This window comes from Pectobacterium versatile (genome assembly GCF_020166435.1).
GTDB lineage: Bacteria > Pseudomonadota > Gammaproteobacteria > Enterobacterales > Enterobacteriaceae > Pectobacterium > Pectobacterium versatile.
Genome location: NZ_JAINZP010000023.1, coordinates 1 through 54,235, shown reverse-complemented (window position 1 = coordinate 54,235; position 54,235 = coordinate 1). Strand labels below are relative to the sequence as shown.

Sequence of the window (54,235 nt, the reverse complement as noted above, 5' to 3'; positions counted from 1 at the left end):
CAGGTAATGTAAGGTGAGGTGGCCGAGAGGCTGAAGGCGCTCCCCTGCTAAGGGAGTATGCGGTCAAAAGCTGCATCGAGGGTTCGAATCCCTCCCTCACCGCCATTTAATATGCATCCGTAGCTCAGCTGGATAGAGTACTCGGCTACGAACCGAGCGGTCGGAGGTTCGAATCCTCCCGGATGCACCATTAAATACTGTCTTTGCAAGGCAAGTAGTATTAGTGAAAGCAAGTTTTGTCGCAGATGAAGAATTATCAATGCATCCGTAGCTCAGCTGGATAGAGTACTCGGCTACGAACCGAGCGGTCGGAGGTTCGAATCCTCCCGGATGCACCATTCTTAAGTATCTCGTTTAATTGCTCACCCCATTATTTCTGCACCACACTCTGCATCCGTAGCTCAGCTGGATAGAGTACTCGGCTACGAACCGAGCGGTCGGAGGTTCGAATCCTCCCGGATGCACCACATTTTGATGTAAATAAAACTCTTACCTTAGTTAATCGATAAGCGTAGAGTAATCTTGTTTTAGCAACGTCCTGAAGTACTAAGCAAGCCAGATAATTTTCTCCGATGCCCCATTTCTGTTTTAGCAACCGCTCTCTACCCTATTTTCGCGCTCTGGTGGCACAGCCTTCTGTTCTGCTGATATCAGAATGATATTTTTCTCATTACTCCGTGTATTAATTCTTGCCTCTCTCTTGCTTATATTGATATTGAGCCGACGAATAAATGAAGGCTGCCTACTCCTATGGAGGTAATAACCTGTTTTTTATAAGGTTATTGAATAAGCGACAACGTTTTCACTTTACGATAAAGTAAGCTCTCTTTTCAGTGATCATGGAGTCATGATGTACGATCGCTATCACGGGCTGATCTTTGATATGGATGGCACCCTGCTTGATACCGAACCGACGCACCATAAAGCGTGGGATCAGGTTCTTGCCCGATATGGTATGAGATATGATGCCAGTGCCATGACCGCATTGAACGGCTCGCCCACCTGGCGTATTGCACAGCGTATTATCGACAGTCATCAAGCTGATATTGATGCTCACCAACTCGCGGCGGAAAAAACCGCTGTGGTTGAGGAGATGCTGCTGGATACCGTAAAACCACTGCCGCTGATTGATGTTGTTAAGCACTATCGCGGACGGCGTCCGATGGCAGTTGGCACAGGTAGCACGCATGGCATGGCTGATAGATTGCTAACGCATTTAGGGCTGCATGATTATTTTGATGCAATCGTTGGGGCTGATGATGTTATGCAGCATAAGCCTTTCCCCGATACCTTTCTGCGTTGCGCTACATTGATTTCTGTCGCACCAGAACACTGTATCGTGTTTGAAGATGCTGACTACGGCATTGAAGCCGCTAAACGCGCTAACATGGCCGTGGTTGACGTCCGTACATTGTGAGTGAATTCTGGGCTGTTTTTTCTCTTTTCTGGAGTAGCCTGCTCAGTGCAACACTGTTGCCTGGCAGTTCGGAAGTGCTGCTGGTAACGTTATTACTTGCTGACAGCGCAAAACCCTATCTGTTGATTGCTGTGGCAACGGTAGGAAATACGCTGGGCGGGTTAACAAATATTTTTATAGGGCGCTTACTCCCTCAGCCAAAACAACAAGCTGGGTATTCGGTGGCCATGCGCTGGTTACAGCGCTATGGCTGCGCTGCGTTGTTATTTAGCTGGGTGCCGGTAGTAGGCGATTTATTGTGCGTGTTAGCGGGTTGGCTACGCATGCCCTGGATGCAATCGGCGGTTTTCATCGGTATTGGAAAAGCGCTGCGGTATATCGTATTGGCAGGTATAACGTTGCAGGGGATGGCGTGGTGGTCTTAACCAGATTGCAATGCGAACTGGTGAGTGCTGCTGAGTTTCAATTATGCTTACAACCATTACATTTTAACAACGGGAGGTCGATTTGATCCCGGACATTTCAGAAGCACTTTCTTGGCTGGAAAAACACCCACTGGCAGTGAAGGGTATTCAGCGTGGAATTGAACGCGAAACATTGCGCGTAACGGCAAATGGACATCTTGCTACAACAGGGCACCCAGAAATATTGGGCTCGGCGTTGGCACACCCGTGGATCACGACAGACTTTGCTGAAGCGCTGTTGGAGTTCATTACGCCAGTCGACAAAGATGTCGATCACCTGCTGACGTTTCTGCGCGATATTCATCGTCACGTTTCCCGTAATCTGGGTGATGAGCGGATGTGGCCATTGAGCATGCCGTGCTTTATCGACAGCGAGCAAAATATCGAGCTGGCGCAGTATGGCTCATCAAATGTTGGGCGCTTCAAAACGCTTTATCGTGAAGGGCTGAAAAACCGCTATGGCGCGTTGATGCAGACTATTTCCGGCGTGCATTATAACTTCTCTCTTCCGCTGTCATTCTGGCAGGCGCGAGAGGGGGTCGCTGATGCAGAAAGCGGAAAAAAAGCCATTTCTGCGGGATACTTCAGGCTGATCCGCAACTATTACCGCTTTGGCTGGGTGATCCCTTATCTGTTCGGTGCTTCTCCGGCGATCTGTTCTTCTTTCCTAAAAGGGCGGGAAACCGCACTGCCGTTTGAGCGTACGGAAAAAGGCATGCTTTATCTGCCTTATGCAACCTCTCTACGGCTTAGTGACCTAGGCTACACCAATAAATCACAGAGTAATCTGGGAATTACGTTTAACGATCTTGATACTTATGTCGCCGCATTAAAGCGCGCGATAAAAACGCCGTCTGAGGAATATGCCCAGGTTGGTATGAAGAAGGATGGTCGTTATCTACAATTGAATACGAACGTCTTGCAGATTGAGAATGAGCTCTATGCGCCGATTCGTCCGAAACGTGTGACGCGTGCGGGTGAAACGCCATCTGATGCGTTGCTGCGTGGCGGAATTGAATATATCGAAGTGCGCTCACTGGATATCAACCCGTTCTCTCCGACAGGAGTGAGTGAAAGTCAGGTGCGTTTCCTGGATTTATTCCTGATCTGGTGTGCGCTGGCAGATGCACCGGAAATGAGCGCGGATGAGCTACTGTGTACGCGTAAAAACTGGAACCGAGTGATTCTGGAAGGGCGTAAACCTGGGCAAACGGTGGGGATGCGGTGTGAAACCATCCAGCAGCCGATTGCTGAGGTGGGGAAATCTCTGTTTGCGGATTTACGTCGCGTTGCAGAAGTGCTGGACGCTGAAAACAATCAACCGCACTATCAGCAGGTATGTGATGAACTGCTTGTTGGTTTTGACGATCCAGAAACGACGTTCTCTGGTCGACTATTAACGTTGATGAAGCAAGAAGGCAATGGTAGCGTGGGGCTGAATTTAGCGGAAGAATACCGCAAAATGCTCAGCAGTGAGCCGCTGCAGGTGTTGACGGAAGAACAATTGGCTGCTGCGAGTGAGAACTCCTGGCAGCGTCAACGTCAGATTGAGTCTGAAGATACGATGAGTTTTGACGACTATCTGGCGACGCATTAAAAAGAAAAGGCCACAGAAACTGTGGCCAAATAAACATCTCTAATAGGGATGATGATAATAAATGCGCGTCTTTCAGTAAGTCAGACTCGCATAAAAAGGAAAAGTTCTCGGAAACGAGAAAAAATGAATTTTTTCTATGAGGAGGTGGCATTATGCCGTTACTAGACAGCTTTACCGTTGACCATACCCGTATGGCCGCACCCGCAGTTCGGGTCGCTAAAACCATGAAAACCCCTCATGGCGACAATATCACTGTATTTGATCTGCGCTTCTGCCGTCCGAACATCGAAGTCATGCCAGAGCGCGGTATCCATACGCTAGAGCACCTGTTTGCTGGCTTTATGCGCGATCATTTAAACGGTGATGGCGTTGAAATTATCGACATTTCTCCGATGGGATGCCGTACCGGTTTCTACATGAGCCTGATTGGTACGCCGGACGAGCAACGCGTTGCTGATTCCTGGAAAGCGGCGATGGCGGACGTTCTGAAAGTGACTGACCAGCGTAAAATTCCTGAGCTGAACGAATTCCAGTGTGGCACCTACGAGATGCATTCGCTGAAGGAAGCGCAGGAAATTGCTCAACACATCGTGGATCACGATATTGGTATCAACCAAAATGACGATCTGGCGCTGCCGAAAGATAAACTGGCCGAGCTACATATCTAGCTTGTTGGATAGGCACAGATAAAAAAGAGAGCCGAACGTTGGCTCTCTTTTTTTGTGCTTGTGAATGTGTCAGACCGCGAGGAAGTGCTGTATAACCCGGCTGCCGAAGTAGGACAGCGTCAGCATCAGTGCGCCGATCAGGCTGAACCAGACGACGCGCCGTCCCCGCCATCCTTCATGGTAATGTCCCCAGAGCAGCAGAATATAGATGAACCAGGCAAACAGGGAGAATACGGCCTTGTGCAGATTCTCTTTGTTATCGATCAGGTCATCCATATAAAACAAACCAGTACAGAGTGTCAGCGTGAGCAGGATGACGCCAATCTGCGTGATGTGGAACATCTTACGTTCAATGCCCATCAGCGGCGGCATGTCAGCGGCAAATCCCAGCTTTTTATTCTTGAGCAGATAATCAAGCCAGGCGAGTTGAAGCGCATAAAGGGCTGCAATTAACAGCGTTGCATAGGAGAAAAGGGCCAGGCCGATATGGATCATCAAGCCCGGTGACGCTTCCAGATGCGTAATAAATTCACTCGGCATGAAGCTGGCGAACGCCAGATTGATCAGCGCAAAGGTGTAGACGATAGGAAGAATAAACCAGCCGCGATCGCGCGTGGCGACAAACGTCATCACCGTACAGATGATGAGGCTGACCAGTGAACCGATATTCAGCAAGCTAAGGTTTTGGCCGACCTGAACATCGAAAATGCGTTGATAGAGCGCCACCGCATGACAAATTAGCGCAGCGCTGGCCGAGAGTATTGCCAGCCGACGATATGCACTGTTCTTGCGCAGCAGACTGGGGATAATCAGTCCGAGGCTGAGTGTGTAGGCGACAAGCGCCACAATAGCGAAAACAGACATACAAATAGGTTATTAAATATCAACTAGGTAAAATAGAGAATCAGTATAGCGTTAGTCGTCGTGGGCACCAACAGTTCTCCATCAGCAGCGCTGAGATCGTTGCCGCTTTTGTGTATAATCTCTTCCATTCGTGTCGCGCTGGCGGCCTGTCTTACGTTGAGCATGAGATATGTTTGAAAATTTAACCGATCGACTCTCGCGCACATTGCGCAATATCAGCGGCCGCGGGCGGTTGACTGAAGAAAACATCAAAGAAACGCTGCGTGAAGTGCGTATGGCATTGTTGGAAGCCGACGTCGCGTTACCCGTGGTGCGTGATTTTATCAATCGTGTAAAAGAGCGTGCTGTTGGGCATGAGGTCAACAAAAGCCTGACGCCGGGCCAAGAGTTCGTCAAGATTGTTAAGAATGAACTCGTCAGCGCAATGGGTGAAATTAACGCCGAGCTGAATCTTGCCGCACAGCCGCCTGCGGTTGTTCTGATGGCCGGTCTGCAAGGTGCGGGTAAAACGACCAGCGTGGGCAAGCTGGGTAAATTCCTGCGCGAAAAGCATAAGAAAAAAGTGCTGGTGGTTTCAGCTGACGTTTATCGCCCTGCGGCGATTAAACAGTTGGAAACATTGGCAGAGCAGGTGGGGGTCGATTTCTTCCCGTCAGACGTGCAGGAAAAGCCGCTTGCTATCGTACAACGTGCGTTACAGCACGCTAAGCTGAAGTTCTACGATGTCTTGTTAGTCGATACCGCGGGTCGTCTCCACGTTGACGATGCGATGATGGACGAAATCAAGCAGGTTCACGCGGCGATTAAGCCAGTTGAAACGCTGTTTGTGGTTGATGCCATGACGGGGCAGGATGCGGCGAATACGGCGAAAGCCTTTAATGAAGCGCTGCCGCTGACCGGTGTGATCCTCACCAAAATTGATGGTGACGCTCGCGGCGGTGCGGCGTTGTCTATCCGCCATATTACTGGCAAGCCAATTAAATTCCTCGGTGTCGGCGAAAAAACCGAAGCGTTGGAGCCGTTCTACCCTGAGCGTGTTGCCTCGCGAATTCTCGGTATGGGCGATGTGCTTTCACTGATTGAAGATATTGAAAGCAAGGTCGATCGTACACAGGCAGAAAAGCTTGCCAATAAGTTGAAGAAGGGCGATGGGTTTGATTTGACCGATTTCCTGGATCAGCTCAAGCAGATGCGCAATATGGGCGGCATGGCAAGCATGATGAGCAAGATGCCGGGCATGGGCCAACTGCCTGATAATGTTAAGTCACAAATGGATGACAAGGTGCTGGTGCGTATGGAGGCGATCATTAATTCGATGACGCGTCAGGAGCGTGCCAAACCTGAGATTATTAAAGGATCGCGTAAACGTCGTATCGCGCAGGGTTCTGGTATGCAGGTACAGGACGTGAACCGTCTTCTGAAACAGTTCGATGATATGCAACGAATGATGAAGAAGATGAAAAACGGCGGTCTGGCGAAAATGATGCGCGGTATGAAAGGGATGATGCCACCTGGATTCCCGGGGCGTTAATCACCGAAATCGATGGTGTAGAGAAACTCTTGGCGTGATTATACGCTTTAGATTGCTTTTTGCGCCAAAATGAGTAAAATTTTCGGGCTTTTTATATGACATACTGGGCTCCGTTCCTCGATGGGGCCCGGTTGTTTTATTCACTAAAGAGGATGTTATGGTAACAATTCGTTTGGCACGTGGCGGCGCTAAAAAACGCCCCTTCTATCAAGTAGTCGTGACCGATAGCCGCAATGCGCGTGATGGTCGTTTCATCGAGCGCGTAGGTTTCTTCAACCCAATCGCATCTGGTCAAGCAGAAGCCCTGCGTCTGGATCTGGACCGTATCGAGCATTGGCTTGGTCTGGGTGCAACTGTGTCTGATCGCGTATCTTCGCTGATCAAAGACGCTAAAAAAGCAGCATAACCTGTTGCGGTGGTGATAATGAGCAATCAACTCAGCCCAAAAGCTCCCGTTAACCCGATTGTGATGGGGAAGATAGGATCGGCATATGGCATTCGAGGTTGGCTCAGAGTGTTTTCATCCACCGAAGATGCCGAGAGCATTTTTGATTATCAACCTTGGTTCATCCAGAGTAAAAGCGGTTGGCAGCTTGTCGAGATTGAAGGCTGGAAGTATCACAATCAGGATCTGATCATCAAAGTGAAAGGTGCTGATGACCGTGATGCGGCTAATTTACTGACCAATTGTGAAATTGTCGTAGATTCGTCACAACTGCCCGATCTGGGCGAAGGTGATTATTACTGGAAGGATCTTATTGGCTGTCAGGTCGTGACCGTAGCTGGTTACGAGTTAGGTAAAATCATCGATATGATGGAAACCGGCTCGAACGATGTGATGGTAATAAAGGCCAACCTGAAAGATGCCTTCGGAGTCAAGGAACGGCTGGTTCCGTTCCTCACCGAACAGGTTGTTAAGCGCGTCGACCTTTCTGCTCAAACTGTTGAAGTAGATTGGGATCCTGGTTTTTGAACTCTGAATCGATCAGTAGTACCCAGCGGAACGAGACTATGTGGATTGGGGTGATTAGCCTATTTCCAGAGATGTTCCGTGCGATTACTGATTACGGAGTCACTGGCCGGGCAGTTAAAAATGGCCTGCTGAACGTACAGTATTGGAGTCCTCGCGATTTCACTTACGATCGGCATCGCACCGTGGACGATCGGCCTTATGGCGGCGGCCCCGGAATGCTGATGATGGTACAACCTTTACGGGATGCGATCCACGCAGCAAAAGCAGCGGCAGGCGAAGGCGTGAAAGTGATTTATTTATCACCTCAGGGCCGTAAATTAGATCAGCAAGGCGTACATCAACTCGCTACGAACCAGAAGATGATTCTGGTCTGTGGACGGTACGAAGGGATTGATGAGCGTGTAATTAAAACCGAAATCGATGAAGAATGGTCGATCGGCGATTACGTACTCAGCGGTGGGGAACTGCCAGCGATGACCCTGATTGACTCAGTTGCCCGCTTTATACCGGGCGTTCTGGGACATCAGGCTTCAGCAGAAGAAGATTCTTTTGCCGATGGATTGCTGGACTGTCCTCATTTCACTCGCCCTGAAATACTGGAAGGCATGGACGTTCCGGCAGTGTTACTGTCTGGCAACCATGCGGAAATACGTCGCTGGCGATTGAAGCAGTCGCTGGGCCGAACCTGGCTTAGAAGACCTGAACTTCTGAAAAGCCTAGCTCTGACTGACGAGCAAACAAGGTTGCTGGCTGAATTCCAACGTGAATATCAGTCTGAGCAACAAGAGTATTAGGTGGTTACGCCGGTTTGACCTGGCGAACCCAACTATCAGTTTACCTAGGGTAAGAGACATATTATGAGCAACATTATTAAGCAAATCGAAGACGAACAAATGAAGCAGGACGTACCTGCATTTCGTCCGGGTGATTCCGTAGAAGTGAAGGTATGGGTTGTTGAAGGTAGCAAAAAACGTCTGCAGGCATTCGAGGGCGTGGTTATCGCTATTCGTAACCGCGGTCTGCATTCTGCATTCACTGTTCGCAAAATTTCTAACGGCGAAGGCGTGGAGCGTGTATTCCAGACTCACTCTCCTGTTATTGACAGCATTACTGTTAAACGTCGTGGTGCCGTGCGTAAAGCCAAACTGTACTACCTGCGTGAGCGTACTGGTAAGTCTGCTCGTATCAAAGAGCGTCTTAACTAAGATAGCGCTTTCGCAACATCCGAAAGTTGTTATTTTTCAAATGCCTAGCAGGTTTGCTAGGCTTTTTTTTGTCTTGATGTCCACATTATGTCCACGGAAAAATAAAATTCAGGTGTCATTGTTATCTAATGGACGTAAAAAAACCCGCTTTCGCGGGCTTCGTGGTTGGCTCATCAAACCCAAAGCGACCCTTGATTTGACCGATCAGGATGTGGCGGTACGGGTTTAACATCGCCCGGTGTCATAATAATATCCGCTATAGTTTCCATTGATTTGAATGTACAACCACAGTTGATATTCTGGCACTGGTGATAACGTTCTTTTGTTTTATTTGTAATGTAGCGACTGGATCTCGCGTGCGCTGCATTTTGGCAGAGCGGACAATGCATCATAGAAATCACCTGTCTTGTCTAATAATGTTCGCATTATAGACAAAAACATGAAACTTAAAAATTTAAACTTAATGTTATTTTTTTAAGATTTCTCGTCACTATCATAATCAATATCAGACAGCAGCACCTCTAATTCCAGCGCAGTAACATACCCTGAATTACTCAAACTGTGCGTCACTTTTGAGATTGTCCATTCCTGTTCGTCGATCACCTGCTTAAAGCCGCTCACCTGAACAGGGGTTTCCGGGAACAGGTCAGCGCGCCCCATTGCCAGCGTAATAGAAAACTCCGCGACACCCCGTTGCAGTTTGTCCCACTTTGCCTGTGCGGCACGCATGGCTTGTGCTTTGGTCGCAAATACCGTGGTCAGTGCCAGCACATTTTCATCGGTGCCGACCAGATAATCACCCTCGCGGGCTTCCGGCTCCTTCTTTGTCTTTTTCGCTTTAGGGTGTGGCGTCTGGGGTTGTGGCCCTTGATGCAATAGCACTTTTTTCTGACGTTTTACCTTTACCGTTTTCGGCTTTTCAGGCTGCGGCTCTTTGGTATGCAGCCAGCTTGCCGTGACGCCTGTGTACGCGCCCCGGTCAGCCAGGCTAAAACTGTGCTGATCGCCGTCGCTGCGCTCAATTATCTGCTGCGGGATAGGTTTGCCGCTGGCCGTCTTCCCCGTTCCGGGACGGATAAACAGCAAACCCCCAGCCTTGATCGCCACTATTGCCCCGTTGCGATCAGCCAGCCGGGTAATAAATACCGCGTCGGTTTCCTGCGTCTGGTCGATGTGCGGAATTTTTATCCCCGCGAATCCGTCGGCCAGCATCGGAGCAAGGTTGTTACGCTTCGCCACCTGTTCAACAATCGCCCCCAGCGTCGTATCGTGATACGACTGCTCACGCCGGGCGTTCAGCGACCCGCGAAAATCGGCACTCCGCGCCCGGATGGTGAGCGTATCCGGCGTGCCACGGTGTTCTATTTCATCCACCGTAAAATCGCCTTTGCCGATCAGCGCGTCTCCTTCCCAGCCCAAAAACACCGACAGCACCGCGCCCCGGCGGGGTAACTGCAACAGCCCGTCGCTGTCGTCCAGCTCGATGTCGAGCTGATCGGCTTCAAATCCCCGGTTATCGGTCAGGCTCAGTGACAACAGGCGCGGACTGATAACGGTCGTGATGTCCTGCTCATTGAGTCGCAGCAGGTACGCGGGAGCGATTTTACTGCCAGCGCGAACATTCAGCGGGTTAATCATGCGAATAATCCTCCGATGGCAGATTGCGCCCGGTTAGCCATTTCCCCGGCGTTGCCGATCAAGCCCTCCGCCTGCTGGCGTAAATCGCCCAGCATGGCAGACAGCGACGAGTCCACACGGGTCAGCGTGATGGTAAACTCAATCCGCCGGGAACGGCCATCAGGGAAAAAATCGGTTTTTTTCTGGCTGATACTGTTCACCACAAATACGCCGTAAATGGTGCCGCTGCCCTCAATCAGCGGCCATGCACGCCCCTGATCGGCCATCGTCTCCAGCATCAGCAACGACAGTGTGCCGCCTGTGATTTCCGGCAACAGTTCGCCTGACAGCGTGATTTTCTCGTCTTCAACGCCTAAGAACTGCAACGCCGGACGCTGACCGACGCGGCTGTTTGACGGCCAGCGGTAGTCAACGTTGCGCTGCATATTTTGATACGGCAATGTCTGGAGCTGGAAAACAAACAGCCCTAACGTGAGCATCATCGGATTAACCCCCCTGATAACTGTACTGACTGAAGGCACGTGACCGCGCCGCCCGTTCCCGCTGTTCAAGCTGGCGCGTGACTTCCTGCGCGATGTCCTGCGCACTTTGGCCGGGCTGGGCAACAATGCTAATTGGCGCGTGAATGCTGACCGGGGACGATGCCGCGCTGGCCTGAACCGTTGGCGCTATCGGGCGATAGGCTGACATGTTCATGGCTGCGGACGCCATCGCCGCCGTTTTTTTACGGCTGGTGACATTGGCCGGACCCTCAACGATTTCCGGCCCATGTTCACCGACGACGGCAAACTCTCCCAGCGGGACGCGTCCGCCGTTGTCGCGGTCGCCGCTGTATCGGGCAGCAATTGACGTTGCGTCGACTCCCTGCGGTGTCGGGGCGCGGCTCACGCCGACCTTGAGTGCGGCGGCTTCTTCCGGCGGCAGGATACTGTCAGCGGTTGGCAGCTTCTTCGATTTCTCGTCAACCAGCCCCAGCTTTTCCAGCAGCCACGACACGCCTTTTTTCAGCGACTCTAGCGGGTGCATGATGATGTTCAGCCCGTTAGCCAGCGCCTCACCGAACCGTTTCCCCATGCTGGCCGCACCGTCCAGCTCGGCGGCAGTCGATTTGACGGGCGTCAGCAGATCGCCGAACCAGCCAAACAGCGCCCTGATTTTGTCGCCTATCCACGTAAATACAGGTTGAAGCGGCGCGAACGCGGCGATAATGGGCGCACTGGCTGCAACGAATCCCTCGACCACACCACCGATGAATGCCTTGATAGGCTCCCAGTATTTCCAGATAAGTAGCGCACCGCCGACAATCGCCGCGACAACCAGCCCGACAGGCGACAGCAGCACGCCTAACGCACTGCCAATAAACATAATCCCGGTACGCAGCAGCGCCAGCGGTGAGGTAAACAACCACATCAGCACCCGGCCAAAACCCGACATCGCGCCCCGGACAACGGCCAGAGGGTTAGTGAGCGCCCCGAATCCGACGCCCAAAAATCCCGCACCCGCGATCAATGCATTAATCCCGGCCATGACAGGCCAGATGACCAGCCCGATCCCACCGACGACCGCTATCAACGCCGCTGCTGCCCCGGCCACCATGACAATCTGGCGCGCCAGTTCTGGGTTTGCTGTCACCCACTCATTGACCCGGTTCAGCCATGCCGTGGCGGCTTGCGTCAGTTTTCGCAGTATGCCGTCGTCGTCATTGAACAATTTAAATCGCAGGCCAGCCATCGCCCCTTGCAGCTTGCTGATATCCCCTTGCAGATTATCGCGCAGGGTATCCCCCATCCGGTCAGCCGCCCCGGACACGTCGCCCAGCTTGTTTTCGGTTCCGGCCAGCGCGGACAGAAATTTCGGTATCTGGTCAATCGACAGGTCTTCAATCGGCGTACCAAACAAGGCAATGGCAGCATTTGCCCGCTCAGCCGGGTCTTTAATTTTCAGCAACCCGTTGGCGGTTTTCTGCATTGCCGCCCGCGCCTTATCGCCCCCACTGGCGATGGCGTTAGACATTTTGGCCGCATTGAGTCCGATGGCGTCATAGGCTTCAATGCTGGCCTTTGACATGTCCGACCCGCGAATACTGAATTCCTTAATCGCGTCGCCTGTTTTGTCCAGCGCGAACTTGCCTTGCTGCGCCATATCGACCAGCAGCGTCATCGCCTCCGATCCGCTGAATCCCATGTTGCGGAAGTGGGTTGAATATTCATGCAGGATTTCCGGCAGTTCGCCGCGCATCTGCGCAGACACGCGCTGCATCCCGGAGACCATCAAATCAAACGCCTCGTCGCTGTTTTTCGCGAGGCCGTTTTTCATCATGATGGCGGCTATCTGGATACTCTCTGTCGCATCGCCGCCGAGCGTCGCCTGAATGTCCAGTGCTTTACGCGATATCCGCGCCAGCTCGGTTTCCCCTACGTTTCCCATCGCCCCCAGCGTGCTGCGCACGGCGGCCACCGCGTCGGCTATCTGGTTGAGGTCACCACTGACCCCAGAGGCGTTAATCTCTTTGATAACGCGGGTGTACTGTTCGCCGTCGGCCGCATTTCCGCCCGTCTGCGCCGCAATGCGCGCCCCGTGTCCGTCGGCCTGAACCGAGGGGGCAATTAGCCGACTGCCTGCATACAGTGCCGCTGACCCGCCCGCAAAGGCTGCCGCGCTGGTATTGCGTACGGCGGCGGTAATTTCTTTGCCTTTCTCGTAGCGCTTTTTGACCGCGTTCAGTTTTTCCTGTTGCTGACTCACGCGTGCCAGCGCTGCCCGTTGTCGGTTCAGGGTGTCGGTAGCGGCAGCAATATTCGTTCTGAGTTGTCGCTCTGCACTTGCCAGATTGCGTGTATCGATGCCCGCCGCCCGCAATGCGCCGCGCTGGTTCTGAACAGACTGTCGCAGGCGGTTTTGTTGCGCCTGTAACTCCGTGGCTTTTTTGCGCGCCTCTTCCAGCGCCTTAGTCTGGGCGCGGGTTGGGTTGGCGGTGTTTCGGAACGCAACCGCCAACGCGGCGGCGTCAGCTTTTGCCTTTTCCAGCGCCCGTCCCGTATTTGCCAGTTCTGTGCTGGTTCGCCGGAACCCCTCAACGCGACCGGCCTGTGCGTTCAGGCTGCGCAACTGGTCTTGCGACCCCTGAATTTCACCCGACAGTGTGCGCGCCGCATCCTGCACCGCCCGAAAGGGGCGGGTTGCCTGATCAACGGCGCGCAACAATACACTGAGTTGTAGACTGTTACTCATTGTTATGGTGTCCGCTGCGTTTCAGCGCTTTGTCGCGCCACAAAATCAACTCGGTGAGGGTCATCGGGTACAGCTCGGATGGCGGCCAGTGAAAAATCACTGCGATATCCGCCATCAGCTCATCAACACTCAGGCTTCGGGGTAGTCCGCCTGTTGCGATTTCGGCGTCAAAAAACCGATCACCTTGCCTGCGATGGTAATCATATCCGGCAATTCCATACGGGCGATTTCGGTTTCGGTCAGTGCTGGCAGCGTCATGCGTGGCAGCACTTTAATCATCGCGTCTACGTCCGACCCGGCCAGCGCCGCCAGGCTGACACCGCGCAGCGTTCCGGTGTTTGGCTTAATCAGGGTGATAGTGTCGATGACGGTTTCGCCGCGCTTGATAGGGGTTTCCAGTGTTACCACGTTGTCGTTTTTGTTCATGATGTTGCCTCTGTGTTCAGATAGAAAATAGAAAGAAGACGGCCAGCGCCGGGCTGGCCGGACAGGGTTATGCCAGACCAATAGCGCGGCGGTGTTGCTCCAGACGGTCAGCGCCGACTACACGTTCAATCATGTTGATGGTGTCAATCTCGATCATCTCCTCGCCGTCGATGGTCAGTTTGTAGTACGTGCACTGGGTCGAAACCTTGGTTTCTGTCGCCTCACCTTGTTTGCTCTCGCCGCCATCAATTTCTTTATGACGACCACGCATAACGACCTCAACTGCCGAAATTTCCCCAGTGTCATCACGCTGATATGACCCGGCAAATCGCAGCAGCACTTTATCGGCACCCGGCGCGGCGTACTGACTCCACAGCGTTTTGTCAGCAAAACCGCCGAGCGTCCATTCCATCGCCAGCGCATCATCATCCAGCCCAAAATCGACAGGGGCGGTGCCGTTCATGCCGCCGCCGCGATAGTTCTCCAGTTTGCGCGTGAGTTTTGGCAGCGTGACGGCGGTGGCGATCCCCATGTAGCTCATGCCGTCATTAAACAAATTCATAAATTTCAGGTGACGAGGCAGTGCCATAGCGTTAGCTCCTTAGCTGTTGACCGATGCAGCCAGATTCACCAGATATTTATCGGTGATGCGCTGGCGCAGGGTGAGATTTTCCAGAGGGGGAACGGGGGTATAGTCGTAATCGATATACAGCTTCCCCGCTTTCAGCGTTTCCTTATCGTTGGCGGTTTCGTCCAGCCAGCAATCGGCGTCAATGATGTAGCCGCCCGTTTTCAGCTCACGAAACTTGGCCTTGATACCTTCGATAATGTCTTTGATAAGCGTTGCGGTAACGGGCTTATCCACCGCCCACATGTGCGCTTCGGCCATCGTATCGGCCAGTACCTGTGCGGTGCGGGTGTAGTTCTCAAACAGGAACAGCGGATCGTCAGAACAGGTGCGGTTACCCCAGAAGCGGAAGCCGTCCTTACGAACCAGCGTGGTGACACCTGCTTCATTCAGTAAATCCGCGTCGGTGCCGGGTGCCTGCAAATCCCAATACACCGAGGCGCTGATACCCGTCACGCCGTTCACGCCGACGTTAGACAGGGTTTTATGCCAGCCTGTCTCTTGGTCGATTTTGGCACGCAGACCGAGGGCGCGGGCGGTGGCATACGCGGTGGCGCTGGCGTTGGCCGTGGTGTCCCACGCGATAAAATCCGGCCAGATCACCATCAGTTCACGCTGGCTGAAATTTTCCCGGTAATTAATGGCGTCCGACAGGGTTTTGCAGCCCCACGCGCTGACGTAACCAAAAGCACGCAGCGACTGACAAATGGACGCTAACGCCGTGGCAACGGGCAGCGAGTCCAGCCCCGGCGCACCGAGAATGCGCGGCTTCACGCCTGTTACCGACAGGGCATCTAACAGGGCTTTCATCCCGGTGTATTTGCCGTTTTCGTCGCTGCCGCCGATCACATTGCTGATGGTTTCGGCTTCATCTTTACCCTCGGCCACGCGCACCACAACGGTGACGGGTTTGGACTGGTCGGCGATGGCAGACAGGGCAGCGGCCAGCGTGCCTTTTTTCCCGGCCTTGCCGACGGCGGACAGCACGTTGGTAATCAGTACCGGGGTATTGAGGGGAAAGGTGGCCGCGTCGGCATCGGCGGCGGTACACACCATGCCGATAATCGCGGTGGAAACGGTGGAAATAACGCGCGTGCCGTCGTTAATCTCGACGACCTGCACGCCGTGGTGAAAATCACTCATACATTCAGGCTCCAGCTAATAGCACTATTGCTGCATTAGGAGAGGTTATTGTCCGGTGTGGTGCGAGCATGGGCGAGTCATGCGGGTACGGTGGGGGCTGGTACAACAAAGAGACGGAAAACAGGCACAAAAAAAGCCCACCGTCTCGCTAACGGTGGGCTTTGCTTTCCCTGATATGTCATTATTTTTAAAACCAACAACATAATGACATTTCGGGTGATTATTTTATAAACGTTTATACAGATCGATTAGGTGTTATTGATCGGCAGTAACGATCAATTTACGTTTGCGATTGACTGTAAATCGAGCATCTAACCTTGGTATCCTGATAAAAATCTAAAGAAATTAGAAATTCCCCCGATAACTGTGGGTCATTGGAAATCGCACAGGGATAAGAAGTATGGGGAGTTTCTCAAACCAAAATGGCTCAAGTAATAATCAATTACACGGATTGACCATTTTCAGATTTATCGCGGCCTTTTATGTTTTCGTTTTCCATTGTCAAATCAGATACCCTCTTGATGTACCCCATTTTATTACGAGAGTAATCAATAATGGTGCCGTTGGTATGTCATTTTTTTTCGTCTTGTCGGGTTTTGTTATGGTTTGGTCTGCCAGAAATGGCATCCGAAGTGATTATGTCAAGGCAAGAATATCAAGAATATATCCAGCATATATTTTCATGGGGATAATTTCACTTCCTTTTTTATTTGATGTTGAAAGTGGAAAATTAATACCATCTCTTGTGTTGTATTTTACAGGGATGCAATCTTGGATACCTGATTCTTTTTTTTCTTGGCACTTTGGAGGGTCTTGGTCGGTCTCCACAGAACTTTTTTTCTATATGGTATTTCCTCTAATACTTCCATTGGTTAACAAGAATCCTAAAGCATCTTTATTAATAGCATATATTGTAACTTCGCTAATTATTCCTTTTGTCATGGTTTTTGGTAACTCAGATAAGATGCCATACTTTTATATAAGCCCAATACATCGGCTTCCCGAGTTTGTCATTGGAATGGCTCTTGGTGCTATGTATATAAATGGTTTTCAATTAACATTGAAAAAGCACAAGTTATTGTTAGTCGGTTTTTCTTTATTGATTCTACTTTTTGTTTCGCCAGTAGGTAATTACGGATTCATGAAGAGAAATTTCGCCACCGTACTGGCAACCGCATCTTTGGTTTTTGTTTTTGCTTGCTCAAAGATTGAAATAAATTCACTTACACGCCCGTTTGTTTGGCTAGGTAAGATAAGTTACTCTTTTTATCTTATGCAAATACCAATAATACTGTTTTTTGTAAAATATCCGAGTGTTTTTTTTGGAATGGAAAACCACCAAGTTTGGATAGTTGTAGGTGTGTTCAACCTTATGATGGCGACAATCTCCTACTATCTCATTGAAGAGAAATTCATATCAAAAATAAAGAGAATGTCTTTTGCTTAAAATATGTGGTTGCATTTCGCTATGAGATGCAACCACTTTACATTTATGAACTTACCGTATGTGATACAACATCAGGTAAATATACGGTACGCTGATGAATATTTATCTCTTCATCTGTAGCGGGTCTGGCACCCTCCATTTCATTTCCAATATAGATCCATCCATCTTTGTGTTTCCAATATTGAATATCCATCTATTATACTCCTAATAAAAAATACGAAGAATACAACGCCAATTAGCCATATTCAGTTGCTGATTGCCTATCGTGCTGGTTTTAAATGACGCAGCTAGATAGTGCATGATGTTCAACTGCACAGTGCCTGCATTCAATGCTGGCAACAACGAATAGGGATGGGCGACACCTTGTTGCATGAAAAGTGTCATGGGATTAATCGCGAACTCACCGACGCGGTATTCGCCTTCTGCGACGACACATTTAATCAACACATCGCAACGACAGTGCAGAGGATTAATACCGACCAATCCGTGAGACACTACGATTGGCGTGCTGGTTGCAGGCGTGTACTCACCCGAAATCCATACTCGTGACCCATTTAGATCAATGTCCGATGTACCATCAAATGCTACGCCATTAATTTTTCTGGGGGTTGCCAATTTAGTCGCCGCCGCCGCAGTTCCATCCGCTGGCAACGCTGCATTCGCTTTTGTCTGCGCGTTAATTGCAATCGAGTGAGCCGTAAAAAGTTGCTGCGCTGTCGCAGCAATAGTTCTGCTATTAGTGTTAATTGACGAGCTCAACAACACCACACCCGCGACGTCATATGATGCCGCGGGAACGTTTTTAATCTGTGACCAGTCAGAATCAACGCTAATATCTGCCGAACCGTCAAATGCCACGCCGTTGATTTTGCGGGCTGTAGCCAGCTTAGTAGCCGCAGCCGCAGTGCCACCCGCAGTCAGCGCACCAACGTCACCAGCAGTGAGCACGATATCTGCCGACAGCGCTTTACCGTTGACAGTACGGCCAGACGGCACCCGGCCATTAGCGTTCGTGTTAGCATTGGTCGCTGCCGTAGCGGCATTATTCGCGGCGGTGGTTGCTGCCGCGACACGGGTGTCAGTTTCGGCTTTGGTGTATGCCCCCACATCCCCGGCACCCAGCGCGATATCCGCCGACAGCGCTTTGCCGTTAACGGTACGGCCAGACGGCACCCGGCCATTAGCGTTCGTGTTAGCATTGGTCGCTGCCGTAGCGGCATTATTCGCGGCGGTGGTTGCTGCCGCGACTCGGGTGTCAGTTTCTACTTTGGTGTATGCCCCCACATCCCCGGCACCCAGCGCGATATCTGCCGACAGCGCTTTACCGTTGACGGTACGCCCGGACGGCACGCGGCCATTAGCGTTCGTGTTGGCGTTAGCCGCTGCCGTAGCGGCCGTGTTCGCGGCAGCTACGGCGACAGAAACAGCCGTATCAGTTTCCAGCTTGGTGTATGCCCCCACATCCCCGGCACCCAGCGTAATGTCTGCTGTCAGCGCCTTACCGTTCACCCTGCGGCCAGACGGTACGCGCCCATTGGCGTTATCATTCGCTGCTTTCACCGCTTTAGGGGTTGCGGCCAGTACGTCACTGTCGCTGTTCGTCGCGCTGCTCAGTTGCACGAATCCTTTTGCCGTCAGTGTCCCGTCAGGGTGTTTGCGGCTCTTTTCATGCTCCGCCAGTGCATCATCCACATAACCCCGCGTTGCCAGCACGACAGCCGGATCAATTTTCAGCGTCACGGCGTCGGTACTGCTGACAATCAAAATCATGCGGACCGTCTGAATGCGGCCGCTTCCCTGCTGCAATAGCGGCTTGTAGGTTTCAGGGCAATTGGCGACAGCAATCAGATTGCCGTCGTCATCAAACAGGCCGACTTCCCGCACCCACCAACCTCCTTCATTTTCGGGAATGACCTGTTCGGCGATAATCTGGCTGGGGTTTTTCGGGTCGATGATCAGGTTGTTGAGTGCCGCCCGGCGCTTTTCGTTAATCAGTTTGGTTTGTGCCGGGTTTGGGGTTGGCAATACGCCGCCGCCGTCACCCACGGCCATCCGGGTGATGCTCAGACGACTACCCAGCGCGGTCGCGTTAGCCAGTTTGGCCGCGCCGATGTTAGTTAACAGGGCAAAATAGGTTGCACTCATGCGGTTACGCTCACGTTGTCGATTAAATGAAGTGCTGCCCCGGTCACATCCAGACCGGATACAGTAATGGTTTCAGGAAAATAGGGGTAAATGGTCAGGTCATCACCGCTGTATGTTGTAGCGGCAACATAGGCCGCACCCTGTGTGTCGAGGTTGATATTCAGCCCCAGCAGGTGACGTGACGCGGGTTTGGCGTCGGCAATCAGGCGTTCCAGCTCGTAAAAGGTTTCCTCTGTGATGCCGTTATCCTGCACGCCGATATCCAGTCGGAACGTGCCAGGCTCTCCGCCGTTCTGAAACCATTCACTGATACGGATCAGATAACCAAACGGCTCCACCACGCGACGCAACGCACCGATGGTGCCTTTGTGACGATGGATAAAGAACGCATCGCGGATCACCTGCCGTTTCACGCTCTCCGGCCAGCGTTCATCCCAGCGGTCAACGGAAAACGCCCACGCTAGATACGGCAGCAGGTGTGCCGGGCAGGTGTCCGGGTTCCACAGCAGGCGCAGGGGAACGGGTACGCGGGTAATCTCGGCACAGGCAGTGGCGGCGGCGACTTCCAGCGCGGACGATCCGACAGGCAGCAGGCGGGTATCACTCATCGGCACCACCCACACCCAGTCGATAGCCGGAACAGTAGGACGCCTGCGCGGCGGTCAGCACGATATCAGCGGCGGGTGTCGTCAGCTCGACCCGTTGCACGCCCTCGACGTGCAGCGCAGCGTAAATCGCCGAGCGACGAATATCCCGCCCCAATCGGTGCTGCGCGCTGATATAGGTTTTCAGCTTCTGTTCAGCTGCGGCTCGCACTGGCTCCGCTTCGGGACTCCGATACAGGTACAGCGTGGCGGCAATCTCATACGGCACAATGGCGGCAGATTGTACCGTTACCCGATCAGCCACCGGGCGCACATCTTCGCCGTTCAGTGCAGCGGCAACAATAGCGACCAACTCTGGGCTTGCGCTGCCGTCGCCCTCGCGTGACAGCACTGACACGGTGACACTGGCCGGGCTGGGGCTGATAACCGACACATCCGCTACACGCCCGTCGGCGCTACGTCCGTGGTACTGGTAAGCCCCAACCGACCCGGCAACGCTCAGTCCTTCAAACGCCTGTTGAATGCGCAGGCGCAAATCGCTGTCGGATTCCATCAGGGCAGGCGTGGGCGGTAACGTTGAATCGTCAGCCGGGGTGATCACCAGACGGGACACGCTGAAATTGGCGCCGAGTTGGTCGAGGTCATTCCCCTGCGCAAAGGCCACCATCACGGCGCGTGCGGCTTCATTGACGCGCTGGCGCCATAGCAATTCCCGATAGGCGTTTTCCTGCAACAGCTTGACGAGTGGATCCGATTCCAGCGTCAGTGTGCGAGCGACGGCGGCGCGCTGGTCTTCCGGGTAGAGCGACAGCAGCACCGCCTTGCGCTCGGTGTAAATTGCCTCGTAGTCCAGTTCTTCCACCACGGCAGGCGCGGGAAGCTGGCTTAAATCAATCATCGCCATCGTGTCAACTCACAGGAACAGAAAGGGAAACGGCGTTGCTGTCAGCCAGCACGCCCGTGATATCAACGTACAACTGACCGTCGAATGCGCTGGTCAGGTTGATGGCCGTCAGCGTGATGCGTGGCTCCCAGCGCAGCAGCGCCATGTAACACGCGGCCATCACCTGCAATTTCACGGCGGGATTTTGCGGCTGGTCGATTAACGCCGACAGCAGCGACCCGTAATCACGTCGCATCACCCGCGACCCGACGGGCGTGATGAGAATGTCGCGCACGCTCTGGCGAATGTGTTCGATATCGCCGAGCGTCTGGCCGCTGTCACGGCTCATGCCGAGGTAGCGCGCTGTCATCGCGTCCCCTCCGTCCAGCCACCGCCGTTCTGTACGTTGCCGTGATTGTGTTCATCCACTTGCACGCCGTTTGAGGTAAACGCGCCGCCACTGTGCTGGATAGTGCCGCGCATTTCCCCGCCTTGTTTTACTTCCAGCGTTCCAGTAATCAGCTTGTTAGTGCAGACGACTTCCGGCGTGTCGAGTGTGATGCGGGTTGACGCTTTCACCGTGACCAGTGGCACGGTGGCGGTGAGGGATTCAGATGCGGTGACATCGGCGGTTTTAATCCCGCTGACGGTCAGCGCTCCGGTAGCGGGTTCGTACTCAATCACCGCACCATCGGGAAAGCTGACGTGATACGCATCGGCAGACGCCGACGGCGCGGGGTTGGCATCGGAATAGATGCCGGGCAGCACAAAGGCGGTGTCCAGTTCGCCGCCGATGGACAGGATCAACACCTGTTCACCGATGGACGGTGCCCACCAGTCGCGGGAACGTCCGGCACGGCGGGTTAACCAGTTCAACCAGCCTGTGGTCATTTCTCCGGTTTGCACCCGGCAAAGGGCGTCCGTGGTGTTGACGTGGGTCACGACGCCGACACGGATCAGATTGCGCAAGAGGCGCAGAATTTCGTTGATAGAGGATTGTGTATTCATGAGGAAAAGAATGCCGCCGGGGGAGAATGGCGGCAATGTGATGCGGTTCGCTGGTCAGTCAGACAACGACAAATGCTTAATTATCTCCTGTTCTACGATATTCATGTCGTGGTCACTAACTCCCAGCAGTGGCCGGGGGTCGTATGGCACTGCGCGGCTGGTACGACTGGGTCGATCTCGCAGGCCATAATGATGCACCTGCGCCATGCGCTGCACCCGACCAATAAACCCCACGCTGGCCGCGTCGGCGGTGCCTTTGGCCTTCATGTATTTAGCGGTGCGCAGCTTCTGGAACATCTCGCGTTTAACTCGCCCTGTTTTCCCGCTAATTGACTGCGTGCGGCGCGGGGCATAGGGCGTTCCGTCTGGTGATTGCTGTTTTTTGATGTGCTGCTGCTGACTACTGCGCAGCACTTTTGCAATTTTCCCGGCGAGTTGCCGACGACTCGCTGCCGACAGGCTGGCTAGCAACGCGGCCAGTTTGTCGTCAAACGGTTTCAGCTCATTCATGCCACTGACTCACTAACTCACCGCTGATGTACAACGACACCGGACGTTCTACGGGAACAGGTAACGGCGGCTCTGGTGCATGGGTCACGTGCAATGCCTTGTCTACCTCTTTGACGATCACCCGCTCAGTCAGTTTCAGGCTGATGCTGATATCACAGCTACCATCATTGTTAATGTCAGCAAGATAGGTAAACCCCTTAGGATCATTGGCGATATCGGGCTGATTTTCCCGTAGCCATGCCTGAATCGGCACCAGTAGCCAGTCGATATCGTCGGTAAAATCCGTGATGACCAGATTCAGCGTGTACTGGTTCTCAAACGACAGCGACGCGGCCAGCGTAGACACCACCGCGCCGCTGTCGATAAAGATGTGCAGCATGTCCGGGTTATTTTTCAGTACCGGCACCGCGTCACTTAAGGCGCTGCGCAGGCTGTTGGGTTTCAGCATGGTGTTGTTCCTGACAGTGTTTGATGGTTTCGACCTGTAGCGCACAGCTCACTAGTGCGCTTTCCAGTTGGCGGTTATCCGCGCTTACATCACCGTTGGTTTCCGGGCGGCTGCCCGGTATCGGGCAACTCGTTACTTTCGGACAGCCAACGTAAATAATCATTGGGGTTGTCAAAGGCGGGGCGGCGGTGCAGCCGCTTAACATCGTCAGGCAAATTAGCGCTGTACCAGCGGCGTAAATCGGCGTTTTCATTAAGCAACCTCGTTAGTGTACGTTCGCGCCCGGCGGCCAGTTGCCCGGCCTGTGACAGTTTGGTGCGGAGTTCCGCCTGTGCCTGTTCGTTGCGTATCGCGCTGGACTGCAATGTGTCGATCACCCCATCCCTGACCAGCAGTTCAAGCGACTGTTTGACCAGTCTTTCGCTCTGTTCGCTAATCAGTTTTTCCGCGTCAGACAGTTGCCGCTTAGTCACGAACAGCAGCACGATGAACAACGCGGCAACAACAAGGATTACGCGGGTAAACGTGCTCATGCTGCCCCCTTAAGGCAGACGGCACGTTCACGCTGGCGACGGATTTCAATACCGCGTGATGTCTGGCCGTTGACATACACCCAGCGCAGCAACTGGTCACAGGCGTTGCTCCACTGGCCTTTGTTGATGAAAAACGCCAGCGTAGAGCGGCAGGCCGCGCCAACGCCGACATTAAAGGCAAAGCTCACAATGGCGTCATAGACGGCCTGCGGCATATTAACGGCCATACAGCGTGCCAGCGCCTTTTCGACCCGTAGCACATCGGCAACCAGATTGACCGCCGCTTCACGCTCGGTGATGGTTTTCCCCGGCACCACGCCTGCGGTGTGTCCGATCCCGTTTGTCCACACGTTCGCGCTGCACTGATACGGGCTTAAGCGGCATCCCTCAAGGTCAGCAATCAACGCCAGTCCTTCCTGTGACGTTTTCAGCAATGAAAAATCCGGCACTAACGCGGCCAGCGCTAACACCGTGGCGATAACGCAGCGTTTAACGAGTGATTTCATTGATAACCTCGCGGGGATCGATAGTCTTCAATAGCTGGTAACTCTTGCGGCGGTAGTACCAGTTAACGCCGACAGTGAACACCACCCCCAGCGCCCCGAAATAGGCCGCGAAATCCTGCGGCGTCATCGCGCCAAAAAAGGCCAGCGCGACGCTTATCCAGTACGCGATAAACGACGTGATTCTTTCCATATTCAATCCCATAAACTCACCGTTTCTGCGACAGGGGCGGCAGCAATATCCGGCAGGGTGACGGCGGTGCCGTGGGGCAGAATCGCCCCGAATTCAGCCAGCCCCGGATTAGCGGCTAACACTGCCTCAACGGCACCCTGCGTGCGCCCGTAGTGGCGATAACACAGGGCGTCCAGCGTGTCGCCCTGCTGGGCGATAACGTTCATCAGATATGCCCGATGATGCAGCGGGGCTTGTCCTGCAACTGACTGATTGACCAGCGCGCATCGCGCCACAGTTCATCAATCGTGCCGTCGAGCGAGTCGGCTTTGCGGTCGCCTTTGGCGCTGGCGTCATAGCTCCGGTAGCGCTCGTACAGCGTCGCCGTGGTAATGGCACTGACCGCACGCAGGTAGTGATGTAGCTTTTCGCTCTGGCCGTCTATCTTCTCGGCGGGAACATCTGCCAGCGTGGTAAACCCTAACGGGATCTGCTCCCGGCGGAACTCGAACAGCTCAGCGTTAACCTCTGAAATTGCGGTTAATGCCGCATGGCGCAGGCGTTCCGGCGTAACGGTGTTCTCAAGACGCATCAGCGTGCGCAGCGTTCCCGGCTCCACGGCAGGCCAGAAAAAGGTATTTTCGATGACCGCATCCTGTTTTACAGGCACAGGGATAACCACCGCATCCGGGTGTGGCTCCGCTTTCGCGGGGAAAATCATTGTCGTCATGACAACCTCTGAATAGGTGGGCGGTGGACACAGGCACAGAAAACAGTGAACTGTTCCGGCCTGTGTGCCGCCCGGCGCGGGGCGCGTTGGGTTAACGGTTGGCCGCTGCTTTGCGCAGCGCGGTTTCCAGCCGCTCTATGTCTTTTTTCACACCGCTTCGGCTATCAAGCTGAAAGGCGCGTTTCAGGTGAAACAGGGCTTGCTCCGGCTTGCCGCTGCGCAATATCAGGCCGATGATTTTGTGCAGCTTGGCGCGCACCTGATCGGGCATGTCTTCCGCATCGGTCAGTGTCAGCGTGTCGATCAGCAGGTCAATGTTGACCGCTTGCCCGGCGGTATGCGCACGGGTCGCGGCGTCGGCGACTTCCTCGGCCAACAGGTACGGCGTCGGGCGGGTGTAGCCCTCCGGCATCACCAGCTTGTGCTGGAGCGCATATCGGGCAATCTCCAGCGCACCGGGGACATCTCCGGCGTCGAGCTTCCACACCATGACCGTCATCAATACCGCGTCCTGTGCGCCGCGACCGTTAGCGAGGACGCCCGCCACCCACGGTGCATACGTGGGCAACAACCCGCTTTTCATCTCGGCTTTACGCTCCATTGAGCGCACCTGTTTTAACGTGCGTTTGTCAGCCGCAAGCCGGAACAGCATTTGCTCGTATCCGGTGGCCTGTCGCAGCGGATCATCCTCCCGCTGCGACGCCTCAGCAGCCGACACCCGCATCATGTGACGCTGGGCGGGGCTTAACATGGCTTAGGCTCCCGCTTTGGCTTTCGCGTCTTTGGCTTTTTCCTCATCAGTGCGGAAATCACCCAACTCGATATTTTCAATCAAACAACCGCTGCCGTAATCTTCTACGACGTAATCCTGTTTAATGGATTCGTAATTTTCGATGCGGTCACGCTTGGCGTTCTCTTCGATGTGGCGGCGGTGGCTGTCGTCCATGTAGTAGATAGACAGGTTATCCAGACGAGTGATCAGCAGCGCATTAGCCGGGAAGTACGGCACACGCACCGCGGGCAGGTTGCCGATGCGCTTCTGGCTGATGATGACATCAGCGGCCAGCGTTTCGCTGTTGGGCTGCTGTTGGTTGACGATGGGAAAATATTTATCAGCCAGCAACTGACGGCCACAAATCACTACCAAGTCAGGGTCTTCCTGATGCCATTCGTCAATCATGCTGTTGGTCGCATCCATCACCAGCGCATCCAGAGTGACGTAAGCCGCTGCCTCACCCAGCCCGACGCGGATTTTTTCGAAAATCACAGTGCCGTCCTCTGCCGTTTCTTTATCCATCACGCGGCGGGGTGACTCGTTGCGGTATTTTTGCAGCCAGCCCACCGCCACATCCTGCAACAGCGGATTTTTAGCTCGGTCAGAGGTCGCCGCACGTTTCACGCCGTGCCATCCGGCCATGATGTAATCCAGCGACTGACGTTTGGCGATGGCGTTGCGTAAACGCAACTGGAAATCCTGAAAACGCGCCCACAGGTCAAGGGTGTTGTAACGGATATGAAAATCAAAATTCATCTGTTCGCACTTGTACTGCCGCGCTTCCAGATTCAGCAAATCGGCGGTTTCGCGCTCGTCGCCGTTTGACGTATCCGTTGTGCTGGCAACCGACCCGGATACGCCGAGGCCGATTTTTTCCCCGGTCAGCTCGGCAACGGGCACGATGTTGATACGGGTCAGGAAGTCGCTGGATTCCTGCACCACTTCCATCAGTGACTGCGTGACGGATGGCTCAACGCTGAATTTCTTGCTCAGCGTTTCCACCTCAACGCCGTTGATGCTGGCAAGCTGGGTCAGGTAGGCATTAAATTTAAAACGTGTTTCTTTACGCATTGTTTTTCCTGTTCTTTCTGAAAAAAGGTATTGAGGGGCAGCGCCCCGATTAGCAGTTGGTCAGCAATGAGGCTTCACCGTCGCCACCTGTCGCCGGGGGGCGTCGCTTCTGCGACAGGCTTTCGGTGCCGTCCAGCGTCGCTTTGAGGTCGGTTAACTGCTGCTCACTGGCGCTCAGTTTCTGCGTCAGCGTGGCAACGTCCTGCTGCTGGCGCTGCTCAAGCTGGGTAAAACGTTGCTCCACGCTGTCGGCGTTGGTCTGTACCTGTCCGGCGACCTCGGCCACGGCTTCATGCACGTCATTAAAGCGGGCGTCATCGCTCGACTGTTTGCGACCAAACAGCGCTTTCACGCGGGTTAACAGAGTCGGCTCCACGTCCGGTAGGTCTTCAAACTCCAGTGTCACTTCGGTAGCGACAGAAAATAGGTTTTCCGGGGAAGATTTACGGGTAGCAAGCGGGTTGTGTTTGGCTTTGGCGCTGAACTCCAACATTTCCGTGCCGAGGCTGGCCGGATCATCGGTGACCGCCAGGCCAACCAGATACGCTTTGCCTGTGTTGGCAAAATTGGGCTGGATTTCCATGGAGGTATAGACCTTTTGCGAGGCCTTATTCAGGGCGACCAGCTCGTCAGTCGGGGTGATTTTGGCAAACAGCGCCAGCTTGCCCTTTAGGGCTGAATCATCATCAATCGTCTCGGCTTTCAGCTCGACTACATCGCCATAACGGCGAAACGGGCTGTCAGGTAACAAGCCTTTCAGGTGCTCAAGGTTGATGCGGCAACCATAGACGCGCGGATCGAACGTCTCCGCCATGTCTTGAATATCGTTCGCGTCAATCACGCGACCGTCGCAGGTGTCACCCTCGACACCAACGCGGAACCACTTAGAAACTTTCTTTGCCATTTTCTCATCCGTTGTTTGCGGGAAGTCGGGGCGAGTATCCGGCGTGACACTTTGCCGCGCCATCAATCACGGTTCGCTAACCGCTGGCACAACAGGCACTTAAGGCGGGGAAGGTCGGCGCTGACGTAGCCTTGCCGTCATGAATACAGCCATCGATACCACAATCATCAGCGACCCACGACGACAGGCGGCCTTGCTCTATTGGCAGGGTTTTTCGGTGCGTCAGATTGGGGAAATGCTGAACCAGAAAACGCCGACCGTTCAGAGCTGGAAGCAGCGCGACGGCTGGGACGCTATCGCCCCGGTATCGCGTGTGGAAGCTAGCCTTGAGGCACGGCTGATCCAGCTCATCATGAAGACGAAAAAGGAGGGGCATGACTACAAAGAGATTGACCTGTTAGGCCGTCAGATTGAGCGGCTGGCGCGGGTGAACCGCTACAGCCAGACGGGCAACGAGGCCGATCTCAATCCCAACGTGCGCAACCGCAACAAGGGTGAACGCAAGGCACCGGAAAAGAACGCGTTCAGCGATGCGGCTATCGAGAAGCTGAACGACATTTTCCTGAGTGAGATTTTCGAATACCAGCGCGGCTGGCATCAGGCCGGGCTACAGCACCGTATCCGCAATATCCTGAAATCGCGCCAGATTGGGGCAACGTTCTATTTTGCGCGGGAGGCGCTGATTGATGCGCTGACCACCGGGCGTAATCAGATTTTCCTGTCAGCAAGTAAGGCACAGGCGCACGTCTTTAAAAACTACATCATTGATTTTGCCCGGCTGGTTGATGTTGACCTGAAAGGCGATCCGATGGTGCTGCCCAACGGGGCGCGCCTGTTCTTCCTCGGCACCAACATCCGCACCGCGCAGAGCTACACCGGAAATCTGTATCTGGATGAATATTTCTGGATACCCAAGTTTCAGGAACTGCGCAAAGTCGCCAGCGGCATGTCGTTGCACAAAAAGTGGCGCTCCACGTATTTCTCCACGCCGTCAAGTCTGGCGCACAGTGCTTATCCGTTCTGGTCGGGCGAGCTGTTCAACAAGGGACGCAGCAACAAGGCCGATCACCTCCATCTGGATTTAAGCCATGCCAACCTTTCCGGCGGCGTGCTGTGCGGTGATGGGCAGTGGCGACAGATTGTGACGGTAGAAGATGCGCTAGCCGGGGGCTGCAACCTGTTCGACCTTGACCAACTCACGCTGGAATACAGCCCGGCAGAGTATCAAAACCTGCTGATGTGCGAGTTTGTTGATGATAAGGCGTCGGTGTTCCCGTTTGAGGAATTACAGCGCTGCATGGTCGATGCGCTGGAAGAGTGGGAGGACTTTAACCCCTACGCGCTGCGCCCGTTTGCCTATAAACCTGTCTGGATTGGTTACGACCCGTCGCACACAGGTGACAGCGCAGGCTGTGTGGTGCTGGCACCGCCGCAGGCACCGGGCGGTAAGTTCCGTATTCTGGAGCGCTTCCAGTGGAAGGGGATGGATTTTGCCGCACAGGCTGACGCTATCAAGTTGCTGACGGAAAAATACATCGTCGAATACATCGGCATTGATGCAACCGGCATCGGTCAGGGCGTGTACCAACTGGTACGCGGTTTCTTCCCCGCAGCGCGTGAAATCAAATACTCCCCCGAAATCAAAACCGCGATGGTGCTGAAAGCAAAAGACACGATCACTAGCGGGCGGCTGGAGTACGACACCAGCCACACCGACATCACTCAATCGTTTATGGCCATACGCAAAACCATGACGGCCAGCGGGAACCGTACCACCTATGAAGCCAGCCGCAGCGAGGAAATCAGCCACGCTGATGTGGCATGGGCAACCATGCACGCGCTGTTAAATGAACCCCTGATCGCGATTAACGGTCATGTCCCGATCAGCATTTTGGATTTTAACGAATGAAAAAGCGTAAATATCGCCAGCCAACATCAGCACCCGTCAGCCAGGCACAGCCAATGGAGGCGTTTACTTTTGGTGAGCCGTCCGCCGTTCTGGATCGCCGCGACATTTTGGACTATGCCGAGTGTATCCATAACGGCAAGTGGATTGAGCCGCCGATCAGCTTTAGCGGTCTGGCTAAAAGCCTGCGCGCTGCCGTTCATCACAGCTCACCGATTTACGTGAAACGTAACATTCTGGTAAGCACGTTTATTCCTCACCCGCTACTAAGTCAGCAGGACTTTAGCCGCTTCGTGCTCGACTATCTGGTGTTTGGGAATGCGTTTCTGGAAAAGCGCCTGAATCGGGTAGGGGGCTTATTACGGCTTGAGTCTAGTCCGGCCAAATATACCCGGCGCGGCGTAGAGGAGGATGTTTACTGGTTCGTGCAGTCATTCAAAGAGCCGCACCGCTTTGAGCCGGGTAGCGTGTTCCATCTGCTGGAGCCGGATATCAATCAGGAAATGTACGGCCTGCCGGAATATATCAGCTCGTTGAACTCGGCGTGGCTGAATGAGTCGGCGACGCTGTTCCGGCGTAAGTATTACCAGAACGGCGCACACGCGGGTTACATCATGTATGTGACCGACGCAGCACAAAGCGGCACCGACGTAGACAAACTACGCGCCGCGATGAGTAATACAAAGGGGCTGGGGAATTTTAAGAACCTGTTTTTCTACGCGCCCAACGGTAAGCCGGACGGCATCAAGATTGTGCCGCTCAGCGAGGTAGCGACCAAAGACGACTTCTTTAACATCAAAAATGCCAGCCGTGACGACCTGCTCAGTGCCCATCGCGTACCGCCGCAGATGATGGGGATTATCCCGAATAATACGGGCGGGTTTGGGGATGTGGAAAAGGCGAGTCAGGTGTTTGTCAGGAACGAGCTGACGCCACTACAGGAACGAATGAAGGAAATTAATGATTGGTTAAATGACGATATCATTAAATTTAAAGTGTATGCTTTAAAATGACATGAAAAAGCCATCTACGATGGCTTTAATCTAGAAACCATAATAATGCAACCTTAACATGCTAATTATACTTTCAGCATCATTAACTTCTGCGGAAGGTGAGGAAAAGTTAGTGATGTGTCTCGGGCCTTTATGTGCTACAGCACCTCTTCGTTTTCCGTAGCTGTCAACACTATTTAATAAAACATTATCAATGGCTGCTGGTTCATAGCCGGAAAATAATGCCATTTTTATAAACGAATCCTTACGGATTCCGTTGTTTTTTGATATTTTTCCCTCAGCATTTTTAATAATAGACTCAACAACATTTTTAAAATCCGCCTCATTATAAGGTAAATTAATTGCCAGGGGAGTTTCGACTTGTTTTGATATAGCAAGTAGGTTTTGAAGATATTTAGTTCCAAAACCACTCAACTGCACATCGGATCGGATTTTTTTCAAAACCTCAAGTGCTTTTGTCTCTATATACTCTTCAAGCTCTGCGTGAACCAGTAATCGATAAGCAGCCATGTTTAGAGGGTCATGCGTGTAGGTTAATGGGTTAAGCAACTCATTTCTAATTTGGCGAGCCATATACTTACCCTTTAACTTTTTGACTCGCTTCGTCATTTCATTAAATAGTGCGCTGGCCTTAGGCATTTATACAATCCTTCGTAATACACCATCATAATTTTTACCAATGACCTGTGCCAAAACGTTTCCCCACATATCAATTCGGGTGTGAGTAGCACCTGTGGTTTTTGGAGTTTTCTCTACAGAATCTCTAAATGATTGCACCGTGCATAGCGTTTTGAAAGCTTCTTCAACTTCAATCGTTTTCTGTTCTGACAAGCTAGCGATTGTCGGATCGCAGAAGAACCGAGCTATACAGTCAAATATCGCTCTGTTAATAACCCTTTCGTATTTATTTCCTAGCCATTTTTTAAAGGCATTATCACCAAATATTTTACGAGATGCCTCTAAAGCTGTATTCAAAGATTGTAATGAACCAATAACTTCTTGTTGTAATTCATCCCAATTATTCTCGTAATATTCAACGGTTTCATCTAGGAACTCTTTAAAGTTACCCCGATATCCAGAAATATTATTATTATATGCGATAAACCTTAAGACTAACTCAGAGTCCCTCATTCTTTTATCAAGACGTTCACCAAACAAAGAGTGGAAAGCATTGCTGTTCGCAAGATAATTTTCAATCTCATCCAGAAGTTTCCCACCAATTAAGGCTTTTCGCAATTCCTGTGGAGATAAAGGAAGACTACCGCTATTTAATCTATAGAAAATAGCATACAAAAAATTCTCATCTTTCCAACTTCTGATTACAGTTGAGCGTAATGTACTATTATCTAAATATTCTCTGTCTTCGCTTGGTAGTTGGCTATAGGTTAGACCATTCAATTCTGGTCTTATATCTAAACCTCTCAGTTTAAAATTATCACCCAAGAAGTCATTTATTGTGATCAATCGCTGCTTACCATCGATTACAATGAAACGACCACGATGCTCTTTTTGCTCTGCTAATACTATATTAGGTACAGGCATACCAACAATTATGGATTCTAAAAGTCGGCTTTTTCGAGTGTCATCCCAAGCACCTCGTCTTTGAAAGCTTGGTTGAAGATTGATATTCCCTTTAGTTATTTGGCTATTTACTGTTTCGATAGTCCAGTCAGCGTTCATAACAACAGAATCTTTAAATGAAATTTGTCTATCTAAATCATCTTCATCTTCTTGTTGATCATCTGGTATTTCTAATTCATATTGGCTAATTTGAGACATACCATTTCCCTTGTCTAAGTCTGGATTCATCTATGTGATCACTATTCTAGCAGAATTCTACATTAGCAAAAGCGGGTGATAAATTTATAGCAGGATTTTGATAGACTAAGCTAAATGGAGTATATGTTTTTTTGATACGCACACTTTTCCTCTCGCGCTCGCGCGCAATGCTATCCCCGCCACGCCTGCCCGCTTTGTGTGTCGCTTTTCATGCACTCGCACGATCCAGCGCGATCCGCGCCAGCCGTGGCGTTAACGGGGATAAATTGGCAGTAGATCATCATGCAAAATCATGCGGGTTATGCATGCATGGCTAAAAGACGGCATTCTCTAATCGTTTTTTCAGGTATTCGACCAGTTCCGACTTATCTGTAATCTGCCGATATTCTCTGGTTTCAATCGTGCCGTTCGCTAAATCCGCAATCAGTGACATCGCGGTTTTTAATTCGTCTACATCGCACTGAGCCACTAACGATATGTCAGCGATTAACTGAACCCGCGACAAAACGGCTTGTATGTGTTCCGTGTTTTCCAAGGGGTGCCATTTCCTTATTTTTACTGTATGCGCATACAGTATTTTACATATTGAAATTTTCGTCAATCACTTAGTGTGCTACGGGTGACTGATTGGTTATGTGTTCAGCGCGATTAATACGGCGTGACATGTCACTTAAACATTTCACGCCGTGGCACGTCACAGAATTAACTTTAAATCATGCCAGCCTTGTGTGTTCCAACACTCAGACGCACCGGATAGGCAGCACTTAGCGACGGGTAATTTCTCTCCGCATTTCTGGCAGTTACGCTTATTCAGAACGGCTATTTTTTGTTGCAGGGCAGCAGCATCTTGACGAATTAACGTGGTCAGGTACTCGTCGATATCATACGGATCGCGCCCCGGACGACGCAGGGTACAGTTGCGCTTAAGCATTTCCAGCTCTTGTGCATCAACATGAATCTCGACTTTCACCACGCCAGCATCTCGCTGACGTGCGCGCTGGGCGGCTTTACGGTCTGCGGGGGATTTAGGCATCATCGTCTGTATCCTCAAAAGCGATAAAATCACCAAAATGCTGTAATTCAGCGCCAGCCATAAAGTATCCGAGCGACTCAGCCCGATCACCGTCACATTTGAACATGTTAAGCGGGTATCTTTCGTAGAATTTATTGATGAGTTTAGCAGTATCAAATTTTGCGTCGCCATCAGCCAATGGCTGGCTTACAGCTAACGGAACGGGCGCACGATAAAGCATTATTTGGCGGCGTGGGTCGTGGTATGGGTTATCAGGGTCAATCTTGTACAAATACGCACAGTTGTGCGCCGCTAAGTCGCGGAGTTCCTGCTCATCAGTCCACGCGACAGGCTGCTGTTTTTTCAGCTCATCTAATTCACACTCAAGCCGTTTTGCATGGGCGCGAATCCCTTTAGCTGTCCAGCCTCCGGCGATGGCTTCTGGTGGTAACCCATCCAGAACGGCGCGGAGGGATAAAATTTCCTTCGCCATTTCTTCGATAATCTCACTATCGCAAGCATCACTCAGATTACGTTCATGTTCCGAATCGAACGGTTTATATGTAGCCTTTCCCGCCAATTCTCCAATTTCTTCCAATTTTTCGTTAGTTAACATCGTTAAACCTCCATCTGATTACTAAACCCCGGCCATTCATCAGCCGCCGGGTATGAAATAAGCTCACCGTCAATCTTCATTTTTGCCCCACGCGCCAGCGCTTCCAGCTCCCAGCGTTGAGCGGTGATACCGCGCTGGAATAAATCACGCTGAATACGAGGTATCCGCTCCCGTTCTTCGCCCGTTAATCTGGCCGACGGTGACGGATCGCGGAGGGTATTGGGGTTAAAGTCGCGTTGCTTATGGTTTTTCCTGACGGATTGCTCACGCAGACGCATTCCTAGCGCCCTCACAGCCGCGTCGTCACTCCAATCAATCGGTGGGTTATCGGTTTCTAATGTCGTCGCTATGCCGCTGTTTTCGGCCTGCTTTTTGACATCTGCACCCGACCGTTGAGAACCCAACCCACAGTTATTGACAGGACTCCGAGGCGCGCCGGAGGCGCTTTTTAAAGTCAAAGGCTCAAGGTCAACGGCTTTAGAAACGATGCGCCATTCGGTTGTCCGGGTTTCAAAAACATGACCGACGCCCAAGTGCGGGGCGAAAATCCCGACCACCTTTTGCACCTCTTCGTCATACTCGTTGAGCATGTCCGACACTCGGCGCGCAACACGCACCGTTTGCAGTTCGCGGGAAACATTCGCGCCGCCCTGCGCTGTCATGTATGTGGCAAAGTCGCCAGCATCGGCGGCACAACGAACGGCTTCGACTTGCTCATCGAACTGGTCAGTGAGATTGACGGTACGCAATGGGGTACTGCGGCATTCACGGTAAGCGCCCATCGTAGGGATACCGATGGCTTTAAATTGAGGGATGCGCCACGTTGACGCCCACGCAGTGACGGCGGCGGCCACATCACGCAGTGGCTTTCCGGTTTCGTCGTCCAGTTGGCCGTCCAGCGCGTAGCCATCAATGTTTTTACTGATATATTTCGCGATATAGCCAGCCGCGCCGCCTTTATTGAGGTGTTTACATTCAAAACGGTACTTAGCCGCGCCGCGCTCGTCGCCGTCTTCTTTCAGGGCGTAGCTGCGCATAATGTCGATCACAGGTTGGCGATGCGCGCGTTTGCAAAACAGCATCATGTGCCAGTGTGGCGTCCCGTCGTGATGCGGCTCGACAACGCGCATTCCGTATACTTTCAGATCATTGTCCTTAAATGCCGTGCGCATCTTGCTCCAAATGTTGACCAGATAGCGCTGGCCGTCTTTCGGAGTAAACGCTTCACCGTCCCAGCTCCGATTAAACTGGACTGTCTCTTTTTCGCCCTTGCCGATCACGCGAGTCGGGTGATATTTCGACGGGGTAGTGATGGTGATAAACATCCCGACGTCTCGCTGTTCGCTGGCGTAACGCTCCACTCCGGCGATGGTGCTCATCAGCTCCATACGGCGGATTTCCGGGTTAGAGATACTTGCCATCACTTTGTCGATCAGGTCGATGCGTTCACCGGTTGCGACGTTCTCCAGCTCACAGCTTTTCAGGTAATCCATATTGGCGAGGCGACGCGCCTGTACATCGCGGATCGCCATCTTGCTGGCATAAGGTGACGCTTTTTTACTGACCTGACCGACGGCAATCATCAGCGCTTCACGCCAGCGTGTGCGCTGGGCTTTAAGCTGTCGCACCCACCATTCTTCATTAAGAAGGCGGCGCAGGCTGGCTATTGCCTTGCGTATATTCAGCGTGCCTTTGAGGTATTTCTTCCAGAAAAGCGGGGTGACATTGAACGCACGCGCCATTCTGGCAACATGACCGAAAAGATCGGCCTGTGCCGCGTCGGTAAAGAGCGCGTCCGGCTGGCCGCCGAGCTGCGCTTTCATGGCATCACTCATTTCCTCATACGCAGAAAATATCTGGCCGGAAATACGCGCAGCCAGACGCCCCAGCGCCTTGTCATTCATGCCGGGTAGCGTTTGATAAGCGTCAGATTCAGACAGGAAACGCTCGGAGGCGTGGCGGTTCATGGCATGCCGGGCATTGATCGCCTCAATACGCGGCCACATGCGCTGCATAAAGCTGTCAGTCAGAAAACGATTAGCGCTCAGCATCCCTTTATTTTTTTTCAGGTATGCGTAACGGTTCAGGCAGATTTCGCGCAGGAAGTGCGGTTGCTGGTTAATTTTCGATAAAACGGCTTGCCCCTGAGTCCATTCCTCACGGGTAAGCTGTCTCTCTTCTGGCACGATGGCCGGGCGGGGGGAGTTCCACGAATGCGCGCCCACGAACGCATCGCGGGTGCTGCCGGGGAAAGGTGGTGGAGGGGTGGGAGCGGTGCGCCCCCGGTGGGTAACGGTCATTGATGATCGCGCATCACTGATTCAACACGCGCCATTAATGTGGCCTGCATTTCTCCGAGCGTCTCTGGCGCGCCGGGCTGGCCGATACCTGCAAAAAAATCACTGATTTCGCTGAGAACCAACTTATCTAAGGATGTGCGTACGGATTCCGCATATTGCCAAACACCATCATCAGCGACTAATGCGCCTCCAGAAACACCACTATCTGGATCACGAAATATGGCAAGCCCGATGGGGTGCATAATTTCGTTATTTATGCGGACTAAAAGCCCGCGGCGTGAAATTTCGTTCCAATCAATAGACTGCATAATTACTCCACCTTATCGCTGTTTAACTGGTCAAAGGCTGACTGGCACAGCGCGGCAAAGCGTTTGCTTTCGGCCAGCAATTTTTTGGCGTCGGTGACGTTCCCGCGCCAAATTTCGGTGGCGATAGCACGATGTACAAAATCGTTAATGAGGCTGATGGGATTCTGATAAACAGCCAGCGTGGATAAATACGGCTGGTCGCCGTCTTCTTTCCCGCATTTAATTTCGCCCAGCGCAAAGTCATAGCCAACTTTAGCTATTGCATAATTTCCGTTGATATCGACGCGGTTATAAGCTGGATTCTCCATTACATCACCGCCTGAATATCTAAGCGTGAATGATAAAAAGTGTCAGCTTCCTGACGTAATAATTCGATAATTTCCAAATTACTTAGTTCATGAATAGAAACGTGAGTGGCTAAATCATTTAAACGGCAAGAAAACGAAACGTGCGCATCCGCCTTCGCCTCGTTACGTGCCTGAGAAAGCATTAACTGAACGCCTTCGCTTTCAGCCTTGCGGCGTATTTCCTGACCTACTGTTTTATACATGTGCATATAATCCTCAGATAAAAGGAGTTCCGACGCGGTTAAGCGCCTAATTAATTTCAGGTGGTTATTTAATTCAGATATTCTTCGGGTTTAATTGCCGTCAGAATGTCAGGGGCAGCATCAAATAAACTCACAAGCTCATTTAATGCGCGTAATATTGGTTTACGCCATTGGCATGATTCATCGTCAATACGCCAATAAGGTTGATTAAATTCTTTTTCAGTTAACCCCGCGTGCATAAATAAGGTTTTTCTCTCGCCGACATTTAACCAACTCAGAAACGTTGACGTATTTACGCCCCGACTACGCACCTTTGAAAAAGCCCGGCGCAGTTCATCAATAGCGCAAACAATCCGCTCACGCTCTGCGGTTGGCATTTCGTCAAGACGGTAAACGGTTTGGCTCTTTTTCATCTGCGCATGAAAGCAGACCGTCAAACGGTCACGCTCATGCAAGCTGTTGTAATACGCGCAAGTTTCACGCCAGCGGCTATCAGCAAAGTGTTTGCCGATCACGTTGCGCAGCCCGGCGGGTAAGTTCTGCATACTGCTGACAGTAAAGGCTGTCATGCTTTCCCCCGTATCACTGACTTGATAGAACGGATAGCCCGTTGGGCATAATTCGCCGAGCGGGTACGGATGATGATCCCCTGACGGCCTTTGCCTTTGGTGATCGTAAAATCGGGCTTTGTCTCCGTCTGGTGCCACCAGAGGAACGGCGCGATTGATATTGGTGCTTGCATGGTTTCCTCCTTCCTATTGGTAACCGCCCACGGATAGACGGTTGCGAATAGGTGCCGGGCGTATCCGGCACAGGGTGACGCCACTCAGGAAAGCGCCTCTACAAACTCAGCAAAGCTCAGTGCTTCCTCGCCCTCTGCAAGACTGTAAAAATACTCTTCGTATGCTTGTTCCATCTTCGTAACCTCACCCAATATTCAACGACGCACTAATACCGCTCAGTGCATCTACGGTTGACGCTAACGCGGGGTTAGCCTGAATACGCGATTGCAGCGTTAAGCCGACCAACGACAAATAACGCACACCCGCGTTGATACTCTCGATCACGTTATGCCGACGCGCTGGCGTCATACGCTCATCTGATACACTTTCAGCAGCGACCGCGCCCACGGCGGCGGTGGCCTGCAATACATACGTGGTTAGCCGTTCCGCCTTTGCCTCATTCACTGGCACGGCTGGCAGGCAATTAAGCTGTGCCAAAAGCCCATCGATCAGCGTGGCGTCTTCGGTTACATCGGTGATGGTCATCAGCTCGTCACAGGTCAATTTGTGCGGCTGTTCTGGATTCAGTTTGTTACGCAACATTTGCGCATTCATGCCGATACGTTCGGCCACATCAGCCAGATTCTGCTTGTTGGAAAATGCCCGGCAAGCGTTGTTGAAGTGCGGTTGTTTAGCCATTTGGTAATCAAACATAGTCATCATCCCTGTTAACTTAAATAATTAAGTTGAACTTACGCAGCAACGTAACGGCAATTGATACCTTGCTGTAGCAGTCGGGCACGGAAAGCAACCATGTTAATCCGGGCGGCACTTCCTTCTTTTTTACGAGGCATGATAAGGAGATCGCCATCGGCAACCATCTTTTTAACGGTTCGCAGGCTGTATCCGTAAGCGTCGGCAAACTCGTCATAGGTCATGACGTCCTTGCCGGAAGGGATTGCAATTTGTGATGTCATAAATCAATATCTCTAGTTGGCTGTTGTTTTAGTGCATTGGCGTGCATTTTGTCTCTACGGTGGACACTCTAAAACAACGTTTGTTTCTTGTAAACCCCTTCGTTTGGTTTTGGCAGAGATTATGAATTTTGAGGAACAAAGCGCAATTGACGTTTTAGAACGACTTTATGCGTCATACAACGTCTCTACTCAGAAGGACTTAGCTGAGTGTATGAAACTGCACCCAGCCAATGTAAGTAATTGGGTTCAAAGGAATAGCGTACCAAGTAGCGCCATTATCACGTGTGTATTAGATACTGGTGCGGATCTTAATTGGTTGCTAACAGGTGAGCTTAAAAATTTAAGTTCATCGGCTATTAATGACCGTTTGAAAGGGAAAGTGGGTAAAAGTCTTTACGATATGGTGCTCTCGGCAGGGGGTAAGCCGATTCTCCGCCGCATGCTGGATGCCTACGGTTTTGAAATGCAAAAAGAGTTAGGTGACCGTTTCAACCTGTCATCTGGCACGATCAGTTCATGGATTCGCCGTAATTTTTTCCCCGGGGATATTGTCGTGACTTGTGCTCTGGAAACCGGGGTTTCTCTCCGGTGGCTGGTAACAGGGCAGGGGGATATGAAAGGCGAAGTGGCGTTCTCGCTACCCGCTAATGAAAATGTAACGGATATCCCGAAATATCAGCTCTTATCCGGCGAACTAAAATCCGTTGGATCATGGGCGTGTGATAAAGCACTTATCCCTGCTTCTGTGTCCTCTCCCGCGTTTGTAGACGGCACTAAAAATTCCTGGGTAATCGATAGAGACGCAAAAATTATCAGTAATGGGCGCTGGTTCGTTGATTTAGATGGGGCTATTGATGTTTGCGATATCGCTCGATTGCCGGGGAACAAGATCAAAGTAAGTAGTAGTTCTGCGCAGTTTGATTGTGATGTCAGTGACGTTAAACCTGTTGGTTTAGTTTTCTTAACGTTGGAAAAACATATTTAATTTGGAGGCTTTTAAACAGTGGATGTAATAATTAGTATTATTGGCGCTATCCTTTCATTTTATATTGTTAGATATAGCTACAGTGGTCGTTACTCAGAGAAGATCGTTAAGATATCTTCTCTTTGTTATTCATTTTCTTTTTTTATCATTTCCTTAATTTCTTTGATTTTCGATGATTACCCAATTCTTTACTTTTTCTGTTTTTTAAACGTTTGCTTATTGATTGCTGGTTATAGCTACAAAGAAAAAGCAGCTAATAAAAAGCAAAGTGAATCGGGAGAAGTATCTACAACATCAGATAAACTCAGGGTTTTTTCATCAAAGGTTAATTTAAAAGAAATTGCTTTTGAATATGAAGACGCTGTAGGCAAGCAGAGCTATAGAACTATCGATGTAAAAGAATGCGACTTGATATATATCACGGGCTATTGTCATACAGCAAAAGCATTGAGAACATTTAGAGTAGATAGAGTTATTGATGGTGTTATTATTCGTGAAACTGGAGAACTCTTGAAATCTTACGAATATGTAAATCGATATAAGAAGAGTGGGCGTTAAATTCATGACAGTAACCAAGCTCCCATCAGGAGAATGGCGCGCTGATTTTCGTATTAACGGGCGCGATAGTAAGCGCGTTCGTAAAACATTCCCTACAAAAGGCGAAGCGGTTGCGTTTGAGCAATACACGTTGAATGAAGCCAGTGAAAAGCCGTGGTTAGGGGAGAAAGAAGATCGCCGCCGCCTTAGTGAAGTTATCGATCTCTGGTATCACTTGCACGGCCAATCTCTTACCGCTATCAGTTCCCGCATGGGAAAGTTGAAAATAGTCTGTGATGGGTTGGGCGACCCAATAGCTTCTCGTTTCACAGCTAAAGATTTTGCGCACTACCGTGATAAGCGGTTACGGGGCGAAATCAGTAACGGATACCATGACAATCCAGAGCGCTGGGCTGTGAAACCGATCACGGTCAACAGAGAACTACAATATCTGACTGCTGTTTTTAGTGAGCTGAAAAGGTTAGGAGAATGGACGCTGCCGAACCCGCTAGATGGTGTCCGCATATTCAAAGAAGAAGATAAGGAAATGGCGTGGTTAACTCACCCCCAGATAAATGAATTATTGGGGGCGTGTGAATCATACGGCAATGAAGATCTAACGTGGATTGTGAAAGTCTGTTTGTCTACAGGTGCACGTTGGAGCGAGGCGGAAAAGCTGACCCGTTCTCAACTGTCTCCTTTCAAAGTGACCTTTTTTAAGACTAAGGGTAAGAAGAATAGAACAGTCCCGATCTCACAGTGGCTACATGATGAACTAGCGTCAAGACAGAGACGCATGTTCAAACCGTGCTATCAGAACTTTAAGAAAGTGCTGGCGATGACCAGCATCACATTACCTGATGGACAGAAAACCCATGTATTGCGGCACACATTTGCATCACACTTCATGATGAATGGGGGAAATATTTTGGTACTACAGCGCATCTTAGGCCATGCAAATATCCGTGAAACGATGAAGTATGCGCACTTTGCGCCGGATCATTTAGAAGAGGCGGTCAGCTTGAACCCACTAGCTAGTCATAGTGTCCACAAATAGTCCACGCAGCATGTATTAGGTCGCACCGCAATGCACCAAAGATACACGTAACTAACTGTATTTTATAAAATAACCATATAAATCAGTGTGGTTGCATAAGAGCGTCTTAACTAAGATAGCGCTTTCGCAACATCCGAAAGTTGTTATTTTTCAATGGCCTAGCGAATTCGCTAGGCTTTTTTTTATCTAAATGGCGGCAAAGTAGCGGCAGATCATGGCTGTGTGGTAGTCCTCTTTCTGGGAATAAGTCCTTTGCTTAAGGCCCGAGTCTAAGGCATGACCGTGTTGGCAGTAAAAAGCCCACCATCTTGGTGGGCTTAGCTTTCCCTGGTGCCATCATTATTGTTTGAATTTCAGTACCATGATGACATTAGACATGGTTATTTTATAAACGTTTATACAGATCAATTTTTCAATATTGATCGGTTACGGCGATCAAAATATTGTGTTGATACCGTTTTTTACTCTGCTCAGAACGGCTTATTCGCGATGACTGTTGGGTACATATGCATACGATCGTTAATGAACTGAATATCTGTGAATCCTGCCTGCTCTAGCTGCGACTGTGTTTTTTTGTGGGTACGAAACGCTGTCCATGTTGCCCCGATAATACGTGAGAAAAGCACATATTGGAGGGCTAGCAATTTTGGATCGGTGTTTATCCATGGGGAATCTTGTGACAGCGTAGGAGGCGGTGTCATAAAGCTGGTGATCAGCGTACCTCCTGGCTTTAAACCTGAGTAGAACACGCGGTAAAGCTCGGTAACTTTGTCATCATCTTGTTCATAGACGTTGAGTCCGTTGCTGGTAATCACATCTGCTTGTGCTGCCAAATCCATTGTCCAGGCATCAGTAAGCACCAACGATATCTGGTTTTCTAACCCTTGCTGACTGGCAAGCTTATAAGCTTCTTCCAGCGCCTGTTTATCCAGATCGATTCCGATTAATTTCACATCTCGATGCCGCGTATAGTCCAGCAGCAGTAAATCGGCCATGACGCCACAAGGGACCGATACCATGATGGCGTCGGGGCGCAAGAGCTCTTGAAGCAGACGTTGGAAAATACCAAATCGTTCACGTGTTGCCAAAACGCTGGGTAACTGTGTGTAGATGATTTCTTCGAGTGGATTAACATAGTGAGCTGGCTGATGTGTTATCACATTATGCGTCCAGTACGCATTTAACCCGTGATGTTTTAGTAAAAACTTGCCTAGTTCAAGGTGGGAGAACGCCTCCAGAATCGCGAGTTGTTCCTCTACAGAAATGCCGAGATGGTCGCCGGACTCGATAATGTTGTTCTTTACCGCAGCGACTCGTTCATCATGGCTTTCCTGTGATGAGGTAGCGTGTGATAAGAGTCTTGAACTGCTATTTAGAGACGAGTTATGAGGCTTGCTTGAACCGGACATATGAGCACTCCATAATATCAATCGCTATCAGGAATAATGGTTTTAACTATCAGTGAGGTATGCCTTTCGTTATCCCAGCATCAGATTGTTAATAACTTAATGTGACTATTTAATGTGAGCGATAATAGAGGGGAGGTATGTCTGACGTATTTCTGTGTGAGTACAAAAGTGAGTGGAATTGTTACCAGATGCGATGAGCCATAGCGCTTTGCCAGCTAAAGTGCTGATGAGTATGGATCATCGTTTTATCTTCGGAAGGATGTTAAGGCAGGCTCTGTTGCCAGCGAGTTCGCAGTGTCTCCGCATTCTCTACGCCATCGCAACTGGCGGGAAAGTTTTTCCCTGCTTTTCCCCATTCTTCCATGTTATCTGTACCGCAAAAAGCCGACTGTCCGGCCTGATAGCCACGTAGGTAGGTTTCACGGTCGATCTGAGGATTACCAAACCATTCCTGCAAAGTGCTATCGTCCTTTACGACCATACCAGAGATTGCATCCTGATAACCCGTTTCGTACCAGAAGCCTGACTCACTTTTAGCGGGTAGCGACGGGACGTTGCTTTGGCATGCTGTCATTAAAAGAATTACAGCCAAGACATAACTGTATTTCATCATCAAACCTTCAATGTTTCGGCCATCGGCCTGCAGAAGCATCGCATCAGGCGATGCCCAATTTTTCTTTCAGTAATTTAAGGTAGCGGCGACTGACGGGGATGTGTTTTCCCGTATGCGTCAATACTTCTGCTGCGCCGTTCTCCATTAACTGGATTTCTTTCAGCTGTTCCGTATTAACCATGTATTGGCGATGGCAACGGACGAAAGGCGTTTTCTCTTCCAGCGTTTTCAATGAAAGTTGGGTATAGCCAGACTGGCTGACGCCCACGACGTGTACGCCGCTGAGTTCTGAACAAAGATACTCGACTTCCTCAATCTTGAGTAAAAAAATACGGTTGTGTCCGTTACAGGGAATATGGCGAAGCAAGGGTTCTGAAATTATCTGTACGTTTTTATTTACACTGACGCCGCGACGTAAACGATTTAGCGTTTTGCTTAGCCGTTGTGCATCTAGTGGTTTGAGCAAATAGTCAAAAGCATGCTCTTCAAATGCCCTCACTGCGTACTCATCATAGGCTGTCACGAAGACGACATAAGGCATATTTTCTGGATCCAACATGGCAACCAGCTCTAATCCGCTGATCTTTGGCATCTGTATATCCAGAAAAATCACATCCGGCTGTAGCCGATGGATAGCCGGTATCGCCTCCAGCGCATTGCTGCATTGTGCAATGATGGTGATATCAGACTCATTTTCCAGTAGCAGGCTGAGCTCTTCACGTGCCAGCTGTTCGTCATCGATGATTATGGCTTTCAGCATCCTTCCCCCTTGTTGGCGTGATTCTATCACTATTCACGCCAGGGATTAGCATGGTTGCGTCGGGAAGTGATAGGCCAGACAGATATCGTTTTTCTGGCAATATTTAGGGTGGTAATTTTTTATTTACACTAAGTGGATTTAAATCTTTACGGTTCGTGTTATGGTGTAAACATCACGCGTAGGCAGGTTGTACAGACAGCAGTCTTTACAGACGATCGCGAACATATTGAACTTTTCAGGAACAGACTCATGCAAAAAGATTCGCTTAATAATATTAATATCAGTGACGAGCAAATTTTGATTACCCCTGATGAATTGAAAGCTAAGTTCCCGCTTAACGACGCGGAGCAGCGCGATATTGCGCAAGCGAGAGCGACCATTGCGGATATCATTCATGGTCGTGACGATCGGTTGCTGATCGTCTGCGGACCTTGCTCGATTCATGACACGGATGCAGCGCTGGAATACGCGCGCCGCTTACAGTCGCTTGCTGCTGAATTGAACGATCGCCTCTACATTGTGATGCGTGTTTACTTTGAAAAACCGCGTACTACCGTGGGCTGGAAAGGGCTCATCAACGATCCGTTCATGGATGGTTCATTTGATGTGGAATCTGGGCTGCATATTGCGCGTGGATTGCTATTAGAACTGGTGAATATGGGACTGCCGCTGGCGACTGAAGCGCTTGATCCAAACAGCCCGCAGTACTTGGGTGATTTGTTCAGTTGGTCGGCTATCGGTGCACGTACGACAGAATCACAAACTCACCGTGAGATGGCTTCCGGCCTGTCGATGCCTGTCGGGTTCAAAAACGGTACGGATGGTAGTCTGGGAACGGCGATCAACGCGATGAGAGCCGCCTCGATGCCGCACCGTTTTGTTGGTATCAACCAAACTGGGCAAGTTTGTCTGCTGCAAACGCAAGGGAACATTGATGGTCATGTGATTCTGCGCGGCGGTAAAAAACCAAACTACAGTGCGCAGGATGTCGCCGAATGTGAAAAACAGATGCAGGAAGCGGGACTGAGACCGGCGCTGATGATAGATTGTAGTCACGGTAATTCGAATAAAGACTACCGCCGTCAGCCACTTGTTGTTGAATCTGCGATTGAACAAATCAAGGCGGGAAATCGTTCCATTATAGGCTTGATGCTGGAAAGCCACCTTAACGAGGGGAGCCAGTCTTCAGAACAGCCGCGTTCAGATATGCGCTACGGTGTATCGGTCACGGATGCCTGTATCAGTTGGGAAAGTACAGAGACGTTGCTGCGTTCCGTTCATCACGATCTGAGCGCTGCACGTGTGAAACATTCAGGAGAGTAACAAGATATGGTAGCTGAACTGACCGTATTACGTGATCAGATAGATGAGGTAGATAAGGAGCTTGTCGCGCTGTTATCACGTCGGTTGCGTTTGGTGGCGGAAGTGGGTGAAGTGAAAAGCCGTCATGGTTTGCCCATCTATGCGCCCGATCGTGAAGCGGCCATGCTCAGCTCACGTCGTAAAGAAGCGGAGTCGATGGGGGTTCCGCCGGATCTCATTGAGGATATCCTGCGGCGTACCATGCGTGAGTCTTATACCAGTGAAAACGACAAAGGCTTTAAAACGCTGTGCCCGCAGTTACGCCCGGTTGTCATCATCGGTGGCCGGGGGCAAATGGGCAACCTGTTTGAGAAAATGCTGACGCTGTCTGGTTATCAGGTGAGGATCCTGGAGCAAGATGATTGGCCGCGTGCTGATGAACTGCTGTCTGATGCCGGTATGGTGATTGTTAGCGTGCCGATTCACGTGACTGAACAGGTTATTGCCCGTCTGCCTGCTTTACCAGATGACTGTATTTTGGTTGATTTGGCATCGGTAAAAAATGGCCCGCTTCAGGCGATGCTGGCAGTGCATAGTGGCCCGGTACTTGGGTTACACCCTATGTTTGGGCCAGACAGCGGTAGCCTTGCCAAGCAGGTTGTCGTCTATTGCGATGGGCGGCAGCCGGAAGCCTACCAGTGGTTACTGGAACAGATTCAGGTGTGGGGCGCGCGTCTGCATCGTATCAGTGCAGTCGAACATGATCAGAACATGATGTTCATTCAGGCGCTTCGTCACTTTGCGACATTCGCGTATGGCCTGCATTTAGCGGAAGAGAACGTGCAGCTTGAACAGCTATTAGCGCTGTCATCGCCAATCTATCGTCTGGAATTGATCATGGTTGGTCGGTTGTTTGCGCAGGATCCGCAGCTTTATGCCGACATTATTATGTCTTCAGCGGATAATCTGGCGTTGATTAAGCGTTATTACAAACGTTTTGGCGAGGCGATTGAACTACTGGAGCAGACGGATAAAGCAGAGTTTATCAACAGCTTCAAGAAGGTCGAACACTGGTTTGGTGACTATGCCAAACGCTTTCAGGCGGAGAGCCGGGTGCTTTTACGCCAGGCAAACGATATTCGTCAATAAGTACGTTCGCTATCTTGGTTGTGTTTAAGACGCCATCCCGGGGATACCAGGATGGCTTTTTCAATTATTCGTTCACATCGACTATTCGTTCACATCGACAGGGACGACGTTTTCACTCGGGTAGCAGCCCAACACTTTTAACGAGCGGGTTATAGGGGCTAATCCTTTTAGCGCTTTCTGCATGGCATCGCTGCGCAGGTTGGCCTGTACGTCCAGATAGAACATCTCTTCCCACGGGTTACCGTTGATCGGTCTGGATTCCAGCTTGGTCATCACAATGCCGTTATCACGCAATACCAACAGGGCTTCCACCAGCGCACCTGACTGTTGACCGGTTGCCATAATTAGCGTGGTTTTTGCTGGCACTTGTTCCGTCACGTCAATGGGCTTACGTGCTAATACAATGAAGCGGGTGATGTTTTGCGACTGATTGGCCAGATCGTGTTCCAGCATCTGTAGCTGATAAAGCTGACCACCGGCTTCGCTGCCGAGCGCTGCTGCTTTTGGTGAGTTGAGCGCCGCGACTTTTTCCATCGCCGCAGCCGTGCTCTCACAATATTCAATCTTCCAGTGTGGAAAACGGTTAATGAAATGGCTGCACTGCTGGAACGGTTGCGGGTGGCTGTAAACCGTTTCGATCTGTTCCAATGACGTATCGGTGGCAACTAAAACGCAGTGATTTATCGGATTGGTTAATTCGCCGACGATGGATAAAGCCGTGTGTTGCAGCAGATCGTAGACGTCGTTAATCGAACCAGAGCTGGTGTTTTCAATCGGCAGAACGGCATAGTCCGCTTGCCCTGTTTCCACCATGTTGAAAATGTCCTGAAATTTCTGGCAACCACATTCGATAAATTGTTCGAAGTGTCGCGCGGCATATTGGCGAGCGGCAAGATGGGAATAAGATCCTTTCGGACCGAGAAACGCAATACGGGCAGAGTGTGACGTTGTTTGGTTGAGGTGATGCTGTAAGAGTGCCTGCTGCGTCAGTACCGAATCTTCAATGATGAGCTGGAATAAGCGGGTAATGTAGTGACCATCAAGATGATGCTTTTTCCCAGCGGCTGTCAGTTTGTCCAGCAAATCACGCTCACGCTCTTTATCACGGATTGGGCGATGCGAATGCAATTTGCTGCGGGCAACGTCCAACGCGAGTTCTCGTCTTTGTGCCAACAATTCAATTAATTGCAGATCCAATGCGCTGATGCGTTCTCGCAGTGCCAGTAATGGGTTGTCTGTCATGATGCTGTTACCTGTCTTATGTTCTTATATAAAAAAAGCCTCCTGGTCAGGAGGCTTTTTTGTTCGTCTTCGTATTCTTGCTCTTACGACGAATCGCCTCCCAAATCAGGGGAAGGTGAAAAAGAATACGAAGAAGAACAGTTTATTTGTCATGTTTACTCGGTTAGTCAGGAAGATATCCAGATTCTGAGTAGGTAAGGTAACTGTTGGCTTTTCATCCTGTCAATACAAAATCGCCGAGCGCAATCTTAAACGAGGTATAGCGTTGGCTCTTTAGGATGCGGATTGCGGAGTTTGGAATACAAAAACGCGCCCTCAGGCGCGTTATATTGAGGTAAAGAGAATGAATTACTCTTCTTGAGTCGGCTGGAGATTCGCTTCTTTGACGCTAGCTACCGCGCGTCTGGCTTCACCTTTATGCTGGAGTTTGTCCAACTGGCGTTCGAGCTTGGTAATTAGCTCATTGATGGCGGCATACATATCGTCATGCTTGGCACTGGCAACCAGCGGGCCATTTGGCGTACTGATAGTGCCATCAGCCACAAAACCCTGAGGCTCTTTTGACAGAATGATATGCGGGTTAATCAGCTGGGTTTGCCACTTATCCAGCTTAGAAAGACGGTCTTCGACATGTTGACGAATTGCGGGGGTGATATCCATTTGCTTACTGGTAATATTAATAGTCATATAAACTTACCTCTCTGCCTATGTCCGTCTTGGATAATTTCAGCATACAGTGAGTTGTGACAAAAAGCGTGATATTGATCGCTTTTTTTCGTCACTTTTTGTCAAGAAAATACGATTTGTGAAGCATCATCGGGAATAGAAGGGAAGTACTTGAGGGGGCATCTGGCCTGTGCCATTATTGATAGGATGTATTGACGTTACCGCGCTGTTGTTGACTCCCGCCAACCTGTTTTTTCTGCTCAGCTGTGCATAGCCAACCGAGCGAACCATAAAAAAACGGCAACCGAAGCTGCCGTCTTATTACTGCGCGTCACTTGTCGTTTATGCTGGATTCGCCGCGATGACTTTTGCGACTTTGTCCGCCTGTGCGGCCAGTTGCAGTTCACGGTAGGCATTTTCCATCAACGGCAACGCAGTTTTCGTTGCCTGAGTATCTGGGTAATCACGCAGCATTTGCTCAACGCGATTAACTACTGCCACATAAGCGCCGCGTTTCGTGTAGTATTGCGCGACAGAAAGTTCATACTTGGCCAGACGCTCTTTGAGGTAAACCAAACGCTTGTTTGCGTCGGTGGCATATTGGCTGTTCGGATATCCCTGAATGAGCTTACTGAAATCCCGAAATGCGGTGCGAGCATACTGCGGATCGCGATCGGAACGATCAACGCCGAAGAAGCCTTGTAACGCACTATCATCCAGCGCCATGTCGGTCAGGCCGCGCATGTACAGGACATAATCCACGTTTGGATGGGTCGGGTTGAGTCGCAGGAAGCGGTCAATAGAAGCTTGGGCCAATGGCAGCTCTGCGGATTTGTAATAAGCGTAGATCAAATCCAACTGTACTTGCTGCGAGTAGGGGCCAAAGGGATACCGGTTATCCAGTGCTTCCAACTGCGTGATGGCTGCTTTAAAGTTGCCGTCTTGCAGTTTTTGTTGAGCATTGGCATAGATTTCAGATGGCGGACTATCAGGAACCGCATCTTTGGAATTGCTGGAGCAACCAGCCAGCGCCAGGCTCAACGTGGCGGCAGCCACCAGATATTTCATACGCGTCATGACGTTTTGATTATCCTCAGAATGTTATTCCGGGAGACTGTCCGTGAAGCTCCCGATTTAGACCAGCTACAATAGTACATTATTTTAAACGGCGTCGCCGTCAAAACCCAACGTTAACGAAGAAGCTGCATAATATGGCACAACAAGTACAACTCACCGCAACGGTGGCCGAATCTCAACTCGGACAACGTTTAGATCAGGCTTTGGCCGAATTGTTCCCTGATTATTCACGATCCCGCATAAAAGAGTGGATTCTTGAGAATCGAGTACAGATTAACGGCAATGTCATCAATAAGCCAAAAGAGAAAGTACTTGGCGGCGAATCGGTAGCCATTGATGCATTGATTGAAGAAGAAGCACGCTGGGAAGCACAGGATATCAAACTGGATATCGTGTACGAGGATCAAGATATCCTGGTCATCAATAAACCCAGAGATCTGGTGGTTCACCCCGGTGCGGGTAACCCAGATGGTACGGTATTGAATGCCTTGCTACATCATTATCCTGAGATTGCCGATGTGCCCCGTGCTGGGATTGTGCACCGACTTGATAAAGATACGACAGGGCTTATGGTGGTCGCGAAAACTGTACCCGCACAGACGCGTTTAGTTGAGGCGCTACAGGCGCGTGAAATTACGCGTGAATATGAAGCCGTTGCGATTGGTTCGATGACTGCGGGTGGCATGGTCGAGCAGCCTATCGCTCGTCACTCAACCAAGCGTACTCATATGGCCGTGCACCCAATGGGTAAGCCTGCCGTGACGCATTATCGCATCATGGAACATTTCCGTGCGCATACCCGCTTGCGGTTGCGTCTGGAAACGGGGCGCACCCATCAGATTCGTGTGCATATGGCGCATATTAATCATCCTCTGGTTGGCGATCAGCTATACGGTGGTCGTCCTCGCCCGCCAAAAGGCGCTTCGGAGGATTTCATTGAGATGCTACGTGGGTTCGATCGTCAGGCACTGCATGCCACCATGTTGCGTTTCTACCATCCTATTACTGGCATTCACATGGAATGGCATGCGGAATTACCACAGGATATGGTCGATCTGATAGATGCACTGAAAGCCGATACCGAAGCATTTAAGGATCAGCTCGACTGGTAATGTATTCAATACGATAAGTGCCGATTTATAGAGGTGACGGACTATGCTGATATACCCCGACTGGCCTTTGCCAGAAAGTGTGAAATCTTGTAGTACGACGCGCATTGGCGGGGGGAGTGGTGCACCTTATGATTCGCTGAATCTAGGGAATCATGTGGGTGATGACCCCTCGCATGTCACCACAAATCGGCAAACGCTGGTGGAGATGGCCAGTCTTCCTTCTATGCCGCATTGGTTGGAACAGGTTCATGGCACCGATGTGATTCGTATTGGTGAGGTGTCCCCTACGTCTGTTTGCGGTGATGCGGCTTATACCGACAAGAAAGGGAAAGTCTGTGCGGTGATGACGGCTGACTGTTTGCCCGTGCTTTTTTGTGCAATCAACGGTGACGAAGTCGCTGCCGCGCATGCTGGCTGGCGGGGATTGCACGCCGGGGTACTGGAAGAAACGTTAGCCTGTTTCCGTGCGCAACCCGCGCAAATTATGGCGTGGCTGGGGCCTGCTATTGGGCCTGATGCCTTTGAAGTCGGCCCTGAGGTTAGGAATGCATTTATTCAGCATGATGCGGCGGCGGCCTCTGCATTTCGGCCTGAAGGAAACAAATTTTTTGCCGATATCTACCAACTGGCACGTCTGCGTTTACGTGCTGCAGGGGTAACGCAAATTTTTGGTGGAAATGCCTGTACTGTGAGCGAGCCTCACAAATTTTTCTCTTATCGGCGTGATGGCGTGACTGGCCGTATGGCAAGTTTAATCTGGCTGATATAACCTATTGAATTAAGACGATCCAAGACAAGTAACATTTAAATCCTGTCACGACTGGCAAAATAACCTTGAAATTTTTGAGGGATGACCTCATTTAATCTCCAGTAGCAATTTTGACCAGTGTATGGGAGGTGTTATGCGTCTGGATCGTCTTACCAACAAATTCCAACTTGCTCTTGCTGATGCCCAGTCTCTTGCCCTTGGGCGCGATCACCAGTTTATTGAACCACTTCACTTGATGAGTGCCTTGCTTCATCAGGATGGTGGAACTGTTGGTCCACTTCTGACTGTTGCCGGAGCCAATCTTAATCACCTGAAAACCGAAATCGACCAGGCAATCACGCGTTTGCCTCAGGTTGAAGGCACTGATGGTGATGTCCAACCTTCGAACGAGTTAGTCCGCGCATTGAATATGTGCGACAAACTTGCGCAAAAGCGTGGAGATACCTTTATTTCCTCAGAACTTTTCGTGCTTGCTGCTTTGGAGTCTCGTGGCACGCTGGGGGATATTTTGAAAAAGGCGGGCGTCACGCAGCAAGGTGTAACAAACGCCATCGATCAAGTGAGAGGAGGGGATCAAGTGAACGATCAGGGAGCTGAAGATCAGCGCCAGGCACTAAAGAAATTCACGATTGACCTCACGGAGCGAGCGGAGCAAGGCAAGCTCGATCCGGTGATCGGACGTGATGAAGAAATTCGCCGTACTATTCAGGTCCTACAGCGTCGAACCAAAAATAACCCAGTATTAATTGGTGAGCCCGGCGTGGGTAAAACCGCGATAGTGGAAGGGTTAGCTCAGCGCATCGTTAATGGCGAAGTGCCCGAAGGCCTGAAAAACAAGCGCGTACTTTCGCTGGATATGGGCGCGCTGGTGGCTGGTGCGAAATATCGTGGTGAGTTTGAAGAGCGTTTGAAAGGCGTGCTCAACGATCTGTCTAAGCAGGAAGGCAACGTCATTCTGTTTATTGATGAACTTCATACGATGGTGGGGGCAGGCAAAGCCGATGGCGCGATGGACGCCGGCAATATGCTAAAACCCGCGCTGGCTCGTGGTGAGTTGCATTGCGTTGGGGCGACAACGCTAAATGAGTATCGGCAATATATTGAAAAAGACGCGGCCCTTGAGCGTCGTTTCCAGAAAGTGTTTGTCGCTGAACCGACCGTTGAAGACACGATTGCGATTCTGCGCGGGCTGAAAGAGCGCTATGAATTGCACCATCATGTACAAATTACTGACCCGGCGATTGTTGCGGCAGCCATGTTATCTTATCGTTATATCGCGGATCGTCAGTTGCCGGATAAAGCGATTGACCTGATTGATGAGGCGGCATCCAGTATTCGTATTCAGATTGACTCGAAACCAGAGCCCCTTGATCGGCTGGAGCGCCGAATCATCCAGTTAAAGCTGGAGCAGCAGGCGTTGAAAAAAGAATCTGATGAAGCAAGCCAAAAGCGGCTTGAATTGCTGAGTGCTGAACTTGACCAAAAAGAGCGTGAATATTTCCAACAAGAAGAAGAGTGGAAAGCAGAAAAAGCATCACTCACGGGAACGCAGAATATTAAAGCGTCTTTAGAGCAGGCGAAAATTGCGTTGGAACAGGCTCGCCGTCAGGGCGATCTGGGAATAATGTCTGAGCTGCAATACGGCAAAATCCCTGAGCTGGAGAAACAACTGGCAGCAGCAACGCAGCAGGAAGGGAAAACGATGCATTTGCTGCGTAATCGAGTAACGGATGTTGAAATCGCTGATGTTCTGGCGCGTTGGACTGGGATTCCTGTTTCTCGCATGTTGGAAAGCGAGAAAGAAAAATTATTACGCATGGAAGATGAACTGCATCAGCGTGTGATTGGGCAGAACGAAGCCGTTGAAGCGGTAGCGAATTCTATCCGTCGTAGTCGGGCTGGGCTATCTGACCCGAATCGTCCTATTGGTTCGTTCCTGTTCCTTGGGCCAACAGGCGTTGGGAAAACGGAACTCTGCAAAACGCTGGCGACTTTCCTCTTCGACAGTGACGACGCCATGGTGCGTATCGATATGTCTGAGTTTATGGAGAAACACTCGGTTTCACGTTTGGTCGGTGCGCCTCCGGGATATGTCGGTTACGAAGAAGGGGGCTATTTAACGGAAGCGGTGCGTCGTCGTCCTTATTCGGTCATTTTGCTGGATGAGATCGAAAAGGCACACCCTGATGTATTCAATATCCTACTTCAGGTATTAGATGATGGCCGCCTTACTGATGGCCAGGGCAGAACGGTCGACTTCCGTAATACTGTGGTCATCATGACGTCCAATTTGGGGTCTGATCTTATTCAGGAACGTTTTGGTGAGCGCAGCTATACCGAAATGAGAGATATGGTGCTTGATGTTGTTAGTCACAGCTTCCGTCCTGAGTTTATTAACCGTATCGATGAAGTCGTGGTATTCCACCCACTGGGAAGGGCGCATATTACGTCGATCGCACAAATTCAGCTCCAGAGACTGTACAAGCGTCTTGAAGAGCGCGGATATAGTGTCACGATCGCGGATGCGGCTTTAGATATGCTCGGGGAAGTTGGGTTTGATCCTGTCTATGGTGCGCGCCCGCTTAAAAGAGCGATACAGCAATTGATAGAAAACCCACTCGCTCAGCAGATGCTTGGGGGGAAATTGATACCTGGTAAACCGATCACATTAGATGTTGAAGGCGAACAGATAGTCGCACGACAAGAATAATGTGAGTGAAATGGTAAGCGGGCAACGGGGCATTCGTTAATGGATGCTCCGTTTTTACATATTAAGCTCAGGTTATATCCATCTTTTGTGTGTTAAGTGTGCTAAATACTGTTTCTTGTCTTGTTTTTGAACGGTTGGGAAATAA

The 54,235-nt window shown here is 51.0% G+C and carries 65 protein-coding genes, 4 tRNA genes and 1 other annotated feature; of the genes, 24 read left to right on the top strand and 45 right to left on the bottom strand.

The features are described from left to right. Positions 1 to 12: 12 nt before the first annotated feature. From K7X24_RS18870 to luxS, 8 genes are all read left to right on the top strand, one after another. A tRNA-Ser gene (locus tag K7X24_RS18870) sits at positions 13 to 105 on the top strand. Between the two features lie 8 nt (positions 106 to 113). Beyond that, positions 114 to 190: transfer RNA gene (locus tag K7X24_RS18865), tRNA-Arg, on the top strand. A gap of 71 nt (positions 191 to 261) precedes the next feature. Then, positions 262 to 338, top strand: a tRNA-Arg gene (locus K7X24_RS18860). 52 nt (positions 339 to 390) lie between these two features. Then, positions 391 to 467: transfer RNA gene (locus K7X24_RS18855), tRNA-Arg, on the top strand. Between the two features lie 383 nt (positions 468 to 850). Next, the gene (gene yqaB, locus K7X24_RS18850; RefSeq protein ID WP_010308368.1) at positions 851 to 1,417 is read left to right on the top strand and encodes a fructose-1-phosphate/6-phosphogluconate phosphatase; all 567 of its coding nucleotides are present in this window, start codon (positions 851 to 853) and stop codon (positions 1,415 to 1,417) included. After that, positions 1,414 to 1,842 carry a YqaA family protein gene (locus tag K7X24_RS18845; RefSeq protein WP_010308364.1) on the top strand — a complete coding sequence of 143 codons (429 nt, stop codon included), beginning with the start codon at positions 1,414 to 1,416 and terminating at the stop codon, positions 1,840 to 1,842. The genes yqaB and K7X24_RS18845 overlap by 4 nt, the downstream gene beginning before the upstream one ends. An 82-nt stretch (positions 1,843 to 1,924) precedes the next feature. Further along, entirely contained in the window at positions 1,925 to 3,478 is a 1,554-nt protein-coding gene (gene gshA / locus K7X24_RS18840) for a glutamate--cysteine ligase (protein WP_039475869.1), read from the top strand. Positions 3,479 to 3,630: 152 nt separating this feature from the next. After that, positions 3,631 to 4,146, top strand: coding sequence for an S-ribosylhomocysteine lyase (gene luxS, locus K7X24_RS18835; protein ID WP_010286009.1), 516 nt, complete (start codon positions 3,631 to 3,633; stop codon positions 4,144 to 4,146). A 69-nt stretch (positions 4,147 to 4,215) separates the two neighbouring features. On the opposite strand, the gene K7X24_RS18830 is transcribed toward luxS, so the two are convergent. Beyond that, complete coding sequence (locus K7X24_RS18830; RefSeq protein ID WP_010286006.1) at positions 4,216 to 5,010, bottom strand: inner membrane protein YpjD; 795 nt, start codon at positions 5,008 to 5,010, stop codon at positions 4,216 to 4,218. A gap of 169 nt (positions 5,011 to 5,179) precedes the next feature. Here K7X24_RS18830 and ffh point away from each other — a divergent pair, with 169 nt between their 5' ends. From ffh to rplS, 5 genes are all read left to right on the top strand, one after another. Next, complete coding sequence (gene ffh / locus K7X24_RS18825; RefSeq protein WP_010308359.1) at positions 5,180 to 6,541, top strand: signal recognition particle protein; 1,362 nt, start codon at positions 5,180 to 5,182, stop codon at positions 6,539 to 6,541. A 157-nt stretch (positions 6,542 to 6,698) separates the two neighbouring features. Further along, positions 6,699 to 6,947, top strand: a complete 249-nt coding sequence (gene rpsP / locus K7X24_RS18820) for a 30S ribosomal protein S16 (protein WP_010285998.1) — start codon at positions 6,699 to 6,701, stop codon at positions 6,945 to 6,947. An 18-nt stretch (positions 6,948 to 6,965) separates the two neighbouring features. Further along, positions 6,966 to 7,514, top strand: coding sequence for a ribosome maturation factor RimM (rimM, locus tag K7X24_RS18815; RefSeq protein ID WP_102119000.1), 549 nt, complete (start codon positions 6,966 to 6,968; stop codon positions 7,512 to 7,514). A gap of 38 nt (positions 7,515 to 7,552) precedes the next feature. Further along, positions 7,553 to 8,308 carry a tRNA (guanosine(37)-N1)-methyltransferase TrmD gene (gene trmD, locus K7X24_RS18810; protein WP_039360953.1) on the top strand — a complete coding sequence of 252 codons (756 nt, stop codon included), beginning with the start codon at positions 7,553 to 7,555 and terminating at the stop codon, positions 8,306 to 8,308. Positions 8,309 to 8,371: 63 nt separating this feature from the next. Beyond that, entirely contained in the window at positions 8,372 to 8,719 is a 348-nt protein-coding gene (gene rplS, locus K7X24_RS18805; RefSeq protein WP_039483928.1) for a 50S ribosomal protein L19, read from the top strand. 173 nt (positions 8,720 to 8,892) lie between these two features. Here the strand turns inward: rplS and K7X24_RS18800 are convergent, their stop codons facing one another. The 8 genes from K7X24_RS18800 to K7X24_RS18765 form a co-directional block, all read right to left on the bottom strand. Further along, positions 8,893 to 9,111, bottom strand: coding sequence for a DNA-binding transcriptional regulator (locus tag K7X24_RS18800; RefSeq protein WP_010308353.1), 219 nt, complete (start codon positions 9,109 to 9,111; stop codon positions 8,893 to 8,895). Positions 9,112 to 9,193: 82 nt separating this feature from the next. After that, a complete protein-coding gene (locus tag K7X24_RS18795) occupies positions 9,194 to 10,357 on the bottom strand; it encodes a phage late control D family protein (RefSeq protein ID WP_224557237.1) in 1,164 nt (387 codons plus the stop codon). After that, positions 10,354 to 10,839, bottom strand: a complete 486-nt coding sequence (locus K7X24_RS18790) for a phage tail protein (protein WP_224557218.1) — start codon at positions 10,837 to 10,839, stop codon at positions 10,354 to 10,356. Before K7X24_RS18790 ends, K7X24_RS18795 begins: the two co-directional genes overlap by 4 nt. A gap of 4 nt (positions 10,840 to 10,843) precedes the next feature. Continuing rightward, a complete protein-coding gene (locus tag K7X24_RS18785) occupies positions 10,844 to 13,588 on the bottom strand; it encodes a phage tail tape measure protein (RefSeq protein ID WP_224557215.1) in 2,745 nt (914 codons plus the stop codon). After that, complete coding sequence (locus tag K7X24_RS18780) at positions 13,581 to 13,703, bottom strand: GpE family phage tail protein (protein ID WP_010310409.1); 123 nt, start codon at positions 13,701 to 13,703, stop codon at positions 13,581 to 13,583. The genes K7X24_RS18785 and K7X24_RS18780 overlap by 8 nt, the downstream gene beginning before the upstream one ends. 14 nt (positions 13,704 to 13,717) lie before the next feature. Beyond that, positions 13,718 to 14,014 (bottom strand): phage tail assembly protein, encoded by a 297-nt coding sequence (locus K7X24_RS18775; protein ID WP_224557185.1) that lies wholly within the window; start codon positions 14,012 to 14,014, stop codon positions 13,718 to 13,720. Positions 14,015 to 14,081: 67 nt separating this feature from the next. Beyond that, on the bottom strand, positions 14,082 to 14,603 hold the full coding sequence (locus tag K7X24_RS18770; RefSeq protein ID WP_174865269.1) for a phage major tail tube protein: 522 nt from the start codon (positions 14,601 to 14,603) through the stop codon (positions 14,082 to 14,084). 12 nt (positions 14,604 to 14,615) lie between these two features. Further along, entirely contained in the window at positions 14,616 to 15,785 is a 1,170-nt protein-coding gene (locus tag K7X24_RS18765; protein WP_224557183.1) for a phage tail sheath protein, read from the bottom strand. Positions 15,786 to 16,185: 400 nt separating this feature from the next. On the opposite strand from K7X24_RS18765, the gene K7X24_RS18760 reads away from it, so the two are divergent. After that, positions 16,186 to 17,232 carry an acyltransferase family protein gene (locus K7X24_RS18760; protein ID WP_224557180.1) on the top strand — a complete coding sequence of 349 codons (1,047 nt, stop codon included), beginning with the start codon at positions 16,186 to 16,188 and terminating at the stop codon, positions 17,230 to 17,232. A 43-nt stretch (positions 17,233 to 17,275) separates the two neighbouring features. On the opposite strand, the gene K7X24_RS18755 is transcribed toward K7X24_RS18760, so the two are convergent. The 17 genes from K7X24_RS18755 to K7X24_RS18675 all read right to left on the bottom strand — a co-directional run bounded on the left by K7X24_RS18755 (position 17,276) and on the right by K7X24_RS18675 (position 27,519). Then, a complete protein-coding gene (locus K7X24_RS18755; RefSeq protein ID WP_224557177.1) occupies positions 17,276 to 17,425 on the bottom strand; it encodes a hypothetical protein in 150 nt (49 codons plus the stop codon). 11 nt (positions 17,426 to 17,436) lie between these two features. Then, positions 17,437 to 19,377, bottom strand: a complete 1,941-nt coding sequence (locus tag K7X24_RS18750) for a phage tail protein (protein ID WP_224557174.1) — start codon at positions 19,375 to 19,377, stop codon at positions 17,437 to 17,439. Further along, positions 19,374 to 19,985: a phage tail protein I gene (locus K7X24_RS18745; RefSeq protein WP_224557171.1), complete on the bottom strand. Its 612-nt coding sequence runs from the start codon at positions 19,983 to 19,985 to the stop codon at positions 19,374 to 19,376. Before K7X24_RS18745 ends, K7X24_RS18750 begins: the two co-directional genes overlap by 4 nt. Further along, a complete protein-coding gene (locus K7X24_RS18740) occupies positions 19,978 to 20,886 on the bottom strand; it encodes a baseplate assembly protein (RefSeq protein ID WP_224557169.1) in 909 nt (302 codons plus the stop codon). Before K7X24_RS18740 ends, K7X24_RS18745 begins: the two co-directional genes overlap by 8 nt. 4 nt (positions 20,887 to 20,890) lie before the next feature. Further along, positions 20,891 to 21,235, bottom strand: a complete 345-nt coding sequence (locus K7X24_RS18735; RefSeq protein ID WP_224557167.1) for a GPW/gp25 family protein — start codon at positions 21,233 to 21,235, stop codon at positions 20,891 to 20,893. After that, the gene (locus K7X24_RS18730; RefSeq protein ID WP_224557163.1) at positions 21,232 to 21,873 is read right to left on the bottom strand and encodes a phage baseplate assembly protein V; all 642 of its coding nucleotides are present in this window, start codon (positions 21,871 to 21,873) and stop codon (positions 21,232 to 21,234) included. Before K7X24_RS18730 ends, K7X24_RS18735 begins: the two co-directional genes overlap by 4 nt. Before the next feature lie 54 nt (positions 21,874 to 21,927). Continuing rightward, positions 21,928 to 22,383: a phage virion morphogenesis protein gene (locus K7X24_RS18725; protein WP_224557160.1), complete on the bottom strand. Its 456-nt coding sequence runs from the start codon at positions 22,381 to 22,383 to the stop codon at positions 21,928 to 21,930. Further along, complete coding sequence (locus K7X24_RS18720) at positions 22,376 to 22,831, bottom strand: phage tail protein (RefSeq protein ID WP_224557142.1); 456 nt, start codon at positions 22,829 to 22,831, stop codon at positions 22,376 to 22,378. The genes K7X24_RS18725 and K7X24_RS18720 overlap by 8 nt, the downstream gene beginning before the upstream one ends. Beyond that, entirely contained in the window at positions 22,794 to 23,036 is a 243-nt protein-coding gene (lysC, locus tag K7X24_RS18715; protein WP_224557139.1) for an Rz1-like lysis system protein LysC, read from the bottom strand. Before lysC ends, K7X24_RS18720 begins: the two co-directional genes overlap by 38 nt. Further along, complete coding sequence (gene lysB / locus K7X24_RS18710) at positions 22,921 to 23,364, bottom strand: Rz-like lysis system protein LysB (RefSeq protein WP_224557121.1); 444 nt, start codon at positions 23,362 to 23,364, stop codon at positions 22,921 to 22,923. The genes lysC and lysB overlap by 116 nt, the downstream gene beginning before the upstream one ends. After that, positions 23,361 to 23,870, bottom strand: a complete 510-nt coding sequence (locus tag K7X24_RS18705) for a lysozyme (RefSeq protein WP_224557086.1) — start codon at positions 23,868 to 23,870, stop codon at positions 23,361 to 23,363. The genes lysB and K7X24_RS18705 overlap by 4 nt, the downstream gene beginning before the upstream one ends. Then, entirely contained in the window at positions 23,854 to 24,072 is a 219-nt protein-coding gene (locus K7X24_RS18700; RefSeq protein ID WP_103184669.1) for an HP1 family phage holin, read from the bottom strand. Before K7X24_RS18700 ends, K7X24_RS18705 begins: the two co-directional genes overlap by 17 nt. Further along, positions 24,063 to 24,266, bottom strand: a complete 204-nt coding sequence (locus K7X24_RS18695) for a tail protein X (protein WP_005967821.1) — start codon at positions 24,264 to 24,266, stop codon at positions 24,063 to 24,065. The genes K7X24_RS18700 and K7X24_RS18695 overlap by 10 nt, the downstream gene beginning before the upstream one ends. Continuing rightward, positions 24,266 to 24,769 (bottom strand): head completion/stabilization protein, encoded by a 504-nt coding sequence (locus tag K7X24_RS18690; RefSeq protein WP_224557083.1) that lies wholly within the window; start codon positions 24,767 to 24,769, stop codon positions 24,266 to 24,268. Before K7X24_RS18690 ends, K7X24_RS18695 begins: the two co-directional genes overlap by 1 nt. A gap of 91 nt (positions 24,770 to 24,860) precedes the next feature. After that, a complete protein-coding gene (locus tag K7X24_RS18685; RefSeq protein WP_224557080.1) occupies positions 24,861 to 25,520 on the bottom strand; it encodes a terminase endonuclease subunit in 660 nt (219 codons plus the stop codon). 3 nt (positions 25,521 to 25,523) lie between these two features. After that, a complete protein-coding gene (locus tag K7X24_RS18680; RefSeq protein ID WP_224557077.1) occupies positions 25,524 to 26,615 on the bottom strand; it encodes a phage major capsid protein, P2 family in 1,092 nt (363 codons plus the stop codon). Positions 26,616 to 26,664: 49 nt separating this feature from the next. Next, positions 26,665 to 27,519, bottom strand: coding sequence for a GPO family capsid scaffolding protein (locus tag K7X24_RS18675; protein WP_224557345.1), 855 nt, complete (start codon positions 27,517 to 27,519; stop codon positions 26,665 to 26,667). 139 nt (positions 27,520 to 27,658) lie between these two features. Between K7X24_RS18675 and K7X24_RS18670 the strand changes: the two genes are divergently transcribed. Continuing rightward, entirely contained in the window at positions 27,659 to 29,428 is a 1,770-nt protein-coding gene (locus K7X24_RS18670; protein ID WP_224557055.1) for a terminase ATPase subunit family protein, read from the top strand. Continuing rightward, a complete protein-coding gene (locus K7X24_RS18665; RefSeq protein ID WP_224557052.1) occupies positions 29,425 to 30,438 on the top strand; it encodes a phage portal protein in 1,014 nt (337 codons plus the stop codon). Before K7X24_RS18670 ends, K7X24_RS18665 begins: the two co-directional genes overlap by 4 nt. 30 nt (positions 30,439 to 30,468) lie before the next feature. Here the strand turns inward: K7X24_RS18665 and K7X24_RS18660 are convergent, their stop codons facing one another. The 13 genes from K7X24_RS18660 to K7X24_RS18600 form a co-directional block, all read right to left on the bottom strand. Next, the gene (locus tag K7X24_RS18660) at positions 30,469 to 31,077 is read right to left on the bottom strand and encodes a HEPN domain-containing protein (protein ID WP_224557036.1); all 609 of its coding nucleotides are present in this window, start codon (positions 31,075 to 31,077) and stop codon (positions 30,469 to 30,471) included. Further along, on the bottom strand, positions 31,078 to 32,217 hold the full coding sequence (locus tag K7X24_RS18655; protein ID WP_224557033.1) for a DUF262 domain-containing protein: 1,140 nt from the start codon (positions 32,215 to 32,217) through the stop codon (positions 31,078 to 31,080). A 313-nt stretch (positions 32,218 to 32,530) separates the two neighbouring features. Beyond that, complete coding sequence (locus K7X24_RS18650) at positions 32,531 to 32,752, bottom strand: hypothetical protein (RefSeq protein WP_224557030.1); 222 nt, start codon at positions 32,750 to 32,752, stop codon at positions 32,531 to 32,533. Between the two features lie 159 nt (positions 32,753 to 32,911). After that, positions 32,912 to 33,250, bottom strand: a complete 339-nt coding sequence (locus tag K7X24_RS18645) for a hypothetical protein (protein WP_224557329.1) — start codon at positions 33,248 to 33,250, stop codon at positions 32,912 to 32,914. Continuing rightward, the gene (locus tag K7X24_RS18640; protein WP_224557027.1) at positions 33,243 to 33,845 is read right to left on the bottom strand and encodes a hypothetical protein; all 603 of its coding nucleotides are present in this window, start codon (positions 33,843 to 33,845) and stop codon (positions 33,243 to 33,245) included. Before K7X24_RS18640 ends, K7X24_RS18645 begins: the two co-directional genes overlap by 8 nt. 2 nt (positions 33,846 to 33,847) lie before the next feature. Continuing rightward, complete coding sequence (locus tag K7X24_RS18635; RefSeq protein ID WP_224557025.1) at positions 33,848 to 36,145, bottom strand: replication endonuclease; 2,298 nt, start codon at positions 36,143 to 36,145, stop codon at positions 33,848 to 33,850. Further along, positions 36,142 to 36,453, bottom strand: coding sequence for a hypothetical protein (locus K7X24_RS18630; RefSeq protein WP_161546595.1), 312 nt, complete (start codon positions 36,451 to 36,453; stop codon positions 36,142 to 36,144). The genes K7X24_RS18635 and K7X24_RS18630 overlap by 4 nt, the downstream gene beginning before the upstream one ends. A gap of 2 nt (positions 36,454 to 36,455) precedes the next feature. After that, a complete protein-coding gene (locus K7X24_RS18625) occupies positions 36,456 to 36,761 on the bottom strand; it encodes a DUF5405 family protein (RefSeq protein ID WP_224557022.1) in 306 nt (101 codons plus the stop codon). Continuing rightward, positions 36,761 to 37,003: a DUF2732 family protein gene (locus K7X24_RS18620; RefSeq protein WP_010311509.1), complete on the bottom strand. Its 243-nt coding sequence runs from the start codon at positions 37,001 to 37,003 to the stop codon at positions 36,761 to 36,763. Before K7X24_RS18620 ends, K7X24_RS18625 begins: the two co-directional genes overlap by 1 nt. A gap of 68 nt (positions 37,004 to 37,071) precedes the next feature. Then, complete coding sequence (locus K7X24_RS18615) at positions 37,072 to 37,572, bottom strand: replication protein B (RefSeq protein ID WP_224557020.1); 501 nt, start codon at positions 37,570 to 37,572, stop codon at positions 37,072 to 37,074. Then, a complete protein-coding gene (locus K7X24_RS18610) occupies positions 37,569 to 37,745 on the bottom strand; it encodes a hypothetical protein (protein WP_165572538.1) in 177 nt (58 codons plus the stop codon). The genes K7X24_RS18615 and K7X24_RS18610 overlap by 4 nt, the downstream gene beginning before the upstream one ends. Positions 37,746 to 37,929: 184 nt before the next feature. Continuing rightward, positions 37,930 to 38,439 carry a phage regulatory CII family protein gene (locus K7X24_RS18605; RefSeq protein ID WP_039350745.1) on the bottom strand — a complete coding sequence of 170 codons (510 nt, stop codon included), beginning with the start codon at positions 38,437 to 38,439 and terminating at the stop codon, positions 37,930 to 37,932. Between the two features lie 38 nt (positions 38,440 to 38,477). After that, positions 38,478 to 38,702, bottom strand: coding sequence for a hypothetical protein (locus tag K7X24_RS18600; RefSeq protein WP_161546592.1), 225 nt, complete (start codon positions 38,700 to 38,702; stop codon positions 38,478 to 38,480). A gap of 121 nt (positions 38,703 to 38,823) precedes the next feature. Between K7X24_RS18600 and K7X24_RS18595 the strand changes: the two genes are divergently transcribed. Genes K7X24_RS18595 through K7X24_RS18585 form a run of 3 tightly spaced genes read left to right on the top strand, consistent with a single transcriptional unit; the run spans position 38,824 to position 41,281 of the window. Next, on the top strand, positions 38,824 to 39,687 hold the full coding sequence (locus K7X24_RS18595) for a helix-turn-helix domain-containing protein (protein ID WP_224557018.1): 864 nt from the start codon (positions 38,824 to 38,826) through the stop codon (positions 39,685 to 39,687). 18 nt (positions 39,688 to 39,705) lie between these two features. Beyond that, positions 39,706 to 40,245: a hypothetical protein gene (locus K7X24_RS18590; protein ID WP_039350754.1), complete on the top strand. Its 540-nt coding sequence runs from the start codon at positions 39,706 to 39,708 to the stop codon at positions 40,243 to 40,245. Positions 40,246 to 40,249: 4 nt separating this feature from the next. After that, on the top strand, positions 40,250 to 41,281 hold the full coding sequence (locus K7X24_RS18585; protein ID WP_161546590.1) for a site-specific integrase: 1,032 nt from the start codon (positions 40,250 to 40,252) through the stop codon (positions 41,279 to 41,281). Positions 41,282 to 41,751: 470 nt separating this feature from the next. On the opposite strand, the gene K7X24_RS18580 is transcribed toward K7X24_RS18585, so the two are convergent. The 3 genes from K7X24_RS18580 to btsR form a co-directional block, all read right to left on the bottom strand. Next, a complete protein-coding gene (locus tag K7X24_RS18580; protein WP_224556998.1) occupies positions 41,752 to 42,690 on the bottom strand; it encodes a class I SAM-dependent methyltransferase in 939 nt (312 codons plus the stop codon). Positions 42,691 to 42,952: 262 nt separating this feature from the next. After that, the gene (locus K7X24_RS18575) at positions 42,953 to 43,300 is read right to left on the bottom strand and encodes a DUF2799 domain-containing protein (protein WP_029368824.1); all 348 of its coding nucleotides are present in this window, start codon (positions 43,298 to 43,300) and stop codon (positions 42,953 to 42,955) included. 46 nt (positions 43,301 to 43,346) lie between these two features. Then, on the bottom strand, positions 43,347 to 44,063 hold the full coding sequence (gene btsR / locus K7X24_RS18570) for a two-component system response regulator BtsR (RefSeq protein ID WP_010285977.1): 717 nt from the start codon (positions 44,061 to 44,063) through the stop codon (positions 43,347 to 43,349). A gap of 249 nt (positions 44,064 to 44,312) precedes the next feature. Between btsR and K7X24_RS18565 the strand changes: the two genes are divergently transcribed. Further along, positions 44,313 to 45,386: a 3-deoxy-7-phosphoheptulonate synthase gene (locus K7X24_RS18565; protein ID WP_224556994.1), complete on the top strand. Its 1,074-nt coding sequence runs from the start codon at positions 44,313 to 44,315 to the stop codon at positions 45,384 to 45,386. Between the two features lie 6 nt (positions 45,387 to 45,392). After that, positions 45,393 to 46,514: a bifunctional chorismate mutase/prephenate dehydrogenase gene (gene tyrA, locus K7X24_RS18560; protein ID WP_102118997.1), complete on the top strand. Its 1,122-nt coding sequence runs from the start codon at positions 45,393 to 45,395 to the stop codon at positions 46,512 to 46,514. Between the two features lie 81 nt (positions 46,515 to 46,595). Here the strand turns inward: tyrA and pheA are convergent, their stop codons facing one another. From pheA to bamD, 3 genes are all read right to left on the bottom strand, one after another. Next, positions 46,596 to 47,756 (bottom strand): bifunctional chorismate mutase/prephenate dehydratase, encoded by a 1,161-nt coding sequence (gene pheA / locus K7X24_RS18555; protein ID WP_039475971.1) that lies wholly within the window; start codon positions 47,754 to 47,756, stop codon positions 46,596 to 46,598. 28 nt (positions 47,757 to 47,784) lie between these two features. Further along, positions 47,785 to 47,910, bottom strand: a sequence feature (Phe leader region). Between the two features lie 194 nt (positions 47,911 to 48,104). Beyond that, positions 48,105 to 48,443: a ribosome-associated translation inhibitor RaiA gene (raiA, locus tag K7X24_RS18550; RefSeq protein WP_010306175.1), complete on the bottom strand. Its 339-nt coding sequence runs from the start codon at positions 48,441 to 48,443 to the stop codon at positions 48,105 to 48,107. A gap of 321 nt (positions 48,444 to 48,764) precedes the next feature. After that, positions 48,765 to 49,499, bottom strand: coding sequence for an outer membrane protein assembly factor BamD (gene bamD, locus K7X24_RS18545; RefSeq protein WP_010306171.1), 735 nt, complete (start codon positions 49,497 to 49,499; stop codon positions 48,765 to 48,767). 134 nt (positions 49,500 to 49,633) lie between these two features. Between bamD and rluD the strand changes: the two genes are divergently transcribed. The 3 genes from rluD (at position 49,634) to clpB (ending at position 54,090) form a co-directional block, all read left to right on the top strand. Continuing rightward, a complete protein-coding gene (gene rluD, locus K7X24_RS18540; RefSeq protein ID WP_103158072.1) occupies positions 49,634 to 50,611 on the top strand; it encodes a 23S rRNA pseudouridine(1911/1915/1917) synthase RluD in 978 nt (325 codons plus the stop codon). A 43-nt stretch (positions 50,612 to 50,654) separates the two neighbouring features. Next, positions 50,655 to 51,380, top strand: coding sequence for a purine nucleoside phosphorylase YfiH (gene yfiH / locus K7X24_RS18535; RefSeq protein ID WP_224556974.1), 726 nt, complete (start codon positions 50,655 to 50,657; stop codon positions 51,378 to 51,380). 133 nt (positions 51,381 to 51,513) lie between these two features. Next, positions 51,514 to 54,090 (top strand): ATP-dependent chaperone ClpB, encoded by a 2,577-nt coding sequence (clpB, locus tag K7X24_RS18530; RefSeq protein WP_224556970.1) that lies wholly within the window; start codon positions 51,514 to 51,516, stop codon positions 54,088 to 54,090. Positions 54,091 to 54,235 lie beyond the last annotated feature (145 nt).

Excerpts from the sequence above, each read along its gene's own strand:
- yqaB (WP_010308368.1), top strand. The coding sequence starts at position 851 with ATGTACGATCGCTATCACGGGCTGATCTTTGATATGGATGGCACCCTG.
- luxS (WP_010286009.1), top strand. The coding sequence starts at position 3,631 with ATGCCGTTACTAGACAGCTTTACCGTTGACCATACCCGTATGGCCGCA.
- K7X24_RS18830 (WP_010286006.1), bottom strand. The coding sequence starts at position 5,010 with ATGTCTGTTTTCGCTATTGTGGCGCTTGTCGCCTACACACTCAGCCTC.
- ffh (WP_010308359.1), top strand. The coding sequence starts at position 5,180 with ATGTTTGAAAATTTAACCGATCGACTCTCGCGCACATTGCGCAATATC.
- rpsP (WP_010285998.1), top strand. The coding sequence starts at position 6,699 with ATGGTAACAATTCGTTTGGCACGTGGCGGCGCTAAAAAACGCCCCTTC.
- rimM (WP_102119000.1), top strand. The coding sequence starts at position 6,966 with ATGAGCAATCAACTCAGCCCAAAAGCTCCCGTTAACCCGATTGTGATG.
- trmD (WP_039360953.1), top strand. The coding sequence starts at position 7,553 with ATGTGGATTGGGGTGATTAGCCTATTTCCAGAGATGTTCCGTGCGATT.
- rplS (WP_039483928.1), top strand. The coding sequence starts at position 8,372 with ATGAGCAACATTATTAAGCAAATCGAAGACGAACAAATGAAGCAGGAC.
- K7X24_RS18800 (WP_010308353.1), bottom strand. The coding sequence starts at position 9,111 with ATGATGCATTGTCCGCTCTGCCAAAATGCAGCGCACGCGAGATCCAGT.
- K7X24_RS18795 (WP_224557237.1), bottom strand. The coding sequence starts at position 10,357 with ATGATTAACCCGCTGAATGTTCGCGCTGGCAGTAAAATCGCTCCCGCG.
- K7X24_RS18790 (WP_224557218.1), bottom strand. The coding sequence starts at position 10,839 with ATGATGCTCACGTTAGGGCTGTTTGTTTTCCAGCTCCAGACATTGCCG.
- K7X24_RS18785 (WP_224557215.1), bottom strand. The coding sequence starts at position 13,588 with ATGAGTAACAGTCTACAACTCAGTGTATTGTTGCGCGCCGTTGATCAG.
- K7X24_RS18780 (WP_010310409.1), bottom strand. The coding sequence starts at position 13,703 with ATGGCGGATATCGCAGTGATTTTTCACTGGCCGCCATCCGAGCTGTAC.
- K7X24_RS18775 (WP_224557185.1), bottom strand. The coding sequence starts at position 14,014 with ATGAACAAAAACGACAACGTGGTAACACTGGAAACCCCTATCAAGCGC.
- K7X24_RS18770 (WP_174865269.1), bottom strand. The coding sequence starts at position 14,603 with ATGGCACTGCCTCGTCACCTGAAATTTATGAATTTGTTTAATGACGGC.
- K7X24_RS18765 (WP_224557183.1), bottom strand. The coding sequence starts at position 15,785 with ATGAGTGATTTTCACCACGGCGTGCAGGTCGTCGAGATTAACGACGGC.
- K7X24_RS18760 (WP_224557180.1), top strand. The coding sequence starts at position 16,186 with ATGGGGAGTTTCTCAAACCAAAATGGCTCAAGTAATAATCAATTACAC.
- K7X24_RS18755 (WP_224557177.1), bottom strand. The coding sequence starts at position 17,425 with ATGGATATTCAATATTGGAAACACAAAGATGGATGGATCTATATTGGA.
- K7X24_RS18750 (WP_224557174.1), bottom strand. The coding sequence starts at position 19,377 with ATGAGTGCAACCTATTTTGCCCTGTTAACTAACATCGGCGCGGCCAAA.
- K7X24_RS18745 (WP_224557171.1), bottom strand. The coding sequence starts at position 19,985 with ATGAGTGATACCCGCCTGCTGCCTGTCGGATCGTCCGCGCTGGAAGTC.
- K7X24_RS18740 (WP_224557169.1), bottom strand. The coding sequence starts at position 20,886 with ATGGCGATGATTGATTTAAGCCAGCTTCCCGCGCCTGCCGTGGTGGAA.
- K7X24_RS18735 (WP_224557167.1), bottom strand. The coding sequence starts at position 21,235 with ATGACAGCGCGCTACCTCGGCATGAGCCGTGACAGCGGCCAGACGCTC.
- K7X24_RS18730 (WP_224557163.1), bottom strand. The coding sequence starts at position 21,873 with ATGAATACACAATCCTCTATCAACGAAATTCTGCGCCTCTTGCGCAAT.
- K7X24_RS18725 (WP_224557160.1), bottom strand. The coding sequence starts at position 22,383 with ATGAATGAGCTGAAACCGTTTGACGACAAACTGGCCGCGTTGCTAGCC.
- K7X24_RS18720 (WP_224557142.1), bottom strand. The coding sequence starts at position 22,831 with ATGCTGAAACCCAACAGCCTGCGCAGCGCCTTAAGTGACGCGGTGCCG.
- lysC (WP_224557139.1), bottom strand. The coding sequence starts at position 23,036 with ATGTTAAGCGGCTGCACCGCCGCCCCGCCTTTGACAACCCCAATGATT.
- lysB (WP_224557121.1), bottom strand. The coding sequence starts at position 23,364 with ATGAGCACGTTTACCCGCGTAATCCTTGTTGTTGCCGCGTTGTTCATC.
- K7X24_RS18705 (WP_224557086.1), bottom strand. The coding sequence starts at position 23,870 with ATGAAATCACTCGTTAAACGCTGCGTTATCGCCACGGTGTTAGCGCTG.
- K7X24_RS18700 (WP_103184669.1), bottom strand. The coding sequence starts at position 24,072 with ATGGGATTGAATATGGAAAGAATCACGTCGTTTATCGCGTACTGGATA.
- K7X24_RS18695 (WP_005967821.1), bottom strand. The coding sequence starts at position 24,266 with ATGAACGTTATCGCCCAGCAGGGCGACACGCTGGACGCCCTGTGTTAT.
- K7X24_RS18690 (WP_224557083.1), bottom strand. The coding sequence starts at position 24,769 with ATGACGACAATGATTTTCCCCGCGAAAGCGGAGCCACACCCGGATGCG.
- K7X24_RS18685 (WP_224557080.1), bottom strand. The coding sequence starts at position 25,520 with ATGTTAAGCCCCGCCCAGCGTCACATGATGCGGGTGTCGGCTGCTGAG.
- K7X24_RS18680 (WP_224557077.1), bottom strand. The coding sequence starts at position 26,615 with ATGCGTAAAGAAACACGTTTTAAATTTAATGCCTACCTGACCCAGCTT.
- K7X24_RS18675 (WP_224557345.1), bottom strand. The coding sequence starts at position 27,519 with ATGGCAAAGAAAGTTTCTAAGTGGTTCCGCGTTGGTGTCGAGGGTGAC.
- K7X24_RS18670 (WP_224557055.1), top strand. The coding sequence starts at position 27,659 with ATGAATACAGCCATCGATACCACAATCATCAGCGACCCACGACGACAG.
- K7X24_RS18665 (WP_224557052.1), top strand. The coding sequence starts at position 29,425 with ATGAAAAAGCGTAAATATCGCCAGCCAACATCAGCACCCGTCAGCCAG.
- K7X24_RS18660 (WP_224557036.1), bottom strand. The coding sequence starts at position 31,077 with ATGCCTAAGGCCAGCGCACTATTTAATGAAATGACGAAGCGAGTCAAA.
- K7X24_RS18655 (WP_224557033.1), bottom strand. The coding sequence starts at position 32,217 with ATGTCTCAAATTAGCCAATATGAATTAGAAATACCAGATGATCAACAA.
- K7X24_RS18645 (WP_224557329.1), bottom strand. The coding sequence starts at position 33,250 with ATGCCTAAATCCCCCGCAGACCGTAAAGCCGCCCAGCGCGCACGTCAG.
- K7X24_RS18640 (WP_224557027.1), bottom strand. The coding sequence starts at position 33,845 with ATGTTAACTAACGAAAAATTGGAAGAAATTGGAGAATTGGCGGGAAAG.
- K7X24_RS18635 (WP_224557025.1), bottom strand. The coding sequence starts at position 36,145 with ATGACCGTTACCCACCGGGGGCGCACCGCTCCCACCCCTCCACCACCT.
- K7X24_RS18630 (WP_161546595.1), bottom strand. The coding sequence starts at position 36,453 with ATGCAGTCTATTGATTGGAACGAAATTTCACGCCGCGGGCTTTTAGTC.
- K7X24_RS18625 (WP_224557022.1), bottom strand. The coding sequence starts at position 36,761 with ATGGAGAATCCAGCTTATAACCGCGTCGATATCAACGGAAATTATGCA.
- K7X24_RS18620 (WP_010311509.1), bottom strand. The coding sequence starts at position 37,003 with ATGTATAAAACAGTAGGTCAGGAAATACGCCGCAAGGCTGAAAGCGAA.
- K7X24_RS18615 (WP_224557020.1), bottom strand. The coding sequence starts at position 37,572 with ATGACAGCCTTTACTGTCAGCAGTATGCAGAACTTACCCGCCGGGCTG.
- K7X24_RS18610 (WP_165572538.1), bottom strand. The coding sequence starts at position 37,745 with ATGCAAGCACCAATATCAATCGCGCCGTTCCTCTGGTGGCACCAGACG.
- K7X24_RS18605 (WP_039350745.1), bottom strand. The coding sequence starts at position 38,439 with ATGTTTGATTACCAAATGGCTAAACAACCGCACTTCAACAACGCTTGC.
- K7X24_RS18600 (WP_161546592.1), bottom strand. The coding sequence starts at position 38,702 with ATGACATCACAAATTGCAATCCCTTCCGGCAAGGACGTCATGACCTAT.
- K7X24_RS18595 (WP_224557018.1), top strand. The coding sequence starts at position 38,824 with ATGAATTTTGAGGAACAAAGCGCAATTGACGTTTTAGAACGACTTTAT.
- K7X24_RS18585 (WP_161546590.1), top strand. The coding sequence starts at position 40,250 with ATGACAGTAACCAAGCTCCCATCAGGAGAATGGCGCGCTGATTTTCGT.
- K7X24_RS18580 (WP_224556998.1), bottom strand. The coding sequence starts at position 42,690 with ATGTCCGGTTCAAGCAAGCCTCATAACTCGTCTCTAAATAGCAGTTCA.
- K7X24_RS18575 (WP_029368824.1), bottom strand. The coding sequence starts at position 43,300 with ATGAAATACAGTTATGTCTTGGCTGTAATTCTTTTAATGACAGCATGC.
- btsR (WP_010285977.1), bottom strand. The coding sequence starts at position 44,063 with ATGCTGAAAGCCATAATCATCGATGACGAACAGCTGGCACGTGAAGAG.
- K7X24_RS18565 (WP_224556994.1), top strand. The coding sequence starts at position 44,313 with ATGCAAAAAGATTCGCTTAATAATATTAATATCAGTGACGAGCAAATT.
- tyrA (WP_102118997.1), top strand. The coding sequence starts at position 45,393 with ATGGTAGCTGAACTGACCGTATTACGTGATCAGATAGATGAGGTAGAT.
- pheA (WP_039475971.1), bottom strand. The coding sequence starts at position 47,756 with ATGACAGACAACCCATTACTGGCACTGCGAGAACGCATCAGCGCATTG.
- raiA (WP_010306175.1), bottom strand. The coding sequence starts at position 48,443 with ATGACTATTAATATTACCAGTAAGCAAATGGATATCACCCCCGCAATT.
- bamD (WP_010306171.1), bottom strand. The coding sequence starts at position 49,499 with ATGACGCGTATGAAATATCTGGTGGCTGCCGCCACGTTGAGCCTGGCG.
- rluD (WP_103158072.1), top strand. The coding sequence starts at position 49,634 with ATGGCACAACAAGTACAACTCACCGCAACGGTGGCCGAATCTCAACTC.
- yfiH (WP_224556974.1), top strand. The coding sequence starts at position 50,655 with ATGCTGATATACCCCGACTGGCCTTTGCCAGAAAGTGTGAAATCTTGT.
- clpB (WP_224556970.1), top strand. The coding sequence starts at position 51,514 with ATGCGTCTGGATCGTCTTACCAACAAATTCCAACTTGCTCTTGCTGAT.